This window comes from Chryseobacterium sp. sg2396 (assembly GCF_042610505.1).
Classification (GTDB): domain Bacteria; phylum Bacteroidota; class Bacteroidia; order Flavobacteriales; family Weeksellaceae; genus Chryseobacterium.
The window spans coordinates 1-42,458 of record NZ_JBHGAQ010000027.1 but is presented as its reverse complement, the minus strand read 5'-3'; the positions used below and the strand labels follow the sequence as shown (position 1 = coordinate 42,458).

General features: G+C 41.2%; 39 protein-coding genes, 14 tRNA genes and 1 other RNA gene. 11 read left to right on the top strand and 43 right to left on the bottom strand.

The annotated features are described in order from the left end of the window. Positions 1 to 2,082: 2,082 nt before the first annotated feature. From ACED20_RS19820 to tuf, 9 genes are all read right to left on the bottom strand, one after another. The gene (locus tag ACED20_RS19820) at positions 2,083 to 2,724 is read right to left on the bottom strand and encodes a hypothetical protein (protein ID WP_294239429.1); all 642 of its coding nucleotides are present in this window, start codon (positions 2,722 to 2,724) and stop codon (positions 2,083 to 2,085) included. 296 nt (positions 2,725 to 3,020) lie between these two features. Next, positions 3,021 to 3,389 carry a 50S ribosomal protein L7/L12 gene (rplL, locus tag ACED20_RS19815; RefSeq protein ID WP_027380919.1) on the bottom strand — a complete coding sequence of 123 codons (369 nt, stop codon included), beginning with the start codon at positions 3,387 to 3,389 and terminating at the stop codon, positions 3,021 to 3,023. 45 nt (positions 3,390 to 3,434) lie between these two features. Continuing rightward, positions 3,435 to 4,022: a 50S ribosomal protein L10 gene (gene rplJ, locus ACED20_RS19810; RefSeq protein ID WP_294229456.1), complete on the bottom strand. Its 588-nt coding sequence runs from the start codon at positions 4,020 to 4,022 to the stop codon at positions 3,435 to 3,437. A gap of 17 nt (positions 4,023 to 4,039) precedes the next feature. Next, positions 4,040 to 4,732: a 50S ribosomal protein L1 gene (gene rplA / locus ACED20_RS19805; protein ID WP_100075647.1), complete on the bottom strand. Its 693-nt coding sequence runs from the start codon at positions 4,730 to 4,732 to the stop codon at positions 4,040 to 4,042. Positions 4,733 to 4,743: 11 nt separating this feature from the next. Then, a complete protein-coding gene (gene rplK / locus ACED20_RS19800) occupies positions 4,744 to 5,187 on the bottom strand; it encodes a 50S ribosomal protein L11 (RefSeq protein WP_149247733.1) in 444 nt (147 codons plus the stop codon). Positions 5,188 to 5,404: 217 nt separating this feature from the next. Continuing rightward, the gene (gene nusG, locus ACED20_RS19795) at positions 5,405 to 5,947 is read right to left on the bottom strand and encodes a transcription termination/antitermination protein NusG (RefSeq protein ID WP_047435411.1); all 543 of its coding nucleotides are present in this window, start codon (positions 5,945 to 5,947) and stop codon (positions 5,405 to 5,407) included. 21 nt (positions 5,948 to 5,968) lie between these two features. Continuing rightward, positions 5,969 to 6,175, bottom strand: a complete 207-nt coding sequence (gene secE, locus ACED20_RS19790) for a preprotein translocase subunit SecE (protein WP_146944460.1) — start codon at positions 6,173 to 6,175, stop codon at positions 5,969 to 5,971. A 12-nt stretch (positions 6,176 to 6,187) separates the two neighbouring features. After that, positions 6,188 to 6,258, bottom strand: a tRNA-Trp gene (locus tag ACED20_RS19785). Positions 6,259 to 6,318: 60 nt separating this feature from the next. Then, on the bottom strand, positions 6,319 to 7,533 hold the full coding sequence (gene tuf, locus ACED20_RS19780) for an elongation factor Tu (RefSeq protein ID WP_146944458.1): 1,215 nt from the start codon (positions 7,531 to 7,533) through the stop codon (positions 6,319 to 6,321). Positions 7,534 to 8,039: 506 nt separating this feature from the next. Here tuf and ACED20_RS19775 point away from each other — a divergent pair. Then, on the top strand, positions 8,040 to 9,539 hold the full coding sequence (locus ACED20_RS19775; RefSeq protein ID WP_294239422.1) for a DUF4394 domain-containing protein: 1,500 nt from the start codon (positions 8,040 to 8,042) through the stop codon (positions 9,537 to 9,539). Positions 9,540 to 10,289: 750 nt separating this feature from the next. Here ACED20_RS19775 and ACED20_RS19770 read toward each other — a convergent pair. The 21 genes from ACED20_RS19770 to rpsU form a co-directional block, all read right to left on the bottom strand. Continuing rightward, positions 10,290 to 13,388, bottom strand: coding sequence for an efflux RND transporter permease subunit (locus ACED20_RS19770; protein WP_294197696.1), 3,099 nt, complete (start codon positions 13,386 to 13,388; stop codon positions 10,290 to 10,292). A gap of 190 nt (positions 13,389 to 13,578) precedes the next feature. Continuing rightward, positions 13,579 to 14,664: an efflux RND transporter periplasmic adaptor subunit gene (locus tag ACED20_RS19765; protein ID WP_294197694.1), complete on the bottom strand. Its 1,086-nt coding sequence runs from the start codon at positions 14,662 to 14,664 to the stop codon at positions 13,579 to 13,581. Positions 14,665 to 14,666: 2 nt separating this feature from the next. After that, positions 14,667 to 15,908, bottom strand: coding sequence for a TolC family protein (locus ACED20_RS19760; protein WP_294197692.1), 1,242 nt, complete (start codon positions 15,906 to 15,908; stop codon positions 14,667 to 14,669). Positions 15,909 to 16,339: 431 nt separating this feature from the next. Continuing rightward, positions 16,340 to 17,704, bottom strand: a complete 1,365-nt coding sequence (locus tag ACED20_RS19755) for an ATP-binding protein (RefSeq protein WP_294197691.1) — start codon at positions 17,702 to 17,704, stop codon at positions 16,340 to 16,342. A gap of 7 nt (positions 17,705 to 17,711) precedes the next feature. Further along, positions 17,712 to 18,392 carry a response regulator transcription factor gene (locus ACED20_RS19750; RefSeq protein WP_294197689.1) on the bottom strand — a complete coding sequence of 227 codons (681 nt, stop codon included), beginning with the start codon at positions 18,390 to 18,392 and terminating at the stop codon, positions 17,712 to 17,714. A 790-nt stretch (positions 18,393 to 19,182) separates the two neighbouring features. Beyond that, positions 19,183 to 19,254, bottom strand: a tRNA-Thr gene (locus ACED20_RS19745). 40 nt (positions 19,255 to 19,294) lie between these two features. Then, positions 19,295 to 19,367 (bottom strand) — tRNA-Gly (locus tag ACED20_RS19740). Positions 19,368 to 19,452: 85 nt separating this feature from the next. Then, positions 19,453 to 19,533 (bottom strand) — tRNA-Tyr (locus ACED20_RS19735). A 20-nt stretch (positions 19,534 to 19,553) separates the two neighbouring features. Continuing rightward, positions 19,554 to 19,627, bottom strand: a tRNA-Thr gene (locus ACED20_RS19730). A 92-nt stretch (positions 19,628 to 19,719) separates the two neighbouring features. Further along, positions 19,720 to 19,792 (bottom strand) — tRNA-Gly (locus ACED20_RS19725). 85 nt (positions 19,793 to 19,877) lie between these two features. Then, a tRNA-Tyr gene (locus ACED20_RS19720) sits at positions 19,878 to 19,958 on the bottom strand. Positions 19,959 to 19,978: 20 nt separating this feature from the next. Next, positions 19,979 to 20,052, bottom strand: a tRNA-Thr gene (locus tag ACED20_RS19715). A gap of 92 nt (positions 20,053 to 20,144) precedes the next feature. Further along, positions 20,145 to 20,217 (bottom strand) — tRNA-Gly (locus tag ACED20_RS19710). Between the two features lie 85 nt (positions 20,218 to 20,302). Beyond that, positions 20,303 to 20,383, bottom strand: a tRNA-Tyr gene (locus ACED20_RS19705). An 18-nt stretch (positions 20,384 to 20,401) separates the two neighbouring features. Continuing rightward, a tRNA-Thr gene (locus ACED20_RS19700) sits at positions 20,402 to 20,475 on the bottom strand. Between the two features lie 92 nt (positions 20,476 to 20,567). Further along, positions 20,568 to 20,640, bottom strand: a tRNA-Gly gene (locus tag ACED20_RS19695). An 85-nt stretch (positions 20,641 to 20,725) separates the two neighbouring features. Next, positions 20,726 to 20,806: transfer RNA gene (locus ACED20_RS19690), tRNA-Tyr, on the bottom strand. 18 nt (positions 20,807 to 20,824) lie between these two features. Continuing rightward, positions 20,825 to 20,898: transfer RNA gene (locus ACED20_RS19685), tRNA-Thr, on the bottom strand. 107 nt (positions 20,899 to 21,005) lie between these two features. After that, the gene (locus ACED20_RS19680) at positions 21,006 to 21,296 is read right to left on the bottom strand and encodes an HPF/RaiA family ribosome-associated protein (protein WP_294292211.1); all 291 of its coding nucleotides are present in this window, start codon (positions 21,294 to 21,296) and stop codon (positions 21,006 to 21,008) included. Further along, a complete protein-coding gene (locus tag ACED20_RS19675) occupies positions 21,293 to 22,180 on the bottom strand; it encodes a tyrosine-type recombinase/integrase (protein ID WP_378106464.1) in 888 nt (295 codons plus the stop codon). Before ACED20_RS19675 ends, ACED20_RS19680 begins: the two co-directional genes overlap by 4 nt. An 81-nt stretch (positions 22,181 to 22,261) precedes the next feature. Then, a complete protein-coding gene (rpsU, locus tag ACED20_RS19670; protein WP_039365233.1) occupies positions 22,262 to 22,459 on the bottom strand; it encodes a 30S ribosomal protein S21 in 198 nt (65 codons plus the stop codon). Between the two features lie 291 nt (positions 22,460 to 22,750). Here rpsU and ssrA point away from each other — a divergent pair. After that, positions 22,751 to 23,152: a transfer-messenger RNA gene (ssrA, locus tag ACED20_RS19665) on the top strand. 101 nt (positions 23,153 to 23,253) lie between these two features. Here ssrA and ACED20_RS19660 read toward each other — a convergent pair. The 9 genes from ACED20_RS19660 to ACED20_RS19620 form a co-directional block, all read right to left on the bottom strand. Next, a complete protein-coding gene (locus ACED20_RS19660) occupies positions 23,254 to 23,550 on the bottom strand; it encodes a hypothetical protein (RefSeq protein ID WP_378106456.1) in 297 nt (98 codons plus the stop codon). A gap of 31 nt (positions 23,551 to 23,581) precedes the next feature. Continuing rightward, the gene (locus ACED20_RS19655; RefSeq protein WP_378106454.1) at positions 23,582 to 23,857 is read right to left on the bottom strand and encodes a hypothetical protein; all 276 of its coding nucleotides are present in this window, start codon (positions 23,855 to 23,857) and stop codon (positions 23,582 to 23,584) included. Positions 23,858 to 23,976: 119 nt separating this feature from the next. After that, complete coding sequence (locus tag ACED20_RS19650) at positions 23,977 to 24,273, bottom strand: hypothetical protein (protein ID WP_294233125.1); 297 nt, start codon at positions 24,271 to 24,273, stop codon at positions 23,977 to 23,979. Then, entirely contained in the window at positions 24,270 to 24,518 is a 249-nt protein-coding gene (locus ACED20_RS19645) for a zincin-like metallopeptidase toxin domain-containing protein (protein ID WP_294204119.1), read from the bottom strand. The genes ACED20_RS19650 and ACED20_RS19645 overlap by 4 nt, the downstream gene beginning before the upstream one ends. A 424-nt stretch (positions 24,519 to 24,942) precedes the next feature. Continuing rightward, positions 24,943 to 26,001 carry a hypothetical protein gene (locus tag ACED20_RS19640; protein ID WP_294204117.1) on the bottom strand — a complete coding sequence of 353 codons (1,059 nt, stop codon included), beginning with the start codon at positions 25,999 to 26,001 and terminating at the stop codon, positions 24,943 to 24,945. Between the two features lie 257 nt (positions 26,002 to 26,258). Beyond that, positions 26,259 to 27,026 carry a LytTR family DNA-binding domain-containing protein gene (locus ACED20_RS19635; protein WP_294239807.1) on the bottom strand — a complete coding sequence of 256 codons (768 nt, stop codon included), beginning with the start codon at positions 27,024 to 27,026 and terminating at the stop codon, positions 26,259 to 26,261. Beyond that, positions 27,023 to 28,054, bottom strand: a complete 1,032-nt coding sequence (locus ACED20_RS19630; RefSeq protein WP_294239803.1) for a sensor histidine kinase — start codon at positions 28,052 to 28,054, stop codon at positions 27,023 to 27,025. Before ACED20_RS19630 ends, ACED20_RS19635 begins: the two co-directional genes overlap by 4 nt. A gap of 560 nt (positions 28,055 to 28,614) precedes the next feature. Further along, positions 28,615 to 29,358, bottom strand: coding sequence for a hypothetical protein (locus tag ACED20_RS19625; RefSeq protein ID WP_294204114.1), 744 nt, complete (start codon positions 29,356 to 29,358; stop codon positions 28,615 to 28,617). Positions 29,359 to 29,496: 138 nt separating this feature from the next. Further along, the gene (locus ACED20_RS19620) at positions 29,497 to 29,985 is read right to left on the bottom strand and encodes a thermonuclease family protein (RefSeq protein ID WP_294204113.1); all 489 of its coding nucleotides are present in this window, start codon (positions 29,983 to 29,985) and stop codon (positions 29,497 to 29,499) included. 303 nt (positions 29,986 to 30,288) lie between these two features. On the opposite strand from ACED20_RS19620, the gene ACED20_RS19615 reads away from it, so the two are divergent. Genes ACED20_RS19615 through pyk form a run of 5 tightly spaced genes read left to right on the top strand, consistent with a single transcriptional unit; the run spans position 30,289 to position 34,466 of the window. Then, the gene (locus ACED20_RS19615; protein WP_002976354.1) at positions 30,289 to 30,528 is read left to right on the top strand and encodes an acyl carrier protein; all 240 of its coding nucleotides are present in this window, start codon (positions 30,289 to 30,291) and stop codon (positions 30,526 to 30,528) included. A gap of 33 nt (positions 30,529 to 30,561) precedes the next feature. Further along, the gene (gene fabF, locus ACED20_RS19610) at positions 30,562 to 31,806 is read left to right on the top strand and encodes a beta-ketoacyl-ACP synthase II (RefSeq protein WP_294203838.1); all 1,245 of its coding nucleotides are present in this window, start codon (positions 30,562 to 30,564) and stop codon (positions 31,804 to 31,806) included. Positions 31,807 to 31,815: 9 nt separating this feature from the next. After that, on the top strand, positions 31,816 to 32,574 hold the full coding sequence (rnc, locus tag ACED20_RS19605; protein WP_294203836.1) for a ribonuclease III: 759 nt from the start codon (positions 31,816 to 31,818) through the stop codon (positions 32,572 to 32,574). Next, positions 32,552 to 33,028 (top strand): IPExxxVDY family protein, encoded by a 477-nt coding sequence (locus ACED20_RS19600; protein ID WP_294203835.1) that lies wholly within the window; start codon positions 32,552 to 32,554, stop codon positions 33,026 to 33,028. Before rnc ends, ACED20_RS19600 begins: the two co-directional genes overlap by 23 nt. After that, positions 33,021 to 34,466, top strand: coding sequence for a pyruvate kinase (gene pyk, locus ACED20_RS19595; protein ID WP_294203834.1), 1,446 nt, complete (start codon positions 33,021 to 33,023; stop codon positions 34,464 to 34,466). The genes ACED20_RS19600 and pyk overlap by 8 nt, the downstream gene beginning before the upstream one ends. Positions 34,467 to 34,641: 175 nt before the next feature. Here pyk and ACED20_RS19590 read toward each other — a convergent pair whose 3' ends face one another. The 3 genes from ACED20_RS19590 to hutI all read right to left on the bottom strand — a co-directional run bounded on the left by ACED20_RS19590 (position 34,642) and on the right by hutI (position 38,468). Further along, a complete protein-coding gene (locus ACED20_RS19590; protein ID WP_294239801.1) occupies positions 34,642 to 35,934 on the bottom strand; it encodes an NAD-dependent succinate-semialdehyde dehydrogenase in 1,293 nt (430 codons plus the stop codon). A 140-nt stretch (positions 35,935 to 36,074) separates the two neighbouring features. Next, a complete protein-coding gene (gene hutG / locus ACED20_RS19585; RefSeq protein WP_294239799.1) occupies positions 36,075 to 36,995 on the bottom strand; it encodes a formimidoylglutamase in 921 nt (306 codons plus the stop codon). Positions 36,996 to 37,244: 249 nt separating this feature from the next. Next, positions 37,245 to 38,468 (bottom strand): imidazolonepropionase, encoded by a 1,224-nt coding sequence (gene hutI / locus ACED20_RS19580; protein ID WP_294239796.1) that lies wholly within the window; start codon positions 38,466 to 38,468, stop codon positions 37,245 to 37,247. Between the two features lie 272 nt (positions 38,469 to 38,740). On the opposite strand from hutI, the gene ruvB reads away from it, so the two are divergent. From ruvB to coaE, 4 genes are read left to right on the top strand one after another with little or no spacing between them, the layout of a single operon-like run. Further along, on the top strand, positions 38,741 to 39,763 hold the full coding sequence (ruvB, locus tag ACED20_RS19575) for a Holliday junction branch migration DNA helicase RuvB (RefSeq protein WP_294239793.1): 1,023 nt from the start codon (positions 38,741 to 38,743) through the stop codon (positions 39,761 to 39,763). 9 nt (positions 39,764 to 39,772) lie between these two features. Beyond that, a complete protein-coding gene (locus ACED20_RS19570) occupies positions 39,773 to 40,384 on the top strand; it encodes an FMN-binding negative transcriptional regulator (protein WP_294239791.1) in 612 nt (203 codons plus the stop codon). Positions 40,385 to 40,408: 24 nt separating this feature from the next. Further along, positions 40,409 to 41,275, top strand: coding sequence for an MBL fold metallo-hydrolase (locus ACED20_RS19565; protein WP_294225160.1), 867 nt, complete (start codon positions 40,409 to 40,411; stop codon positions 41,273 to 41,275). Between the two features lie 8 nt (positions 41,276 to 41,283). Next, on the top strand, positions 41,284 to 41,919 hold the full coding sequence (gene coaE / locus ACED20_RS19560; RefSeq protein ID WP_294225157.1) for a dephospho-CoA kinase: 636 nt from the start codon (positions 41,284 to 41,286) through the stop codon (positions 41,917 to 41,919). Positions 41,920 to 42,229: 310 nt separating this feature from the next. On the opposite strand, the gene ACED20_RS19555 is transcribed toward coaE, so the two are convergent. Beyond that, a partial coding sequence (locus tag ACED20_RS19555) for a T9SS type A sorting domain-containing protein (RefSeq protein WP_378106444.1) occupies positions 42,230 to 42,458 on the bottom strand: 229 nt, incomplete at its 5' end.

Genomic DNA, 42,458 nt, shown 5'->3' with positions numbered 1-42,458 from the left:
TACAACATCATTCCTTCCACGAAATTGGATGAAGAAATTCCCGTAGGATTTCCTGTATTGTCGAAAGCTACCCTGTTGATCACCATTCCTTTCGTTTTGGATTCAAGGGCGGTCCATGCTCCTTTTCTCACCATCGGCCAGTTGTCTGCATTTACCCCGGCTCTGCCCAATGCTGAAATCCCAACATTGGTGTTCAGTGTCGTTCCCGAAGTTACCGAAGGCTTATAGCATGCGGAACATCCAGTAGACTGGATGGCACTGTTTTGGGAAGTTCCGATACCCTGGCCTTCGTCACCGCCGATGTCGGCAGCANCAGTAGACTGGATGGCACTGTTTTGGGAAGTTCCGATACCCTGGCCTTCGTCACCGCCGATGTCGGCAGCACCTCCAGAATTTACCAGATTCGGTACCCCTGAAGCATTTACACATGAAGCAGAAGCACAAAGGTTTTTGTTCGGAGCGGTAGATCCCGGTCCGGATGTTACATTACCACCGGCAAGAACGAGCTGGTTCAATGTTACATTCTCATCTCCTTCGATCGCATCAGGACATCCGTCGTTATCGGAATCCAGATCCAGGTTGTTCGGAATTCCGTCTCCGTCGGTATCTGCTGTACAACTGGCATTGTATACTCCAAAGATGAACCCGTGAGGATCATTCCCTCCCGCCCAGGTCATGGTAAAAGAGGCCACATCAGCAGGTACGAAGAAGAAAGTATAACCCTGTGCCGTAGTTGACGGCGAATTGGTGCTGAAAACAGTTCCAGATACTCCCGGTGTAGTAGAAGGTGCTCCGTCAAGCAATCCGTACAAATTTGTATTAAATACATTGGCATTCCCAACCACCGTTAAAGGAACGGAGAAGGTATTATTTACCGTAGTACCTTCATTACCCAATCCGGCAATTCCTATGATATACTGATAATGATTGTTACTTGAGCTTAAAGAATTTGCAGAAACTCCAAAATTAATATTCAACGTTCTCGGAACCGTACCTACGACATCAAGATACGTTGTTGGAAAAGAAGCACTCTGTGTTCCGTTTACAGTTATGGTTGTTGAAGTTACCGGTGGGGTATATATTCCCCAGCCATTTCCCGTACCCGCTGTTTTTGTTAGCGTAACTCCTCCTCCGGGCAATGTTGCTCCCGGCGGAACAAGAGGAACTACCGCCGTGTTGGTATTTGACAGGCTGTTAGCAGTTGCCGATGAAACCGACCCCATTGTTACCGTAGCGGTACATCCTTCAGCACTGTCAGGAATTCCATCATTATCATCGTCAAGATCAAGGCTGTCTGCGATCCCATCGCCATCGGAGTCGCACTCTACAGGAGTTAGGACAATATTGTCGATCCCGACATCATTTCCGTTATTACCATTCTGCTGTAAATTAACGATCTCCAGCTTCACCACAGAAGTGTTAGGAGTAAAGGAAAGGGTAAGCCTTCTCCATACATCGTCATTGGCGACTCCGAGATTCCCTGAGTTGGCATTGGCAAGAATGTTATTGTTGTTATCTCTAATGGTAAGCTGCAAATTGGGAACATCCTGGCATCCGTTACATAATCCGGCCATATCGATTCTGAATTTATAAGGCTGGCCCGGCACGACAACCAGATTACCAACCCGGTAAATCACCGTATTTACCGTTCCGCCCGAGTTGATATTGATCGCCAGATACCTCCCGGTGGTGGAGCCGTCTGCTATATTTGTGTAACCAGCATCCTTTCCTCCGGTAAGATCGGTCTCTACATAGGTCGCTCCCTGAGCCGATGATGTGGTAACGGAATAAGAACCGTCCGGCGGAGTAACTGCCTGATACGTATGATTAATCACATATGGGTCTGTAGTAGTCGTATTGCTATTACTCGTTCCAGTCCCGAAATCATTTTTAAATACCGGATTTCCTTCCGCCGTATTCGTACAATTCTGGCCAAAGCCTAAGCCGCTTACAAAAAGCATCAGAAGCAGGGCCGTATTTTTTATTTGTGTTAAATGAGGTTTTATTATCATAAAAATAATTAATAATGTATGTACTCTCTTAAAAAGAAAGCACGCTAATAAGTTTTAATAGGGATTGTATTTATGATAAAGAAAAAGGCGGAGGCCTTACGGAAAAGATCCTGGAGAAGCAGAATTCTAAAGATCTGCTGTTAAAGTAATGATATTTCCACACATAGAGATATTCTAATACCAAGCTAATCAAATATTTGTACTGAAAAACACATACCTTTGAAAAGTCATTAGAGAATGTGGAAGGAGCTATATAGTTCCTGTTGGAATCGGAAGAATAAGGCAGCTCTCTGGAAAATGGAGCATTATCTATGTTGCAGAAATTGAAGGAATTTTTCTGCTGTTCAAAATCCGATATATTCTGCTTTATTTTCTTCAGCCTTGCCTGATCAATATTTTGAACAGAGGCTTTAGGCTTTCTTTTAGCAATTTTTTTGTCGGCAGATTTTGATTTAAATACATAAGCTTTGCCGGAACTGACGATCTGATAATCGATATTTTCCTGTGCGAGAAACTGTCTGTTAAAATCCGGATCTGTAGAATATATTTTTGCGTTACCGCTAACGGTGATTGAAGGTGCGGTACCAAACCCTTCCTGGGAATAAAAGGAATGAAAAAGAAAAACCAATATAAAAACTGTAACCTTTCCGAATCCCAGTGAAAGGACCGTACCGGATTTACCGTTCAAAATATTTCTAATTCCTTTTCCCAACTTGTGAATTTTTGCAAATGTAGTTATAAATTTTGATCTTTTAACATTATGATATTATTAATTATGCGATAAATATCAAAAATATAACAATGCAGGACAAACATTCATCCTGAGATACATCTTTTCGCCAAAAAATACATCTTAATATCCTGAAATTCTTTTCAGAAACGCAGAGCCGGGATAAAATTTACAGCTGCTCCACCTAAAGCCAATTGTATAGGGTGGAGGTGCTGAGGTATGGCACAAAAAAAACCGTCCCGGAATTGGGACGGCTCTTTTATGTATAAAGTAAATGATTACTTCAATTCTACTTCAGCACCAGCTTCTTCTAATTGCTTCTTAAGCGCTTCAGCTTCGTCTTTAGAGATACCTGTTTTGATTGGAGCAGGAGCACCATCTACGATATCTTTAGCTTCTTTAAGACCAGCACCAGTTAAATCTTTTACCAATTTAACGATTGCTAATTTAGAAGCACCTGCAGACTTAAGAATTACGTCGAATTCAGTCTTTTCTTCAGCAGCTTCACCAGCACCAGGACCAGCCATTACTACTGCTGCAGCAGCAGGCTCAATTCCGTATTCATCCTTAAGGATAGCAGCTAATTCATTTACGTCTTTTACTGTTAAGTTTACTAGCGTTTCAGCTAAATTTTTTAAATCTGACATTGTTGTAATGTTTTTGTTGATTATTGATTATTTTTTGAGTGTAAATTATTCAGCAGCTGGAGCTTCTCCTTCAGCAGCCGGAGTTTCCGGAGTTTCAGTAGCAGGTGCTTCTTCTGCTGCAGGTGCAACTTCTTCCGCTTTAGCTTCTACTGTCTCAGGCTTGTTTTGAAGAGCAGAAACAACTCTTTGAATTGGAGACTGAAGTAATCCGATGATTTCACCGATCATTTCTTCTCTGGACTTGATGTTTGCCAACATGTCCAGGTTGTTGTCACCAACATAGAAAGTTTCCTGAACAAAAGCAGACTTCAAAGCCGGCTTCTCTTCTTTCTTTCTGAACCCTTGGATTAATTTCGCAGGAGCGTTAGCCGTTTCAGAAATCATCAACGCCGAGTTTCCTTTGAAAGACTGGAACATTTCAGAGTAATCTACTCCTTCCATTTGTTCCATTGCTTTTTGTAAAAGTGTATTTTTTACTACTTTCACCTGAATATTCTGTTTGAAAGCCTGTCTTCTGAAATCAGAAGATTTAGCAGCGTTCAAACCTTCAAGATCTGCTACATAAACTACTTTTGCATCCTGAAGCAAATCTTTGATCTCTTGTATTGCTACAACTTTTTGGTCTTTTGTCATTGTCTTAAGGATAAAAATTAGTTAACAGATTTAGTATCAATTGCAATACCCGGGCTCATGGTAGAAGACAAGTAGATTGACTTCACATAAGTTCCTTTAGCAGCAGTCGGTTTCATTTTGATCAATGTAGAGATCAATTCCTGAGCATTTTCCTTGATTTTGGCAGCATCGAAAGATACTTTACCGATACCAGCGTGGATAATCCCGTATTTGTCTACTTTAAAATCAATTTTACCAGCTTTTACTTCAGTTACCGCTTTACCGATTTCCATCGTTACAGTTCCTGATTTAGGGTTAGGCATTAAACCTCTTGGTCCTAATACTCTACCCAATGGTCCTAATTTACCCATTACAGCCGGCATGGTAACGATTACGTCAACATCAGTCCAACCTTCTTTGATTTTTTGCAGGTATTCGTCAAGACCTACATAGTCAGCACCCGCTTCTTTAGCTTCTGCTTCTTTATCTGGAGTTACTAAAGCCAAAACTTTAACATCTTTACCAGTTCCGTGAGGAAGAGATACAACACCTCTTACCATTTGGTTTGCTTTTCTAGGATCTACCCCTAATCTTACAGCGATGTCTACGGAAGCATCAAACTTTGCAGTGTTTACTTCTTTTACAAGTGCTGAACCTTCTTCAAGGTTATAGATTCTTCCTTTTTCTACTTTGCTTAAAGCTTCTTTTTGCTTTTTTGTCAGTTTTGCCATTTCTTTAAGTTTTAAGCGTTAGTTGGTTTAGTTCCTGTTACTCTTAATCCCATAGATCTTGCAGTACCTGCAACCATAGAAATAGCTGAATCCATCGTAAAGCAGTTTAGGTCTCCCATTTTGTCTTCAGCGATTTTTTTCACCTGATCCCAAGATACAGAACCTACTTTGTTTCTGTTCGGTTCTCCGGAACCACCTTTGATCTTAGCCGCATCCATCAACTGGATTGCTGCAGGAGGCGTTTTAATTACGAATTCAAAAGATTTGTCTTCGTATACTGTAATTACTACAGGTAAAACTTGTCCCGGCTTATCTTGTGTTCTTCCGTTAAATTGCTTACAAAACTCCATGATGTTCACACCTGCAGAACCCAAAGCGGGACCTACTGGTGGAGAAGGGTTAGCTGCGCCACCTTTCACCTGAAGCTTTACCATTTTAAAGACTTTTTTAGCCATTGTTTGTTTTTTAAATTTGAATAATGAATGAGTTTGGAAGCATTATTATTCAGTAGGTTATCCATTCTCACCTTAAATAATCCTACTTTTCGGACTGCAAAATTATGAAATATTTTTGAAATAGCAAATGGATCGGCTTTATTTTTCTAAATATTATATAAAATAAAAAATCCCGCTTATTTTTTAATAAGCGGGATTTTTTATTTTTAAATAGAGATTATACTTTTTCTACCTGCATATAGCTAAGCTCCATGGGGGTCTTTCTACCAAAGATAAGAACGGAAACTTCAATCTTCTTCTTATCTTCGAGAATTTTTTCTACTGTTCCGTTGAATCCGTTGAATGGTCCGTCAATTACTTTAACGTTTTCACCAACGATATAAGGTATTTCAACATCGCTTGCAAATTCTGAGAGTTCATCCATTCTTCCAAGCATTCTGTTAACCTCTGATTTTCTCATCGGTACAGGGTCTCCTCCTTTGGTTAGGCTTAAGAAAGAAATAACACCGGGAATGTTTTTGATAACGTGTGGAATCTCACCCATTAAATCAGCTTCAATCATAAGGTATCCAGGATAGTAAGGTCTTTCTTTAGGAACCTTTTTACCGTTCCTGATCTGAATAACCTTTTCCATAGGAATCACCACCTGAGTAACGTACTGTTCAAACCCTAAACGTTTGATTTCCGTTTCAATGTAGTTCTTCACTTTATTTTCCTGTCCGCTGATTGCTTTCAGCACATACCATTTCAATTCGCTCATTTTGGGAAAATACTTTTATTATTAATTGAACACGTTGATGAGCATTCCTATAATGTTGCTGATTGCTTTTGAAAACAATTCATCAACTCCGAAAGTAAATAACGCCAGAATTACGGTGGCCACAGTTACTACGATGGTAGAAGACTGCAGGTCCGACCATTTCGGCCATTCCACTTTATGTCTGAATTCGTTATAAGAACCTTTTAAAAAATCGACAAATGAACTCATAGTTGTATTTTGCACGGGCACAAGGATTCGAACCCTGATCAACGGTTTTGGAGACCGGTATCCTACCATTGGACGATGCCCGTAGTTTAAAAAGCTCCGGAAAGAAGTCCCTTACGGAAGCTTTTTATTATTTTAATAGATGATTAGTCTAAGATTTCAGTTACCTGACCTGAACCAACTGTTCTACCTCCTTCTCTGATCGCGAATCTAAGACCCTCGTTAAGAGCGATTGGTTGTAACAATTCTACAGTGATCTCCAAGTTATCACCTGGCATTACCATTTCTACACCTTCTGGTAAGAAAATCTCACCTGTAACGTCAGTAGTTCTTACGTAGAACTGAGGACGGTATTTGTTGTGGAATGGAGTGTGACGTCCACCTTCTTCTTTAGAAAGGATATAAACAGATGCTTTGAATTTTTTGTGTGGCTTCACAGAGTCTTTCTTAGCGATTACCATACCTCTCTTGATGTCGGTTTTTTCAATACCTCTCAACAATAGACCTACGTTATCACCAGCTTCACCTCTGTCTAGGATTTTTCTGAACATCTCAACTCCTGTAATAGTAGAAGTTAATTTTTCATCACCCATACCTACGATATCTACAGGATCACCAGTGTTGATGATACCAGCCTCGATTCTACCAGTTGCTACAGTACCTCTACCAGTAATAGAGAATACGTCTTCGATTGGCATCAAGAATGGCTTATCTGTATCTCTTGTAGGCTCTTCGATCCACTCGTCAACAGCATCCATCAAAGTCTCAACAGACTTGAACCACTGGTCGTCAGTCTTAGCACCTCCTTCTGCAGTAGCAGCGGTAAGAGCACCAAGAGCAGAACCTTGGATTACTGGAGAGTTATCTCCGTCGAATTCATAAGTAGATAATAAGTCTCTAAGCTCCATTTCAACAAGCTCTAATAACTCAGCATCATCCACCATGTCAACTTTATTCATGAAAACAACAATCCTAGGTACGTTTACCTGACGGCAAAGTAGGATGTGTTCTCTTGTCTGAGGCATCGGTCCGTCAGTCGCAGCACATACCACGATCGCTCCGTCCATCTGAGCAGCACCTGTTACCATGTTCTTTACGTAATCCGCGTGACCTGGACAGTCAACGTGAGCATAGTGTCTTTTTTCAGTTTCGTATTCGATGTGAGCTGTATTGATAGTAATACCTCTTTCTTTTTCTTCTGGAGCAGAGTCAATTGCAGAGAAGTCTTTTTTCTCAGCAAGACCTTTGCTAGCTAATACAGCAGAAATAGCAGCTGTAAGAGTAGTTTTACCATGGTCAACGTGACCAATAGTACCAATGTTCAAGTGTGGTTTGTTACGATTAAACGTTTCCTTTGCCATGATTTATGAATTATTTATTTATTGTTTTCAAATTTTCGGTGTGCAAATATAATGAATTTTTAAATACCAAAAACTTTTTCTCCAAAAAAGTTTCAATATTCAAATCCAATAAAGTGCAAACCTTATATTTCAATGTATTGAGATTGCAAATTTACACATTTTTCTCAATTGTGAAAATCATCCGTAAACCTTTTATTTAAATTATAAACTATCTGTTTAATTCTTAATATAATAAATTACGGAGATCCCGAAATAGAACCCAGTCAAAAGGCCGAAGCGTTTATGCTACAGTGGTTGATTATTGTCCTGAGCAACAACCTTGATTAGCCTATTACATGGAATTTATCTCATCGTTCATACTCTAACCCGGCTATTTTTATTTTTCACTTCAGTATTTAATGAAAATAATCGGGTTCAAATTAAATCAGCATAAAAAATTTCCATATTTAAAACCGTCATTTATTTTTTATCGTACATGGAAATACGAACTACTTAAAAATAATATTATGAGAAAACTATTACACTTATGGATGGCGGTGTTCAGCACGGTTGTTTTATTTTCATGCGACGATTCAGAAAATATGATGTCTTCCGAAATCAGCATTCAGGGGCCGGACCTGATGGTATACGGACTGACGGCCAACAATGAACTTGTAGCCTTTAATGCCAACAACCCGAAGACATTTACTTCCAAAACCACCGTTTCGGGAGTGGCTTCCGGGGAGAAACTGATGAGCATCGATTTCAGACCGGCCACGGGAGAACTTTATGCCTTATCAAGCGCCAGTAAGCTGTACATTATCAATCAGTCCAACGCTTCGGCCAGGGTGGTAAGCACAACGGCCTTTACCCCTGCTATTTCGGGAACCGTCGCTTCCATAGATTTTAATCCTGTGGTAGACAGAATCCGCCTGGTAAGCAGCAGCGGGCAAAACCTCAGGCTGAATCCTGAAACAGGAGCTACGGCAGCAACGGATATCAATATTACAGGAGGCAGCAGTCCTTCCGTTATGGGAATCGCGTATACCAACAGTAAATCCGGTGCTTCAAGTACTGTTTTGTATGATATCGACATGACCTCGGGGAAACTTTTCAAGCAGGATCCGCCAAACAACGGAACGCTGGTGGAAGTAGGAAGTCTTGGAGCAACGTTTACCGGGCAGGCTGCTTTTGATATTAAATATGATAACGCCACGGCCTTACTGGCGGTAAATAATAATCTTCACTTAGTAGACCTCAACAGCGGAAAAGCGACCAATATCGGAATGCTTCAGCAGCAGGTTATCGATCTTGCGATTCCTACCGAAGCCGTAGCTTATGCGGTGGATGGCTCAAACAACCTCCAGATTTTTAACCCGAACAATCCAATGCCGGTTTCAAAATCAATGACAGGCCTTCAGACCGGCGAAAGTGTTTTAGGGATCGACTTCAGACCGGCTAATGGGCAGCTTTATGCTTTAGGAAGCTCCAGCAGAATTTATACGATCAATCTGGGAACCGGTGCGGCAACCGCTGTCGGCACGTCTCCTTTCGCAACGCTGTTGGCGGGAACGGATTTCGGTTTTGATTTTAATCCAACAGTTGATAAAATCCGTGTAGTGAGCAATACCGGACAAAACCTACGCCTGGATCCTGTTACGGGAGGAATTACTGCGGTGGATCTTACCCTGAATCCGGGAAGTCCGATGATCGGAGCAGCAGCTTATACCAATAACATGGCCGGAGCAACTTCCACTACTCTGTTTGTAATCGATCACAATACCGATAAACTGTATCAGCAAAATCCTCCGAATAACGGCTTATTGGTAGAAACCGGGTCTTTAGGTATCAATATTACCAACAGCAACGGTTTTGATATCGGAAGCATGAGCCAGAAAGCGTATCTGATGGCAACGGTAGGTTCCACCACCAAACTTTACAGTATTAATACATCTACCGGAGCAGCAACCTCTGTGTCAGATTTCCCGAATATGGTAAAAGGATTTGCCGTGGGATTAGGATTCTAAACTCATAATAATTATTTCAATAGCAGAATCGCGGAAAACTGAGTTTCCCGCGATTCTTTATTTAACAATGTGTCTGTAATCAGGCTGGAAGAGGGATGCTAGATGCTGGAAGTTTCTTATATCAACATAATTAACAGTCTTAAGATCAATCATCTGTTTATTCCGTTAAGAAGGCAACCTTTATTTAAAGGTCTGATCATTCCTTATTTTCCATTTCTTTAAATCAATAAAAATGAATTAAATACTGACATAAGCTCAAGAAAAGATAATATTAACAGGATAGCAAATAAATATAATAGAAAGCAACAGCAAGTGAATCTGCCCCAGCGGGGCATCATAATCATAGCCCCGGGTGAAACCCGGGGTTAACAAAAGCGGACGATAGCCCAAGCCCTGAAAGGGCGAAACCTTTTTATAGAAAGGAAAGGGAATATAGTACCGCAGGATGATGCGAACAACAACAACCTATGTTTAATGATTACGCCCTTGCAGGGCTTGAGTCTACCTATAAATTATTTAACCCCGGGCGAGGCCCGGGGCTACTGATATCGCCCTTTCAGGGCTGAGTACTTGATGAATTTAAAATAAGTTAAATGCCACCGAATTCATGTTAAAATCTAGATAATATAATTAGGCTAAAAACTTATAAATGTCATTCAATCCTACTGCGGGAAAAATTTCCAGCATCCAGCTTCCCTCTTCCCTCTTCCAGCGTCTTATACCGATTTCTACTTAAGACTTATACTGAACCTAAATCTGCTGTGACTTTTTGGTCCTGTTGAAAATCCAGAAGATGATCGGGAATATCAGCAACGTAAGAATGGTAGCCGTAATCAATCCTCCGATGATGACGATGGCCAGCGGTTTTTGCGATTCGGAACCTATTCCTGTGGATAACGCTGCCGGCATTAGACCGATCGAGGCCATCAAAGCGGTCATGATCACCGGACGTGTCCTTGATTTTACTCCACTTAAAATAGCATTATCCAGGTTCAGCCCATTCTTGACATTCTGATGGAATTCTGTGATGAGGATCACCCCGTTCTGGATACAGATTCCCAAAAGGGCAATCATCCCTACCCCGGCCGAGATTCCGAAATTGATTCCCGTTACGTGCAGGGCGATGATTCCTCCGATCAGCGCAAAAGGTACATTCGCCAATACCAGCAAAGAGTCTTTCATGTTTCCGAACAGGACAAACAGCAGGAAGAAGATCCCCAGGATGCTGATCGGCACCACTTGTGTCAGCCTTTTTGAAGCCCGCTGCTGGTTTTCAAACTGCCCGGTCCAGCCGACAGAATATCCGTCCGGAAGATCAATTTTGGACACTGCTTTCTGGGCATCGGCAATGGTGCTTCCTAAATCACGGTCGCGGATGGAAAATTTAATCCCGATATACCGTTTAATATCATCACGGTAAATAAAGGCAGCTCCATTGTCTTTTACGATGGTACTGATTTCTTTTAAAGGAATCTTTGAACCATCCTGCGTCGGAACCATCAATGCCGCAATATCGTTTTCATCTTTCCGGTATTCCTGGGAGTAACGGAGGCGGATCGGGAATTTTCTTTCCCCGTCAAACATTTCCGAAGCGGTTTTTCCTCCAAAGGCCATTTCCAGCACCGACTGCGCATCATCGGGCATTACACCGTAAGCCGCCATTTTATCACGGTCCAGCACAACACTTACTTCCGGCTGTCCGATATTTTTAATAATTCCGGCGTCTTTTACCCCTTTAATATCTTTTACCTGCTTCAACACTTCTCCGGCCAGCTTATCGAGGGTCTGCAGATTATCGCCGTAAATTTTGATTCCGTTTTCCGCTTTGAAACCGGCTACCGCTTCAGCCACGTTATCGGAGATCGGCTGGGAATAATTGAACGTAATTCCCTGATAATTCCGGAGCTTTTTATCGATTTCCTCGATCAGTTCTTCATAGGTGATCTTCCGTTTCCAGTCTTCTTTCGGTTTAAGGTTGACGGCAAACTGCACAAATCCGAATCCGTTCGGGTCGGTTCCGTCATTACTTCGTCCGGTCTGCGCCAGCACATCGGTAACTTCCGGAAAGCTCATGATGTCTTTTTTCAGAAGGTCCGCCGTTTTCAGGGATTCTTTCAGAGAGGAGCTCATCGGCATTTCTGCAGTGATCCACAGAGAGCCTTCATTCAACTGAGGCAGAAACTCAGTCCCCAAAAATTTTGCGGAGAATAAAGTTGCAGCCAGGAACGAAATCGCAACGATCAGGCTTAATTTTTTATGTTTAAAAGTATAGTTAAATCCTTTCAGTACACTTCGGTCCCAGAAATTCACAAACGGGTTGTTCTTTTCCTTAACATTTTTATTTAAAAGGATATGAGAAAGTACGGGTACCAGCGTCAGAGTAAAGATCAAGGCTCCCATTAAGGCAAAACCTAAAGTGAATGCCAGCGGCGAGAACATTTTCCCTTCTACTTTCTGGAAGGAGAAGATCGGAATCAGTGAAGTAATGATGATTAATTTTGAAAAAAAGATTGCTTTTCCAAGGCCTGTTCCGGTTTGCTTGATCCAGCCGGCTTTGGCCATTTTGTTGAATTTCTCATCCCCGTATTTATGGGCCTTATGATCGAGCATCACGAAGAGTCCTTCCACCATGACGACGGCTCCGTCGATGATAATCCCGAAATCAACGGCTCCCAGAGATAATAAGTTGGCGCTCATCCCAGCCATTTTCAGGCATAAAAAGGCGAATAGCAGCGATAGCGGAATGATAATGGAAACGATCAAAGTCGTTCTCCAGTCGGCCATGAAAATCAAAACGATTACCGTTACCAACACGATCCCTTCGATCAGGTTGTGCATCACGGTATGCGTTGTAAAATCCATCAGGTTGTCACGATCATAGAACGTCACCATTTTTACATCCTTCGGCAGTATTTTTTCGTTCAGCTCTTTAATTTTAGCTTTTACCCCTACCAGTACTTCGCGGGGATTTTCCCCTTTCCGCATTACGACAATTCCTTCCACGGTATCTTCCTGGTTGTTGAGTCCGGCCTGCCCTACTCGTGGCATTGAACTTTCATGCACATCTGCCACATTTTTTACCAGCACCGGGTTTCCGCTGTCATTCTGTATGGTAATGTTCCCGATATCGGCTACCGATTTTACCAATCCGATCCCGCGGACAACATAGGCCTGTCCGTTTTTTTCGATCACGTCTCCCCCTACATTCAGGTTGCTTTTGGTAACGGCATCATATACCTGAAGCGGTGTCAGATTGTATTTATCCAAAGCCCTCGGGTCGATGCTCAATTCAAAAACTTTATCCTGTCCTCCGAATACGTTGATGTCTGCCACACCGGGAACTCCTCTTAAAGCCCGGTCGATTACCCAGTTTTGCAGGGTCAGCAGCTCACGGGAATCTTTGGTTTTACTCTGCAAAGTATATCTGAAAATTTCCCCGGTCGGCCCGTAAGGCGGCTGAACCTCAGGATCCACCTCATCAGGAAGATTCACTGTCCGGAGCTGGTTGTTCACCTGGTTCCGGGCAAACGTATCGTCTACTCCATCGTCGAAAAGTATTTTAACAATGGAAAGCCCAAACATGGTGGTACTCCGCACACTGGTCTTTTTCTGTACCGGGCTCATCGCCAGCTCAATCGGCGTGGTCACGAAACGCTCGACTTCTTCCGCGCTTCGCCCGTTCCACTGGGTGATGATGACGATCTGGGTATTGGTCACATCCGGAAATGCTTCAATGGGCATATTTTTGAAGCTGATGAATCCCGAAACCGCCAGAATTGCTACCCAGATAAAGGTAAATGCTTTATTTTTTAACGAAAAAGCAATTATATTTTTAATGAATTTGTTCATGATGGATTTTTTAGTTGGTGCTCTTAATGCAAAACCTGCAAAGGCATTTGAATTCGTCGAATATTCGATTTCATTCAGGAAAGGAAATTGATTCTAAACCAGTAAGCCATTAAGAGTTATTAAATGATTCGCAAGCAAGTTATAAGCAATGATGCCTTAATTCAGCTTACATCTTAATAATGTACTCATATTAACTGTTCAGAGAACGGTAAATCAGCAACTGATTGTTAGTGACTACCTGCTCACCTTCCGACAATCCTTCGGAAACGTAAGTTACGTCGCCTACCTGCTTCAGAACTTTTATTTCTTTCACCTTCACATCCGTCCTGGTTTTATACACCACCACGAAACTTCTGTTGTCATCAAAAATAACGGCTTTGGAAGGAACCGTAAGCGCCATGGTATTTTCAGAGTTGATGACCTTAATGGTCGCTTTACTCTCAGGGATCAGCAGCCCGTTCTGATTATCCAGTACTACCCTTGCCTGCATGGCATTGGTCTGCGGATCGATGATCTTGAAGATTTTATCGATTTTCCCGTCAAAAACTTTATCCGGATAAGACAGGGTGGAAACCTGGGCTTTCATACCGAGGCTGATTTTATCAATATCGGATTCATTTACATTCATAATGGCCCAGACATTTGAAGTATTGGCTACATCAAAAATATTATCGCTCCGGTCGCTTCGCAGCTGCATATCCTTATTGATGTTTTTCTGAACGATATAGCCGCTGATCGGTGCCACCACGCTGTAGATATTTCCTTTTTTCACATTATACACCGTACTCACGGCATTGGCTCTCTGCAGCTGGTCCTGCGCTTTCTGCAGCTGGCTCTTGGCTTCCAGCACATCCCTTTCAGTATTCAGTTTTCCTTCATACATTTCTTTGGCTACGCGGAGGTTATTCTGTGCCACGACCAAATCGGTACGGGCATCACTCACATCCTTCTGAACTTCCGCCAGCTCGGTGCTCCGGATGGTTGCCATCACCTGGCCTTTCGTTACATGATCTCCAAGTTCGACATTTACGCTTAATACATTTCCGCCAACCAGCGGATACACATCGATATAGCTGTTCTTGTCTGCCGAGATCTTTCCGTAAAAATTATAGTCGTCTTCAATATATTTTTTTTCAACTTTTGCCAGATCGATGGATTTCAGCATGGTGTTGCTCAGCTCAAATCCTTTTTTGGCCTGCGGTTTCTGATCTGCTTCCTTCTTGGAGCACGATAAAACGGACAGGGCCACCATTACCGGAATTATATATTTTTTCATGTTTAATAGAAGATTTTCGTTTGTACCAGTTGATTCAATTGTTCTGCGGACTGTATGATTTGATTTTCCATGTCGTAGATCTGAAGGGCGGTTTCCCGGTAGCTGTCCATGAAATCCGTAAATTCGATCAGGCTGATGTTACCTTTTCTGAAATTGCTCAGCATCCCGTTGTATACCATCTCCATGTTGTTTAGATCGGCAGGTTTTATTTCCGTAAGCTGGTCATATTGGGTTTTCCAGGTTTTGTAGGCGGCCTGTACTTTGGTTTCGAGGGTCAGCTTCTGGAATTCTGCATTTTTCTGGTTCTGCTGGATGGCGAAGTTGGCTTTCTCTACATTTCCTCTATTGGATTTCCATAAGGGTAAAGGAATTCCAACCATCAGGTTGACTTCATTTTTAAAGGTTCCTCCGTTCTGGTCCCACCCTGCACCGAGATTAAGATCAGGCACATTCAGCGATTTCTGCCATTGGGCGTAGAGCTTGCTGTTGTCGATCAGTTTCAGATTGTACTGATAATCCGCGTTATTTTCCAGGGCTTTTTTCTGCAGTTCGGTCTCATCCCCGAAAGGCTGTGCGGCCAGCATGTCTTTGGCTTCCGAATCTGAAAGCTGAGGATCTATATCGTCCGTAATTCCTGTAAGCACTTTCAGGGTTTGTTCAAATTCAAGAATATTCTTATTGATCTCCACTTTGTCATTATTTAGCTGGATGACAATGCTCTGGAGCCTTACCTGGTCTTTTAAGGACACATTGCCTTTAGCAGACTGCACACGGTAAGCTGCAAGAAGGTCGTTCATATAGCCCAGCTGCTTGTTGGTATTTTCCAGTTTCAGCTGCTCGTAATAAAGATCAAAGTACGTTGAACGGAGTTGTGATCTCAGGTCCACCAGGAGCTGTGAAAACTGGAGCTGCGCCAGTTCCTTATTGGATTTTGCAAAGGCAATCTCATTCTTTTTTTTGCCACCCATATAGATCAGCTGGGTTACCTGGGCTCCTTTGGCGTGTCCGGCATCAAAAATTTTACGGCCTTCCGGATTGTAGGCGTTGATCTGCCCGCTCAGCTGCGGAAGATCCCAGATTTTAGCCTGCAGAATATCGGCATCAGCCATATTGATGTTGTACTGTTCTGCAAGCAATTGTAAATTGTTCTTCTGAAATGCCTCTTCGCATTCCAAAAGCGACATTTTCTGCTGTGCTGCCACAAATGAGGAAATGACGATAAACAGCCCTGCGAATTTATTCATGTTGGTCATTTTATGATACAAAGGTGTCTTTATGGAATTAAAATGCTCTTAAAGAATCCTTAAAAAAAAATTAAATTTGGTTTAAGGCTCCTATCCAAAAGTTTTTACCCTTCAGAAATTATATATAAAAAGAGTTAAAAATCACCTTAAATTTAAAAAAATACCTGGAAATTTTAAAGATTTTGTAAAATAATTTATGATCATGAATTAATATCCGTTCTGCCCATAATATTACCGTTATTGTTAAATAACCTACAAATGATGAAATATCGGAATACAGTGTGCGTGTTACTCATGGGAAGCCGTACTATAAGGCTGGTTAAAAAACTGAAAAAGAAAGAAAGAAAGAAAGAAAGAACGGATGCATGGAAGTAATTGCTAACAGGATCGGATTTGCGTTATTTGTTATTAGGAATTTAGCTTAAAAAGATTTACTTTTTGAAAATCACGCTGAATTTATTCATTAATTCCGCCGGGGCAGTATATATGATTTCAGCACCATGGTATTCAAGGATTCTTTTAACAATCCTAAGCCCCAGCCCCGAACCGGAAATGTTCTGGGAATTTTTACCTCTTTTGAATGCTTCAAATAATTTCAGCTGCTCTTCTTCCGGAATGGTACTCCCTCGGGAAATGACATCTACAATGAAATGCCGTTCATTTTCGGTAATTAACACATCCATTTCCATGTTGTCTGAATAAATGGCAGCATTTTTAAAAAGATTGATGAATACGATATCGAGTAAAGACTGAACGCCTTTTATGGTAAGTAAAGCATCTTCGGAAGTATCTTCGGAAATCTGGAAATCCATTTTAAGCTTCGGATAGCTTTTTTCCACGGCTTCAAAAGATTCAAAGATTACCTCGTCGATCCGCACTTCCTCGTAAATACTCTGGATGTTCTCCTTATCGAATTTCGTTAACAGCAATAAAGAATTGGTAAGATCCGATAACTGGTAGACATCGCGCTGGATCTGCTGTAAAGAAGACCTCGTTTCGGGAGTATGCTCGCCGAATTTAATCAGATTTTCCAGCTGAAATGCCATTCGGGTAATCGGTGTCCTGATTTCGTGGGATGCACTGGCCGTAAAGTCCTTCTGCGACTGGAACACATCATCCAGTCTTCCGATCATCGTATTAAAGGACTTCGCCAGTACATCGATTTCGTCGTTGGAGTTGCGGACGGGGATCTGCGTTGTCAGTTTGTGTGCCGTTACTTCAGAAATTTCCTGATTCAGGTCTTCGAGGGGCTTCAGGAACTGCCCCATAAAATAATAACTGACGAAACCGATCAGCAGTGTGCTCATGACATACGCCGTAATGAGGAGATACTTCAGATACGCCAGCTTGGAGTTCCCGTTGGTATCATAAGCGCTGGTCAGAATATAATAGTTTTCACCATGGATGGTTCGCAGCGCCGCATAAATTTCAGGAACCGTCTTTTCAGAATAAATGACTTTTTTATCATCCAGTTCTTTAAGCAGGGTATTATCCCAAGTAACATTCCGGTCTTTGATGGTACTGTAAATCAGCTCTTTCTGTGAATTAAAGATTAAAATGGTCTCGTTTAAAAGGATGTTGTCTGAATTTTCATTAAAAAAAACCGGTGCCTCTTCTTCAAAATCCTTGGATTTGGCAATGAAATGCGAGGTAAACTCCAGCCTCTGCCGGAATCTTTCCTTGAATTCATCTTTCCGGAAATCATTAAAGGACATATAGATCACCGCCATCACAATACCGAAAAGCAATGAAAAGGCAATGCTGAGATTGAGTGCGATCTTCCTTTTTAAAGACATATTTTTTCTATAACGGACTTAAATAATACCCGAAACCGGAACGGGTATGGATCAGTTTCACTTTAAAATCCTTGTCGATCTTCTTTCTCAAGAAATTGATGTATACTTCCACCGTATTGGTGTTTGTATTGAAATTATGTTCCCAGACATGTTCTGTGATCTGCTGTTTGGAAACGGTCCGCCCCTGTGCTTCGGCCAGGTAGGCCAGCAGCTGGAATTCTTTTAAGGTAAGGCTGATCTCATTACCGCCACGGTATACTTTCTGTTCGGTTTTATTTACAATCAGGTCATCAATGCGAATCATTTCCTGGTCATTCGTTTCAGAAGGTGCTTTTCTCCGCAATAAAGAATTCATGCGCAGCATCAGTTCCTCAAACTGGAAGGGTTTCACCAGATAATCGTCCGCCAGTCTTGTAAACGCATCTTTTTTATCCGACAGGTCTCCGTATGCGGAGATAATAATGATCGGGGTATTTTTATCGAAAGAACGGATGGTCTGGCAGACATCCAGACCGTTGATCTTCGGCACATTGATGTCGAGCAGGTACAGATCGTAAGAACTGTTCCTGATCTGGCGCAGGAAAGTTTCACCATCGTAAATTTTATCACAGGTAAAATGGTTTGATTCTAAAAACTTACAAAGTTCTGCCGAAAGAATTAAATCGTCTTCCAATAAAAGGATATTCATCGAAAATTATTTTATACGAATGTAACGAAAATTTTCAGGACGGTAAAAAAATTGAATGAAAGGGAAAGACTTTTAATTGAATTTTAAGGTTGCGAATGCAGGTGGTTTGATTTTCAACGCGAAGGGTGCAAGGAGATGTTTTATATGGTGCTGCATATTTCCGGTCGCAAGGGCGTTTCACTCAGCAAATGATAGCTGTATTCTATTGAGATGAATTGGGATTATAGGATTGGAAAAAGGAAGCTGGAGGCTAGATGTTTTTGTCAACATTACGGCAATAAATTTTGACGGGTTCCGGATCAACGTTTTTTGGCCATTAGAAATGGAAAATCAATCTTGTAATATCATCCAGCTAAAGCAAATTCTTAAATTAGGGTTGACTATTTCTATTCTTAACGCGAAGGGTGCAAGGGGATGTTCATATGGTGCTGCATATTTCCGGTCGCAAGGGCGTTTCACTCAGCAAATGATAGCTGTGTTCTATTGAGATGAAGGGAATTACAGGATTGGAAAAATGAAGCTGGAAGCTAGACGTTTTGTCAACACTACAGCTAACGACATTTGACATGTTGTGAATGGATATTTTATTCATTGGAAAGGATAATAAATATTTTAATCCCTATCAGTAAAAATTAAATTTTAAAAATCTTTAAGCTAAAATATCCACAGCTATGATATTCAAGCCTTCAAATAAATCTACCTTTGCGTCGGTAGCGTTAAAAAAAGAACTGTTGCCAACAACGAAATGCTGGACATAAAAAAATCCCGAAAGAATCGGGATTAGAATCTGAGCCAACTACGGGACTTGAACCCGTGACCTCTTCCTTACCAAGGAAGCACTCTACCGCTGAGCTAAGTCGGCTTAAACCAAAAAATCACACCGGAAAAGCGTGATTTTTTTGAGCGGAAGACGGGGGTCGAACCCGCGACATTCAGCTTGGAAGGCTGACGCTCTACCAACTGAGCTACTTCCGCAATTTTGTTTCCAAAATTATTGGTAACGCTGTGCAAACTTAAGGAAAATCCTTTATTCATGCAACATTTTTTCTAATATAAAATGTGGGGAGAGCAGGATTCGAACCTACGAAGCCGAAGCAACTGAGTTACAGTCAGTCCCATTTAGCCACTCTGGAATCTCCCCAGATATTTTATATTAAAATGAGCCTTCAGAGGGATTCGAACCCACGACCCCGAGATTACAAATCACGTGCTCTGGCCAACTGAGCTATGAAGGCATTTTAATATCCGACTGAAACTGTGGGAAAATCTACCCAGGCATTTTTTCAGTAGTTAAAAAAAATTCACCCTTTTAAAGTGTGAATTTCTGAGCGGAAGACGGGGGTCGAACCCGCGACATTCAGCTTGGAAGGCTGACGCTCTACCAACTGAGCTACTTCCGCAATTTTGTTTCCAAAATTATTGGTAACGCTGTGCAAACTTAAGGAAAATCCTTTATTCATGCAACATTTTTTCTAATATAAAATGTGGGGAGAGCAGGATTCGAACCTACGAAGCCGAAGCAACTGAGTTACAGTCAGTCCCATTTAGCCACTCTGGAATCTCCCCAGATATTTTATATTAAAATGAGCCTTCAGAGGGATTCGAACCCACGACCCCGAGATTACAAATCACGTGCTCTGGCCAACTGAGCTATGAAGGCATTTTAATATCCGACTGAAACTGTGGGAAAATCTACCCAGGCATTTTTTCAGTAGTTAAAAAAAATTCACCCTTTTAAAGTGTGAATTTCTGAGCGGAAGACGGGGGTCGAACCCGCGACATTCAGCTTGGAAGGCTGACGCTCTACCAACTGAGCTACTTCCGCAATTTTGTTTCCAAAATTATTGGTAACGCTGTGCAAACTTAAGGAAAATCCTTTAACCATGCAACTTTTTCTCTAATATAAAACGTGGGGAGAGCAGGATTCGAACCTACGAAGCCGAAGCAACTGAGTTACAGTCAGTCCCATTTAGCCACTCTGGAATCTCCCCAGATATTTTATATTAATGAGCCTCCAGAGGGATTCGAACCCACGACCCCGAGATTACAAATCACGTGCTCTGGCCAACTGAGCTATGAAGGCATTTTAATATCCGACTGAAACTGTGGGAAAATCTACCCAGGCATTTTTTCAGTAGTTAAAAAAAATTCACCCTTTTAAAGTGTGAATTTCTGAGCGGAAGACGGGGGTCGAACCCGCGACATTCAGCTTGGAAGGCTGACGCTCTACCAACTGAGCTACTTCCGCAATTTTGTTTCCAAAATTATTGGTAACGCTGTGCAAACTTAAGGAAAATCCTTTAACCATGCAACTTTTTCTCTAATATAAAACGTGGGGAGAGCAGGATTCGAACCTACGAAGCCGAAGCAACTGAGTTACAGTCAGTCCCATTTAGCCACTCTGGAATCTCCCCAGATATTTTATATTAATGAGCCTCCAGAGGGATTCGAACCCACGACCCCGAGATTACAAATCACGTGCTCTGGCCAACTGAGCTATGGAGGCATATTAAAAAGAATTCAAAAGAACGCTATTCCCTTTTTGCGAGTGCAAATATAGAACGGTTTTTTTGAATTCTCAAATTTTTCAATGACTTTTTTAAACTTTTTTTATTAAGCCATTTCTTTTTTCTTGATTAATAGCTTTTTAGCCGCATCTACGCACAAATCCAAACTTTCCTCGAATGAAGTAGTCGTCTTTTTTACGACGATATCGTCTCCCGGAATCGCCAGAATAAGCTCGGCCGTTTTATTCGCTTTATCCGAGTTGTTCTCTACTTTTAAAATTACTTTGCAATCCTGGATCTTATCATAAAAAGTTTCCAGCTTGCTTACTTTTTTTTCGATGTGTGATTCTAGTGGTTCGTGTGGAGTTAAACCAATTGATTGTACGGTGATCTTCATAAGTCGTCATTTTTTGAAGCTCTTGGATGAGCCCGATTAAACACTTTTTTAAGTTGTTCGATATTGGCATTCGTGTAGACCTGCGTGCTGGCAAGGCTGGAATGGCCCAATATCTTTTTTACTTTGGATATCTCTGCCCCATTGTCCAATACGTGCGTTGCAAAGCTGTGCCGGAGAATGTGGGGACTTCTTTTTTCTTTGGTTGTTACAAGACTAAGGTACTTATTCACCAGCAGATAAACAAATTTTTCTGTAAGTTTTTTGCCTTTCTTGTTTACAAAAAAGTACCTTTTGTACTCTTCCGATGGGTTTCTTGTCTCTGCATAATTTTTCAGCAGATCCGAGAGTTCTGCGGAAATCGGGATGTATCTTTCCTTATTCCCTTTCCCGATAATTTTCAGTTCGTTTCCGCTAAGATTTACATTTTCAAAAGTCATACCACAAAGCTCCGCCTTCCGGATACCGGTCTGGTACAGCACTTCAATCACGCATTGGTCAAGTACCTCGTGCGTTTCCTCAAAAACCTGGTCGTTAAGATTTTGCATTTCCTCTTCCGACATCGGGATCTGCTTTTCCGGATAGAATTTTAATGACGAAATATTTTCTACCGGCGAAACTTTGATCTCCCCTATTTTCAGCAGAAAAAGGTAAAAGCTGCGAAGCGAAGACAATTTCCGGTTAATGCTTCTTTTGGAGATTTCCTTTTCGCTGAGATCAACGATAAAGTTGCGGATGATCTTTTTGTCGGCTTTGGTAATATCTTCGGAAGATTCCGTTTTAAGGTAGAAATAGGAAAAATCTTCAAGATCTTTCCGGTAGCTTGTAATGGTGTGCGGAGAATAGCGTTTCTCCAGCTGTAAGTAGTTCAGGAATTTGTCCAGCATCATGAAATATATAAAAACAAAAATTCACTCTTCAAATATAATCATTTAAAGAGTGAATCTTGTATGTGGATAAGAAAATTCTTAAGCCTGTTCTTCCTTGCTAAGATTTCTTTGCTTGTGAGCAGCCTTTAATCTCGCTTGTCTTAAAGTTACAGAAGGCTTGATAAACGCTTGTCTTGCTCTTAATTGACGAACAGTTCCTGTTTTATCAAATTTTCTTTTATATTTTTTTAATGCTCTGTCGATGGATTCACCATCTTTTACTGGAATTATTAACATATATTACATCTCATTTTGGATTGCAAAAATAAACATTATTTGTGAAACCGCAAAACTTTATTAAAAAAATGCTTTAAGAGAGAGATAGGCTAAGGTAAATATTCAGTTAAAGATATTCTTATCTACAGCTGTTACGAGGCTGAAATAAATAACCTTTTAAGTGTAAATATTTCAAAAATTTTAAATATTGACTATAATCACAACTTAAACATTATAACGAGTATTTAAAAAAGCAATACCCATTCAGGAATATTGGAACAATTTTCGTATCTTTGCTTTCACTTTATTTATGGGGTTGACTGGTTTCGACAGCAAGGTCAATGGGTAAGTAAGCATGCAGAGAACCGTAGCGCGATCTCTATAATCCCTTGCTACAAAATTTTAACTGGCAACGAAGAGTTCGCTCTTGCAGCTTAATATCGAAGTATAGTAGATCAAGCGTTTTCCCGAAGATTTCAGTAGGGAAGCAAGATGTCCCACAAATGCCCTGTTCTGCGGCGTTTGATCCTGGGATATAGGAATGCAGGAATAAGGCTTTGGACGCTTCGGCCAACGCTCGAAAATCTCAGAAGATAAGCTGGAAGTTGGGTGTCTGCTCTCTGCCTCCAGTCGAAAACCAATAGCAGAATAAGCATGTAGAAAGCTTATGTATTGCTTGTTTGGACGAGGGTTCGAATCCCTCCAACTCCACTGATATCAAAAAGAGAAAACGCTGTGTTTTCTCTTTTTTGGTTTCGAGAATGCTTTATATATAACTTTTTATATGTTTAAATGCTATAATTTACTTAATTATACTATTCCTCTTCATCAATATCCAGATAGCCATGAGGTGTAATGATATATAATATTTCTCCAGATTTTGCATGAATTAAGATGCCCATACTTCTTTCTTCCATTCCCCAAATTTCATCATAAGAAATTGCATAATAATTAATCTTTTCTCCTTTATACTTTCCGTAAGCAATCGGATACGCCATCTCATCTTTTAAAGTAAGTGCAATTTTATCAACACTATCGATACTTGAATAATTAATATTCTTATCCAAATAGCTTTTAATTTTATGATAGGCTTCTTCTTTTGTAATCATCATTATTTAATTTTAAACACAGCCTTTTATCAAATTATTCTTCAACATCCATATACCCATGAGGTGTCACAATGTAAAGTATCTCACCTGTTTCAGCATCAATATCTACAAACATGCTCCTTTCTTCCATACCCCATAATTGTCCAAAACAAACAGAATATATATTCAATTTATTTCCTTCATACTTTCCATAACTGACAGTTTCATTTTCCTCAAACTTAATACTGTCAACATCAATAGTTGTATACTGTGTTTTTGATTTATCTAAATATTCTTTTGCCTTTTTATATACTTCCTCTTTTGTTATCATATTATTGAATTTTTAAAATTTCACTTACCCTAATTTCCTTTCTAAATTTGGAATCTCTTTTTATTGGTAGATTTTCTTAATATGTTTTCATGTATTATCTTAACCGAATCTTAGAAGTTCTACTTTCTAGAATATTTTCCATCAGCATTTTTTAAGATTTCAGATATTTTATGTTTGCTTCTGATAAAGAGCGGTTCTGCATCATCGTCAGAAATATATAAAAAAAGTGAACTGTTGAAGACAGGCTCATGGATAACTACAGTCCATAAGGCCAATTTCATTGTTTTAGATCCTGTAACTTCTTTTTCGGAATTAAAATTTACTTTTTCAATATTTTTTTCATTATATATTTCTCCCTGCAAATCTTTTAATATAATCTTTGCTTTTTCTAATATTTTTTTCTCTGTATTTTTCATTTTATTATTATTTCTAAAGGTTCTAAACCATATTCTTCAACTCTAATTTCATTTATGTAATCTAATGAACTTTGTAATTCAGCTTTTGTCCATCTATCTTTATTTTCATAAACTTGATTCCAAACGTACGTTTCTTTTTCTAATCTGCTTAAATTGTGATAAGCTTCTCCATATATTTCAAAATGTTTCACATGAGCCATTTCATGAAAAATTACAAGTTCTGAAGCTTTATTAGTTGCTCTCATTTTTCTGATTATGTCCTGCACAGAACAAAATGTTTTATCAGTAAGATTGTATTTAATTCTGGAATGTAAAATAAAGCTTAGAGACTTCGGCTAAAATCTCAGAAGATAAGCTGGAAGCTGGGTGTCTGCACTCTGCCTCCGGTCGAAAACCAATAGCGGAATAAGCCTATAGAAAGCTTGTGTATTGTTTGTTTGGGCGAGGGTTCGAATCCCTCCAACTCCACTAAAACCTCTGTAAATTATTTATTTACCGGGGTTTCATTTTGAAGAACAATATGGTTTAGTTAAAGTGCTAATATTTTATCAGAATAATCATCGTTTTGGATATTACGATCTTCTTGAACATAATATCATAAATAAAAGCTATCCTCATGGATAGCCTTTATGCAACAATACTCAATCAAATATATTATATATTATCCACTTATTGCTCTTTAACTATAATCTGCCTTAATAATCCATTTCCCGTATTACCTGTTAACTGTTGTGCCTTTCCATTTTTCCAATAGGTAGCTACAGTTCCGCCTCCCTGGACCTGCTGGTATCCTGAAATATAAATATCATTTCCAAAAAGACAAATGCCCAGACCAAATGATCCTTCCTGCCCTATACTAACCGGCAAACCATTTTTCCAATACTTTGAAACGAAAGATTGGCCAGTAGAAGAAAGGCCGGTACCGGCTATATAAACATCATTGTCTTTAACAGCAATGGAGGTCCCACCTACTTCAGGAGTTCCATCCTGGATAAGCACCGGTGCTGAAAGGTTTTTTGAATATCGGGTCTGCAGCTGTCCTGAAGAATTATAAGCTACAGACCACATCATATATACATCATTACCTGATACAGTAATATCTTGTTCAGAAGCGGTCGTGGTCTGATCTGAAAGATCTGATCGCTGGCCGTTTTTCCAATAACAGGTTACCGGCGTAAGCGAGTTCTGCATCCGGCGTTCACCAATTACATAAACATCGCTTCCAACTAATGCTATACCGGAAGCTATTGCATTTTCAGAATCGCCTGCCAATACTACAGGAACTCCATTTTTCCAATACTTGGCAGCATACGTGCTTTCTCCGGGTTTAAGTTCCTGGCCTGCAATATAAACATCATTTCCACTTATAAAAATGCCGTTAGCGAATGCATCCCTGGATCCGTCAGTTAAATCAACAGCCACTCCGTTTTTCCAATACCGAGCCACATACTTTCCGGCAGCATTTGCTTCATAACCGACAGTATACACATCATTCCCTGCAATGGCAATATCCATAACTTCGGAGCTGCCGGCGCTTTTTCCCAGGGAAATGCCAGTACCGTTTTTCCAGTATTTGGCTTTATAATTCTCACGACCTGCCGCATAAATGGTTTGTGCATTCTCATTTATTGCGTCTTCATCCTCTCCATTATTATTACGGCACTGTATGGTAGCAACACCTGTTAATAAAAGCAAAGAGCCCATATAAAAAAAAGATCTTATTTTCATAAAAATTTATTTATTAAATGATCTCTTTTCAAAAAGTACACCAGAAATAAAATGGAATACTTAGATGACTTATGATTATCTTTTTTAATGAGATGAATAGCTAAGAATAGTATTCCTCTTAGAATTGATAGCTTATCAACTCTTCTGAATGAAAGAATTTATGCCCACAATTACACAGTTTTTCAAATGACTTATTCTCATTATAATGCTCTAAAGAATTGAGTTTTTGAAAGGTTTGAGAAGCAATATCACACCATTTAACGCTCCACCCAATCCCGGAAGGCAGCCGTCGTCGCCTGGCTGGTTTTCAAAAGATCAGTACAGCCCGTTACCTTAACAGCCAGTATATTTTTATTATATCGTTGAACGTTTTCCACATAAATTTTGTGGACCAGCTCGCTCCGGTTGATACGGAAGAAGTCTTCCGGATTCAGCTGTTCTTCCAGCTCCTTTAAAGAAAAGCCGGACAGCAGGTGCCTTTTTCCGTTCCGGTCATGAATGGAAACCATCCCTTCATCAGCCTCGAAAAACGCGATCTCTGCCGTTTCCAGGAAATACATTCCCTGTGGGCTGCTGATACCGAAGCGCTTTTTGTACCGCGTTCCGGAGATATTCTGCCGGATCAGATGCGCCAGGTCGTCGAGGGAAGTTTTTTTTTGCAGCGGAGATTTCGTGAGCAAAGTATATTTGTCCCATGCCTTCTGAAAACGTTCCCGGGAGAAAGGTTTCAAGAGGTAAGCAATGCCGTTGGTATCGAAAGCATCCATCCAGAAATGATCGTAGGCGGTAGTAAAAATAACGGGACAGGCAACATGAACTTCGCTGTAGATTTCAAAGGCATTCCCATCCAGCAGCTCGATATCCGAAAAGATTAGGTCGGGCTGATGATTTTTCAGAAAGGTGACGGCAGCCTGCACAGTGTCCAGTTCAGCCATGATATGAACAGGGGTCTCCAGCTCTTCAATAAACCGTCTCAGTTTTTTTCTTGCCGGGATTTCGTCTTCGATGATCAATATTTTTGTCATAAGTCATGGGATTGGATGATGGGAATATGCACGGAAAATGTTTCGCCTGAAGAATGGATGTCAACGGGTTGGCGGACTAGGATACGGTACTGTTCGTCCAGATTTTTCAGGGCACGGCCGGATTCGGGCCTGGCATTCCTTTTCAGGTTGATGTTGTTGGTGGCCAAAATAGACTCCTTGATTTCAATCGTAATAACTACCGGGTTTTCTTTGGTCCCCAGATTATGCTGGACGGCGTTTTCGATCAGTACCTGAAGAGTTAAAGGCACAATAAACCCATTGCTTTGTTCCATATTTAGATTAAGCTGATAGGCATTGCCATAGCGGTGGCGGATCAGGCTGAAATACTGTCTTGCAAATCCGGCTTCTTCATCGATGGTCACCAGTTCTTTTTCCGAAACCTTCAAGACATACCGGTAGATGTCAGCAAATTCATTCAGGAAACCGGAGGCCTTTTCTTTATCTTCTTCGATAAACTGGTCCAGGACGTTGAGGTTGTTGAACAGGAAATGCGGGTTGAGCTGGTTTTTCAGCTGGTTAATTTTGCTTTTCGCCAAGGCTTCGTTATAGACAAGCAGCTTCTGGTATTGCTTCCTGTTGTGTTGATAGTAATAATAGGCCAGAAAAAATCCTCCGTAGATCATCCCGTCCAGGAAATCGGAAAATATGGAAAGCCTGCAAGCATGAAGGTTAAAATTCCGCTCTACCGTACCGAAGGCGAAAGCAATCGCCAGCCTGATGAGGTTCATCGATAAGAGATACGTCAGCATCGATACTGCAGATATTTTCAGCAGAACCGCCGCTTGCCAACTACCGGAATCCTGCCATTTCCTGATGAAATACAGGATGACCCCAAACAGGATCCCGGCATTCATTAACGTTGCCAGGGCCGCTTCAGGCGTAAAGATATAAGCATCGATTTCCTGCCGGACCATCATCCGGATATAAATGGACTCGACATAAGCAAACAGCAGGATGAACAATAGAAAATACCTGTTCTGATAAGCCTTTTTTAGAATATTTTTCATTTTTTCAGAATGGCAATGTACAAAATAGTCCCGTTGATCGGCAGGACTATTTCTTAATTTTAACGTGAGTTCGACCGTAGCAACATCATATTCACTCTATTATTTAATTCAAAAATAAAAATAAGACTGATTCAGTCGGGATTTTAATTAATACTCATCTTGCCGGAACCAATATACGATTTATGCTTCTGACAGGGTTTTATCCTATCCTAAACCAAGCCGTACTTTCAGGACTTTAAAACAAGAGAAATCCGTCCCTGATTGAAAAAAAAGCCGGTTATTCAGGATTGAATAAGAACTCCTCTGATAAAGCGATCACCTATTCAGTTTGATTATCAGGGCCTTTGATCCTATGTCTGACAAAAGAAACTTCCGGCATCCGGCTTCCCTCTTCCAGCCTTTATATTACGGTTTGTATCTCGAATTCACGTTATTTTAATTTGAAGCCTTTCTATTTTGATTTAATTCATTCAGCTGCAAAGCTAAGATCATTAACTGCGGCATAATAATAAGACAACTTCCAGCATCCCGCTTCCAGCCAATTACCCTACATCTTAATTTCACTTCTGCTCAGGGAATGAAGCGATCACTTTCCCGTGGTCATCATAAAAATCCAGCTTGGCCTGGTTGCTCTTGTCTACGTAAAACATTGCTTTCGGGGAACCTTTATCGTCAAAAAGAAACAGCCCGTTGTTAAGACTTCGCGATTTGCCGAGCATCACCCGCGGAACGCCGCCCAGCAAGCCTTTCGCTTCGTATTCCCTGTATTTTTGCTTTGCTTTTTCAGGATCTTTCTTTTCGATTTCCCCCAACTCCTTCATCAGTTCCATGGTCTTTCCCTGAGATTCCTTCGCCGGACGGTCGTTGAAAGCCAGCGTGGAGCCGACAAACCGCTGGTCACCTTTCCCAACATCCTGCGTCAGCAGCTGCATTACCTGGTCACCATCGTACTGGTCATAGGTCAACGAAAGCCCCGAGGCGTGGCCGTCTTGTGTTTTTTTGCCGTCATAAATGAAGCCGCCGCATTCGATTCCTTCTTCATTAAAGAACAGCATGCCCGACCGTTTTTTCCGGTCTTCGTTTACCGGCAGGCCATTGACTCTGGCCGCACCATTCGGGAAACGGTCTACATTGGTGAGGATCATTTTTACAGTACCGTCTTTTTCGACAATGTTAATCCTTTCCACATCAATTTCACCGAATTTCTGATTTCCGCCATGGGTAAAGGCAGACGTAAAAATAAAGATTATGCCGCAGGCAGTAGCAACGGCAAAGGTTCTCAGGAACACCAACTCTCTGTTCATTTTTTTTATTTTAAAATTCAATGAAACAAAAGTATCCGGTCTCCAGTTTTCATAAAACAACAAATCCTTCAGCTCAGGAATAAAACTGATGAACTCAGGAAATAAGGCTCCGAAACGCTAAAGCATAAAAGTATATTCTTACGATTTTGAAACTTTCCTTTTGGAAGTTTTCGCTTTCCTGAAATCCCACGGCGACATGGCCGTTTTATCCGCCCACAAACCAAGTTTCTTTTCTTTAGCTTCATCCTGCAGCTTCTGCAGTTCGGTATTTTTGGAAGCCTTAAAATACCACCAGCCGAAACCTGCTTTTACGATTTCGCGTGACAGGTATTTATCACCGTCATAGAAAACTCCGGCAACACCTCTTCCATAACGGTCCTTCCCTACTTTATAAAAGATTACGGTTTTCCCGAAAACCTGGCCGGAAGTAAACTGTTTTGCATTCTTGCCGAAGGCCTGTCCGCTTTCCGGACAGTCGACTTCGGCAAGACGGAGGGTCTGCTCCGTATTGTCGCCGAGTAAAACCACGATGGTATCGCCATCTTTTATTTTGATAACCTTTCCTTTGACCTGTGAAAGCAAAGAGGTGGAAACAGCGAGAAATATAAGGTAAAAAGTCTTTTTCATGTTATGCTCGAAAAACGGTTTGCAAAGCTAGTGATAATGTTGCTTCGCAGGAAAACAGGAATTAAAATAACGGAGGAGTTGAAGAGTGACGGACTGAATGACATTCAGAACCTGTGAAATTTGACAGAGAATCAGAGATAAAGCAAGTTGTAAAATAACAAAATATAAACAACTGAAAACGAAAAGACTAAACACCCGTGTGACAAAATACATACCTACAAGCCACAAAAAAGACTAAAAAAATGTTTTATCGTAAAGAATTTTATATATTTGCACCATCTAACAATTAAAAAAAAATTTACTATGTCAGACATTGCATCAAGAGTAAAAGCTATCATCGCTGATAAGCTTGACGTTGAAGAAACAGAAGTAACTCCGGAGGCTAGCTTCACAAACGATTTAGGAGCAGACTCTTTGGATACGGTAGAACTTATCATGGAATTTGAAAAAGAATTCAACATTCAAATCCCAGATGACCAAGCTGAAAAAATTACTACTGTAGGTCACGCTATCGCTTATATCGAAGAAGTAGTAAATAAATAATATTCTTCAACAAAAAGAAATTAAACAAAGTTTATGGAATTAAAAAGAGTAGTTGTAACCGGTTTTGGAGCAATAACGCCAATAGGAAATAATGCAAAAGAATACTGGGAAAATCTTGTAAAAGGTGAGAGCGGAGCCGCTCCTATTACTCTTTTTGATGCCACAAACTTTAAGACCAAATTCGCCTGTGAAGTAAAAAATTTCGATCCGCTGCAGCATTTCGACAAGAAAGAAGCAAAAAAAATGGACCGGAATACACAGCTTGGTCTTGTAGCGGCAAGGGAAGCAGTGGAACACTCGAGGATCATCGAAGATCAGGTAGACAAAAACAGGGTCGGCGTTATCTGGGGTTCCGGAATCGGGGGTCTGGAGACCTTTGAAACCGAAGTCCTGGGATGGGCCAATACGGAGATCCCGAGATTCAACCCTTTCTTTATCCCTAAAATGATCGCAGACATCACACCGGGGCATATTTCTATAGAATATGGCTTCCACGGACCGAATTACACCACGGTTTCCGCATGTGCATCGTCGGCGAATGCATTAATCGACTCCAAGATGCTGATCCAGCTTGGAAAAGCAGACGTTATTGTGTGCGGAGGCTCTGAAGCAGCCGTTACCGCAAGCGGGGTCGGTGGATTTAATGCAATGATGGCACTTTCAACAAGAAACGACGATCCGAAAACAGCTTCCAGACCTTTCGATAAAGACAGAGACGGATTTGTGCTGGGTGAAGGCGCAGGATGCATCGTTCTTGAAGAATACGAGCACGCCGTAAAACGCGGAGCAACCATTTATGCAGAGTTAAAAGGCGGAGGCCTGAGTGCAGATGCACATCACATGACGGCACCACATCCTGAAGGACTGGGCGCTTACCTCGTAATGAAAAACTGCATGGAAGACGCGGGGCTTACTGCTGATGAAGTAGACCATATCAATATGCACGGTACCTCTACTCCATTAGGAGACATCGCAGAATCCAATGCCATTTCGAAGTTACTGGGCGAACATGCTTTTGACATTCAGATTAATTCTACAAAGTCAATGACGGGCCACCTGCTGGGTGCCGCCGGTGTTATTGAAGCTATTGCTGCGTTGGGAACGATTATTCATGGTATTGTTCCTCCTACCATCAACCATTTTACTGATGACGAAAATATCGACAGCAGGCTGAACTTCACGTTCAACGAAGCTGCGAAGAAAGATGTAAAAGTAGCCATGAGTAATACTTTTGGGTTTGGTGGGCATAACGCCTGCGTTCTATTTAAGAAAATCTAAACTTACTGAATGGAGTTACAGAAATACTTTTCTAAATTCCTTCTCAAAAAAAGAAAAAGACAGCTTACGGAGAGAGACTACTTTCTCAGTACCGAACTGACTAAAATGCTCGGCACTGAGGTACAGAATGTTGCCCTCTACCGCGAGGCCTTTTCTTTGAAAAATTCTTCTAAAAAAGACAGCAATTATGAAAGGCTCGAATTTTTAGGGGATTCCGTTTTGGGCACCGTTATCTCCTGCCATCTGTTTCATACCTATCCTCAGGCTAATGAAGGATATCTGACGCAGATGAAATCCAAGATCGTAAACAGGAAAAACCTGAATAAGTTGGGAGATGATCTGAAACTTACCGATCTGCTGCAGAAACAGAACTCCGTAGCACTGGGCGAAAATATCTCCGGAAATTTGCTTGAAGCCCTCATTGGAGCCGTCTATCTCGACTTCCAGTACGATACCTGCAAAAGGATTATCCTGGAACGGCTGCTGACGCCTTCGGAAATCAATAAGTTGGAAAATAAAATTGTAAGCTACAAAGGGCTTCTCCTGGAATGGAGCCAGAAGAAGAAACTGAATATAAAGTACGAAACCTGCGAAGAGATCCAGGTAAATAAATCGGTTGTCTTTCGCTGCCATGTCTGGCTCGGAGAAGAAAAAATAGCGAACGCTACGGAAACTTCAAAGAAAAAGGCAGAAGAAAAAGCGGCACAGCGGGCATTTTATATTTTAAACAAAAAAGAGAATATCCTTGGAAATCCAAAAACTTTATGACCTTGACGATACCGAATTTGACAATATTACCATAGGGTTGGTAAGGTTGGCAAAGCACATCCCGGATCATGAGTTTTTCTTTCAGGTAAATCAAATCAACAACGGCCTCAAATTTAAAAGAATTGAAGATCTTATCCTTCAGGGTGATTATTATGATTATTCTTTTCCCAGGTTTGAAGCCTATCATAAGTTTACCCGTACCTGTTTTACGTTCGTTTCCAACAGATCTTCAGAAAGTAAACAAAAAAAACTACAGACTGAACTCTTCTCAGAAGAAGAAAACATTAAATTTTTATTAAATAATCAGGTAGAAGTGCAATATATTTTGCACAGTTCGGAACAGTTTCCTGATTTTTCCGTAATTTTGCTCCCTGAAAATCTTGTTTTTCCGATTCAAGATTATGTATTAGGTTCTGAAGAAGAACTTTATCAAATTATCCAGTATTATGAATAAGTATTTAAAGAAGACAAAAATTATCGCGACACTTGGTCCGGCTTCATCGTCGAAGGAAGTAATGTTAGGGTTAATGAAAGCAGGTGTTGACATTTTCAGAATCAATTTTTCACACGCTGACTACGATTTAGTTCGTTCAAATATCGAAATCATCAGAGAACTTAACAAAGAGTACGGTTTCTCTGTAGGAATTTTAGGGGATTTACAAGGTCCTAAATTAAGAGTGGGAGTTGTAAAAGAAGGTTCTTACCTTAACCCTGGAGATATCCTTACATTCACCAATGAAAAGATCGAAGGAGATTCCACCAAAGTGTATATGACTTATCAGCAGTTTCCTCAGGATGTAAAAGTAGGGGAAAGAATCTTGATCGATGACGGTAAGCTGGTATTGGAAGTGACGGAAACCAACCTTACCGATACGGTAAAAGCAAAGACCATCCAGGGAGGACCTCTAAGCTCTAAAAAAGGAGTAAACCTTCCGAATACAAATGTTTCCCTTCCGGCATTAACGGAAAAAGACATTCAGGATGCCAACTTCATGCTTGACCAGGAAGTAGACTGGATCGCCCTTTCTTTCGTGCGTCACGCCCAGGATATCATCGATCTTAAAGAACTGATCTCCAAACACCCGAACGGAAAATTCAAAACGCCGATTATTGCGAAAATTGAAAAGCCGGAAGGGGTTAAAAATATTGATGAAATCTTATTGGAGTGCGACGGACTGATGGTTGCCCGAGGGGATTTAGGGGTTGAGGTTCCGATGGAAGAAGTACCTGCTATCCAAAAGACATTGGTGGAAAAGGCAAGATTCTATTCCAAACCGGTAATCATCGCAACCCAGATGATGGAAACAATGATCAACAGTTTGACACCGACGAGAGCGGAAGTGAATGACGTTGCCAACTCGGTACTGGACGGAGCGGATGCCGTAATGCTTTCCGGAGAAACTTCTGTGGGAAGATACCCCGTACAGGTAGTGGAAAACATGGCGAAAATCGTAAAAAATATCGAAACCACGCATTTCTACCAGCATAAGAACGAACCGATTGAAAAAGACTTCAACTGCATCGACGAAAGATTCATTACAAACCGGGTTTGCCTGGCAGCTGTAAGAATTGCAAAAACAACCAATGTTTCCGCAATCGTTACCTTAACAAGCTCAGGATATACGGCATTCCAACTTTCAGCACACCGCCCGAATTCCCACATTATTGTATACAGCGGTAACAAAAGAGTAATCAATATGCTAAACCTTCTTTGGGGTGTTCACGCTTATTATTACGATATGAAGAAATCCACTGATGAAACGATTATCCAGGTGAATATGCTTACCCACAACTATGGGTACATTGAAGCAGGCGATTTCGTTATCAACATCAATGCCACTCCATCTTACGAAGGCGGAAAGACCAATACCTTACGATTAACCACAGTATAAGTTTTTACAAATCTGTTGCAATAAAAAGCCTCCGGGAAAAGTGATTCCCGGAGGCTTTTGGTTTATTGAACATTTTGTATAGTCTGATTTTAAAGCTTTTTAACACTGATGTCTTCAATTCAACTATACAGTCATACATTGTATAACCGTGCCCTAAACAATCTATCTTTCTTTATCAATTTCCGACAATCGTTTTTGCCGTCACAAATTCCCTCAATGCCAACAAAGAAAGCTCTGTTCCATATCCCGAAGTCTTAGTCCCGCCGAATGGGAAACGAGGGTCTGAGCTGGTCATCCGGTTGATGTTTACCGTTCCGGATTCCAGGTTTTCAATAAAAAACAACTGGCGGGTTTTATCCTTTGTCCACACGGAATTCGAAAGTCCGAACGGAATATCGTTGGCCATCCTTAAGGCTTCTTCATCGTCTTTGGCAACCATTACCATTCCCAACGGTCCGAAAAGCTCCTCCTGAAGGATCGGATTGCCTTCTTTCACCCGAATCAGTCCCGGCTTGAACTCGTTGTCGGAAATTCTTTCGAGAGGAAGAATAATTTCTGCACCGTTTTCCAAGGCTTTCTCGAATTGCTTCTCCAGATCATCTGCCAGATCGGGTCTTGCCATTCCGGCAATTTTCGTTTCCTTATCCATCGGATCTGCCGGAACGAACTTTTTATATTCTTCGATAAATTTCGGAAGGAAAGCATCTTCTATTTTCTCATTGATGATGAATCTTTTAGCCGCCACACAGGTTTGCCCGCAGTTTTGCAGTCTGGCCAGGGCACCTACTTTTGCCGCTTCCACCAGGTCGGCATCATCCAATACGATGAAAGCATCACTGCCGCCCAGCTCCAACACTGATTTCTTGATCTTCTGCCCGGCTATGGAAGCGACTTCTGCGCCGGCTTTCTCACTTCCGGTAAGACTTACACCCGCAATGGCCTTATGTTCAAGAACCTCTTTCACATCTTTATGTCCGATTTCAAGATTCTGGAATACGCCTTCAGGAAAACCGGCTTCCAAAAGCACATCCTCAATGGCATTTCCGCTGCCGAAACAGATAGAAGCATGCTTCAGAACGACGGTATTCCCTGCCAGGATTGCCGGAACGGCGAACCGCAATACCTGCCAGAACGGGAAGTTCCATGGCATAACGCCCAGAATAACTCCCTTCGGAACATAGTGGATTTCGGAATAAGAATATTGAGAATCGATGTGTTCAGGTTTTAAAATGTTTTCCGCATCTGCATAATAATTCATCATCAAGGCACACTTTTCCACCTCAGCAATCGACTGGGCAACCGGTTTGTTCATTTCTTTGGTAATGATCGTACCAAATTTTTCCGCATTGTTTTTCAGGAGTTCCGCCGCTTTGGCAATGAGTTTCTGTCTGTCTTCGAATGGCACCTTTTTCCATTCTGAAAATGCCTTATCTGCTCTGATAAGTTTATTTTCAATTGATTGTTCCATAATATAATTTCTGTTTCTAAATCCGATCTGAGCCGGATTTAAATTATCGCTCTGTTAAAAGCATTTGGTAAGCAACAAACTTTGTTCCTTGGAATTAAATAAAATAGTGATTTTTTCTATCGGAATATTATCAGTCATTTCTAAACAATAAACCATTCATTAATTAAAGTAGCGGCCAGCCTTGCCGTTTTGTCCTGGATATCATAGGCTGGATTCACTTCGGCAACATCCAGCGCGAGCAGCTTATCGCTTTTCAGGATATGCCTGTAGAAATGCATAAATGCCGCATCGGCAAAGATCCCGTTATAAGCTGAAGCCGAAACCCCGGGCGCAATCGAAGCATTGAATACGTCCATACAGACCGTAAGATAGACATAGTCCACGCTGTCCAGGAGGTCGTTGATCCTCTGATAAACCGAAGGCAGATTCTCAAAAAAAAGCTCGTCGGCCAGGATGTATTTCATTTTGTACTGATGAGCCGTATCAAACAATTTAAGGGTATTTGAATTTCTCTGGATTCCGATATGGAGGGAATTAATATCTCCTTCCTGGGCAATCTGCCAGAAACCCGTTCCCGAGCTTGCGCCCACTCCATCTTCAGGCTTCCGGTTATCAAAATGAGCATCGATATTAATGATCCCGATCTTCTGCTCCGGAAATGCGGTTTTTACACCTATATAATGAGCGTAGGTCACTTCATGTCCGCCACCGAGTACCACAGACTTTCCGCCTTTCAGCAGCACCTTGGAAACATTCTTTGCCAGTTTATACTGTGTATCTTCCAGCTTTCCGTCTTCACAAGTAATATTTCCGAAATCCAGCAGCGCAAAATCCGGACGGATAACAGGGAAATTGGCCATGTTTTTACGAATCAGATCAGGTGCATCCTTTGCGCCCTGCCTGCCCTTATTTCGCTTAACGCCTTCATCCACGGCAAAGCCATGCAAAACGAAATCTCTAGTTGAAATAAAATCGTAATTATTTTCTTCTTTTACCCGCTGAAATATTCTGTGGTAAAGAAGCTCTTCGCCGTCTAATCTTCCCTGCCAAATGGTGTTCATACTGCTTTTTTATTTTTTGGTGATGTTGTTATTCTTTATGTCTGTAAATACTTAGAAGAAATTTAATAAAAAAATAAATAATGGATATAACGCCTCCCAGCCAGATCAATATGATTAACATATCTTTAAAACCTGACGGCGGCTGGCCGACTCTTTTTGTGGCAATCTGAAAAACCAGAATAATCGACATAAAATACTGCACGATTATCAAAGCAATCATCGAGATGAAATTAATGATTATTTTTTTCATTAAATCCGCATGCCATCAACGAAAACACCCTCGCTTTTCAGGCTTCCCTGATTGTAGAGAATATTCTGGAAATTACCGGTTTTGAAAGTTACGAAATCTGCTTTCATTCCTTCTTCCAGTCTTCCCCGGTCTTCGAGCCGGAGGGCAAATGCTGAACGGAAGGTAATTCCCGCCAATACTTCCGCAGTGGTAAGCTTTTCAAAAGTTGCCAGGATGGATGCCTGCGCAATCAGGTTTCCCATAGGTGCTGAACCCGGATTCCAGTCACTGGCAATAGCAACGATTGCTCCCGCATCAAGTAATTTCCTGGCCGGGGTAAATTTTTCACCCAAGCCTAAGCTGGCTCCCGGTAAAGCGGTGGCTACCGTCTCTGAGGTTGCCAGCAACTCAATACCTTCATCAACGGTTGCTTCCAGATGATCGGCAGATGTTGCGCCAACTTCTACGGCAATCTTTGAACTTCCCGGGGTAAATTGATCCGCATGAACCGTAATTTCAAAGCCCATTTCTTTTGCCTTCAAAAGAAACACTTTGCTTTCTTCCGGCTGAAAGGCGGATTTTTCTATGAAGATGTCAACCCGTCTGGCTAAATTCTCTTCTTTTACTTTCGGTAAAATTTCATTTAAGATATATTGCAGGTATTCTTCGTTACTGCCATCAAAATCCCTCGGCTTCAAATGTGCGGAAAGACAGGTTGGAACCAACATCGCTTTTGTTAATTCCTGAGCTTTTTTAATGATGCGTAGCATCTTCAGTTCGTTTTCTACATCCAGGCCGTAACCGCTTTTCACCTCGATCGTCGTAATGCCGAGTGCCAGTAAAAAATCAATTCTTTCCAGCAGGGTCTTCAGCAATTCATCTTCCGCAGCCTTTCTTGTATGCTGTACGGAACTCCAGATTCCTCCTCCGCTTTCGGCAATTTCAAGATAGGTTTTTCCGGCATTGCGCATGGCAAAATCATTGGAGCGGTTTCCGCCAAAGCAGATGTGGGTGTGGGAATCCACAAAAGCAGGAAGAGCAACCTGTTCGCCTACTATTTCTTCGGTTTCCACATCCGGATTTTCCAATCTTAAGGTTTCATAATTCCCGACTTTCCGGATTTTATGCTGATCTACTAAAATTCCGCCGTCCTCGATAATTTCCAACTGCTCATCTGAAAGTTTTCCTCTTAAAGGAAGATTGGCAAGTGTTACCACCTGCTTAAAAGGGCCGATTAACCTCATTTATTTAGTTTAAGCTAATGTTTTAAATGCATATTGACTTCATTTATATCGGGATTCTTTAGGTATAACCCAAACATTTATCCGTTACGCCGTAGAATCTTAATAAAGAAGTTTCCTGTCTCTCAAAAATACTCAAAATATCTTAATCTTGTTAACGCTAAAAAAACATCCTCCCTAATATTCTACTTTATCTTTACCTCCGATCTTACCCTCAAATTATTCTGCATTTTAACCTCAATTTTCCTATCTTTACGGTAAATGAAATTGAATTAATGCCTGACTTTTTACATCCAGATAAAGACAATTATTCCCGTGAAGAACTGGCACAGGAAGAACAGATTCGTCCCCAGAGCTTTAAGGACTTTGCAGGGCAGCGAAAAACACTGGACAACCTGGAAGTGTTCGTATCGGCTGCCAAAAGGCGCGGCGGAGCACTCGACCATGTACTGCTGCATGGCCCTCCCGGCTTAGGTAAAACCACACTGGCCAATATCATTGCGAATGAACTTGGAGTAAACTGTAAGATCACCTCTGGTCCTGTACTGGATAAGCCCGGAAGTTTGGCCGGACTTCTGACCAACCTTGAGGAAAACGATGTTCTCTTTATTGATGAAATCCACAGGCTTTCGCCGGTGGTGGAAGAATATCTGTATTCAGCAATGGAAGATTATAAGATCGACATCATGTTGGAAACCGGCCCGAATGCAAGAAGCGTACAGATCGGCCTGAATCCGTTTACCCTGGTAGGAGCAACGACAAGAAGCGGAATGCTGACAAAACCGATGCTGGCCCGATTCGGGATCCAAAGCAGACTTGAATATTACACGATTGAGCTTTTATCGATCATCATCATCCGGAGTGCACGGGTTTTGGGCGTAAAAATTTATGAAGATGCCTCCATTGAAATTGCAAGGAGAAGCCGGGGAACACCGAGGATTGCCAATGCTCTTCTGAGGAGGGTTCGTGATTTTGCCGAAATTAAAGGAAATGGGGAAATTGAAATCAACATTACAAAATACGCACTGGACTCCCTGAATGTAGATGAATTCGGACTGGATGAAATGGATAACAAAATCATGAGGGTTATGATTGAAAACTTTAAAGGAAAACCGGTTGGTATTTCAGCATTGGCAACTTCCATTGCAGAGAATCCGGAAACGCTGGAAGAGGTTTATGAACCGTTCCTGATCCAGGAAGGATTTATCATCAGGACCCCGAGAGGACGTGAAGTAACGGACAAAGCCTACAAACACCTGAATATTACAAGGCCTAAAAATCCGGGCGAACTATTTTAAAGAAGATCTATGTATACACCCCGATTATATAAAAGCGAAGAGCTTGCCCTGATGAAAGACATTATTAGGGAAAATGCTTTTGCTTTATTAATTTCCTCCGAAGAAAAAATCCGGGCTACACATTCGATGATGATCCTGAATGAAGATGACCCGGAAAACAGGTATATCGAAACCCATATTTCCAGAGCCAATCCGCAGGCAAAACTCCTGAAAGACGGAAGCGAAGTGCTTTGTGATTTTCTGGGCGCCCATGCTTATATTTCAAGTAGCTGGTACGACCACATCAATGTTTCAACCTGGAATTATGAAGCGGTGCAGATCTATGGAAAAGTTGAACTGATGAATGACGACGAACTGTACCGGCATCTGGACAAGCTCACCACCAAATATGAAAAAGCCCAGCACTGTCCGGTGATGCTGAACGATATGGGAAAAGCTTTTGTGGAAAAGGAAATGAAAGGAGCTTTCGGAATGAAAATTATTCCCACCGAAATTTTTATTAAACAGAAACTTTCCCAAAGCAGGAAAGAACTGGATTTTAGAAATATTATTACCAATCTTGAGGGTGGAGATGAGAACGCACGAAGGATTGCCGGAAAAATGAAACTGTTAAAAAAATAATACATTACAGAAACTTAATATAATATGAAACTATATCCAATACAATGTGGAAAATTTAAATTAGACGGCGGCGCCATGTTCGGGGTCGTCCCAAAGAGTCTGTGGGAAAAAACTAACCCTGCAGACGAGAGAAACCTGATTGAACTGGGAACACGATCTCTGCTTGTGGAAGATGGCAAGAAGCTGATCCTGATAGACTGCGGCCTTGGAAATAAGCAGGACGAAAAATTCTTCGGCCACTATTCGCTCTGGGGTGACGATACTCTGGACAAAAATCTTAAAAAATACGGTTTCGTACGGGAAGATATTACCGATGTTTTTCTTACCCACCTTCACTTCGACCATTGTGGCGGCGCCATTGAATGGAACGATGATAAAACAGGCTACCGGCCCGCATTTAAAAACGCACATTTCTGGACCAATGAAAACCACTGGCAATGGGCAACAGAGCCTAATGCAAGGGAAAAGGCCAGTTTTCTGAAGGAAAATATTATCCCGATCCAGGAAAGCGGACAGCTGAACTTTTTACCGCTTCCCTCAAACGGAAACTACGGTTTTGCCCCGGATCTTAAAATGGATGTGATCTTTGTAGACGGACATACGGAAAAGCAGATGCTGCCGGTGATCCAATACCAGGAAAAAACCATTGTTTTCGCGGCAGATCTCATTCCTACCGCCGGGCATATTCCGCATGTATATGTGATGGGATATGATACCCGCCCTCTCCTTACACTTGAAGAGAAAGGAAAATTCCTGAAGCAGTGTGTAGACAATGAATATTTATTGTTTTTCGAGCATGATGCCCGCCATGAACTGGCCAGTCTTAAAATGACCGAAAAGGGCGTAAGGCTTGATGAAACTTTTAGCTTTAATGATGTTTTCGGATATTAATATTAGATATGGAAGAATTACATTCAGAAACTCAGCAGACGGAACCGGATCCGTTACCGGCACCCAAGATCATCGGGCTCACCGGTGGTATAGGATCGGGAAAAACTTCTGTAGCAAGATTTATTGAAGAGTGCGGATTTCCCGTTTATTATTCGGATGACCGGGCAAAGGACATTGTGAATGAGAATGAAGATTTAAAGGCGAGAATCAAAAAACTTTTAGGAAATGCAGCTTATGATACAAACGGACTTTATGATCGGAAATACGTAGCTGAAAAGGTTTTTAACGATAAAGATCTGCTCGAAGGTCTCAACGAAATTATTCATCCTGCAATACGTTCCGATTTTGAAGAATGGGTGAAAGTACAGAAAAAGTATCTGATCTTTAAAGAAACGGCTTTGCTGTTCGAACTGAAACTTAACCGGGAGTGTTATAAATCGGTTCTCGTTACGGCAGAGGATAATATACGGATGAAAAGGGTCATGGACCGGGACGGCAAAACCTATCGCGAAGTACAGGCCATTATGGAAAAGCAGATGCCTGAAAAAGATAAGATCAAGCTGGCAGACTGCATCATCTACAACAATACCAATTTAGAAGATTTAAAGGAGCATACCGAAAAGGTTATCTTCGATATCGAATAAACAAAAGCCCGTCGGATTTTCCGGCGGGCTTTTTATTGTCATTTTTGCAGAATCAAGTTAAGGGCTAGAATATGGGTTCCGGATACCGGAAGGTGTATAAACTAACCGTTTAAATAGTATCCATCCACTAAGCTTTAGGAGATCTATTTGAAGCCCCGTTCTCTTTCAACCTTATTTTTCTTTTATTCGCCGATTGAAAATGAATCAATATTATCGAATTCACTTCACTCAAAAAACATTTCAGCATTCAATAAAAAAGGCTCCCATTTCTGAGAGCCTTTAAAATTAATAATTAATGCTGATACATTTTTTATTCTTTGATAAATTTCTTCTGAGCGGATACTGAAGTTCCGTCCTGGATATCTATCATGTAAACTCCATTGATTAACGCATGGACATCAATCTTATTGTTTAAGATGATACCGCTTGATACCAACTGTCCTGCAGCACTGTAAATCTTGTAATTCGCTTTTTTGCTGATATTTTTCACATACAGTACCGAGCTTACCGGGTTAGGATAAATCAGGATATCCGTCTGG

Excerpts from the sequence above, each read along its gene's own strand:
- ACED20_RS19630 (WP_294239803.1), bottom strand. The coding sequence starts at position 28,054 with ATGAAAAATATTCTAAAAAAGGCTTATCAGAACAGGTATTTTCTATTG.
- ACED20_RS19620 (WP_294204113.1), bottom strand. The coding sequence starts at position 29,985 with ATGAAAAAGACTTTTTACCTTATATTTCTCGCTGTTTCCACCTCTTTG.
- fabF (WP_294203838.1), top strand. The coding sequence starts at position 30,562 with ATGGAATTAAAAAGAGTAGTTGTAACCGGTTTTGGAGCAATAACGCCA.
- ACED20_RS19590 (WP_294239801.1), bottom strand. The coding sequence starts at position 35,934 with ATGGAACAATCAATTGAAAATAAACTTATCAGAGCAGATAAGGCATTT.
- secE (WP_146944460.1), bottom strand. The coding sequence starts at position 6,175 with ATGAGTTCATTTGTCGATTTTTTAAAAGGTTCTTATAACGAATTCAGA.
- ACED20_RS19680 (WP_294292211.1), bottom strand. The coding sequence starts at position 21,296 with ATGAAGATCACCGTACAATCAATTGGTTTAACTCCACACGAACCACTA.
- coaE (WP_294225157.1), top strand. The coding sequence starts at position 41,284 with ATGGAAGAATTACATTCAGAAACTCAGCAGACGGAACCGGATCCGTTA.
- ACED20_RS19565 (WP_294225160.1), top strand. The coding sequence starts at position 40,409 with ATGAAACTATATCCAATACAATGTGGAAAATTTAAATTAGACGGCGGC.
- rpsU (WP_039365233.1), bottom strand. The coding sequence starts at position 22,459 with ATGTTAATAATTCCAGTAAAAGATGGTGAATCCATCGACAGAGCATTA.
- pyk (WP_294203834.1), top strand. The coding sequence starts at position 33,021 with ATGAATAAGTATTTAAAGAAGACAAAAATTATCGCGACACTTGGTCCG.
- ACED20_RS19570 (WP_294239791.1), top strand. The coding sequence starts at position 39,773 with ATGTATACACCCCGATTATATAAAAGCGAAGAGCTTGCCCTGATGAAA.
- ACED20_RS19755 (WP_294197691.1), bottom strand. The coding sequence starts at position 17,704 with ATGTCTTTAAAAAGGAAGATCGCACTCAATCTCAGCATTGCCTTTTCA.
- ACED20_RS19625 (WP_294204114.1), bottom strand. The coding sequence starts at position 29,358 with ATGAACAGAGAGTTGGTGTTCCTGAGAACCTTTGCCGTTGCTACTGCC.
- ACED20_RS19675 (WP_378106464.1), bottom strand. The coding sequence starts at position 22,180 with ATGCTGGACAAATTCCTGAACTACTTACAGCTGGAGAAACGCTATTCT.
- ACED20_RS19750 (WP_294197689.1), bottom strand. The coding sequence starts at position 18,392 with ATGAATATCCTTTTATTGGAAGACGATTTAATTCTTTCGGCAGAACTT.
- rplL (WP_027380919.1), bottom strand. The coding sequence starts at position 3,389 with ATGTCAGATTTAAAAAATTTAGCTGAAACGCTAGTAAACTTAACAGTA.
- ACED20_RS19645 (WP_294204119.1), bottom strand. The coding sequence starts at position 24,518 with ATGAGAGCAACTAATAAAGCTTCAGAACTTGTAATTTTTCATGAAATG.
- ACED20_RS19765 (WP_294197694.1), bottom strand. The coding sequence starts at position 14,664 with ATGAAAAAATATATAATTCCGGTAATGGTGGCCCTGTCCGTTTTATCG.
- ACED20_RS19635 (WP_294239807.1), bottom strand. The coding sequence starts at position 27,026 with ATGACAAAAATATTGATCATCGAAGACGAAATCCCGGCAAGAAAAAAA.
- ACED20_RS19770 (WP_294197696.1), bottom strand. The coding sequence starts at position 13,388 with ATGAACAAATTCATTAAAAATATAATTGCTTTTTCGTTAAAAAATAAA.
- ACED20_RS19660 (WP_378106456.1), bottom strand. The coding sequence starts at position 23,550 with ATGATGATTACAAAAGAAGAAGCCTATCATAAAATTAAAAGCTATTTG.
- ACED20_RS19640 (WP_294204117.1), bottom strand. The coding sequence starts at position 26,001 with ATGAAAATAAGATCTTTTTTTTATATGGGCTCTTTGCTTTTATTAACA.
- rnc (WP_294203836.1), top strand. The coding sequence starts at position 31,816 with ATGGAGTTACAGAAATACTTTTCTAAATTCCTTCTCAAAAAAAGAAAA.
- tuf (WP_146944458.1), bottom strand. The coding sequence starts at position 7,533 with ATGGCAAAGGAAACGTTTAATCGTAACAAACCACACTTGAACATTGGT.
- nusG (WP_047435411.1), bottom strand. The coding sequence starts at position 5,947 with ATGAGCGAATTGAAATGGTATGTGCTGAAAGCAATCAGCGGACAGGAA.
- rplA (WP_100075647.1), bottom strand. The coding sequence starts at position 4,732 with ATGGCAAAACTGACAAAAAAGCAAAAAGAAGCTTTAAGCAAAGTAGAA.
- rplK (WP_149247733.1), bottom strand. The coding sequence starts at position 5,187 with ATGGCTAAAAAAGTCTTTAAAATGGTAAAGCTTCAGGTGAAAGGTGGC.
- ruvB (WP_294239793.1), top strand. The coding sequence starts at position 38,741 with ATGCCTGACTTTTTACATCCAGATAAAGACAATTATTCCCGTGAAGAA.
- ACED20_RS19760 (WP_294197692.1), bottom strand. The coding sequence starts at position 15,908 with ATGAATAAATTCGCAGGGCTGTTTATCGTCATTTCCTCATTTGTGGCA.
- rplJ (WP_294229456.1), bottom strand. The coding sequence starts at position 4,022 with ATGACAAAAGACCAAAAAGTTGTAGCAATACAAGAGATCAAAGATTTG.
- ACED20_RS19775 (WP_294239422.1), top strand. The coding sequence starts at position 8,040 with ATGAGAAAACTATTACACTTATGGATGGCGGTGTTCAGCACGGTTGTT.
- ACED20_RS19615 (WP_002976354.1), top strand. The coding sequence starts at position 30,289 with ATGTCAGACATTGCATCAAGAGTAAAAGCTATCATCGCTGATAAGCTT.
- ACED20_RS19655 (WP_378106454.1), bottom strand. The coding sequence starts at position 23,857 with ATGATAACAAAAGAGGAAGTATATAAAAAGGCAAAAGAATATTTAGAT.
- hutI (WP_294239796.1), bottom strand. The coding sequence starts at position 38,468 with ATGAGGTTAATCGGCCCTTTTAAGCAGGTGGTAACACTTGCCAATCTT.
- ACED20_RS19650 (WP_294233125.1), bottom strand. The coding sequence starts at position 24,273 with ATGAAAAATACAGAGAAAAAAATATTAGAAAAAGCAAAGATTATATTA.
- hutG (WP_294239799.1), bottom strand. The coding sequence starts at position 36,995 with ATGAACACCATTTGGCAGGGAAGATTAGACGGCGAAGAGCTTCTTTAC.